We start from the raw sequence: 45,871 nt of genomic DNA on the forward strand, positions 1-45,871 counted from the left end.
AATCAAGATTTCCCTCGGCGCGCTCAGTCCCATTGAGTATCGTGAAAGCCTGGGCTTCGCGGCATAACCAGTCCAAGTTTTTGTCCGCATCCCCACTGGGTCAGTTTTCGGTCAGCGGCAACAGATCTTCGAAACCTAGACGTTTTAGGTGGGCTCGGTAAATCTAAAAATTCCTGGTGGAAATTTTAGCGTATAATTGTATACATACCAAATCTCGATCGGCTCAGAGGAATAATTCGCTAGCTTAATATGTGCATATTATATTGTTTTTGTGCTGTGAAGATAAAGCGACAGGTAATTAGAAGTATATTAAATTGCGACTTTCAAGAAAACCTCTGGTTTAAAGAACTAATTAGTCCGGTTTGCAGGTGTGTTGATCATTGGATTTCGTCTATCAGTCGAAGAATTTAAATTCTCGATTCAGACTCTGAGCCCTTCCATAAATAGAGCCTGAGTTCATATGCCGATCTGCAGAATTTTTGCTGAGCAGGAATTTTTCAAATACGTGAAATAGTGCTATTTACGAAAAATACATACTAATCATGTACTTATGCTAAAAATAGCGTTTTACCACGGATATATGAACCCGTCATTCGTCTTGCGGTACGTATGCTGATGGAGCGTCATGGCTACGAAGTCATTGCAGAAACAGATAATGGCGTGGATGCATTACAACTGGCTCGTGAACATATGCCGGATATTGTCATCCTGGATATAGGAATACCGAAGCTGGATGGGCTGGAAGTTATCGCGCGTCTTGTCTCGGCAGCAATGCCAATGAAAGTACTGATATTGACTTCCCAGGCCCCCGGACATTTTTCGATGCGTTGCATGCAGTCGGGTGCCGCTGGATATGTTTGCAAGCAACAGGATCTCACTGAGTTGCTCAGTGCAATAAAGGCTGTATTGTCAGGCTACAGTTATTTCCCCAATCAAGCCTTGCATACAGTGCGTTCCAGTCTCGGGAACGCCAGTGAAGCCGATATGGTGGATCGTCTGTCGGGGCGTGAAATGATGGTTTTGCAACAGTTGGCCCGAGGCAAGACCAATAAGGAAATTGCCGATGGCATGTTCCTCAGCAATAAAACCGTCAGCACTTACAAGACTCGTCTGTTGTTGAAGCTCAATGCGCGGTCCTTGGTGGACTTGATCGAACTGGCTCAGCGCAATGGGCTGGTGTGACTGCGTCAGCGCTTCACGGGGCTTGGTAAATGGGCGTTTTCGAGGTTTCGCACTTAAAAAAAAAGCCTCCGTTTCGGGAGGCTTTCAGGTGTCATAAGTCAAAATCGTAATCGGCCAACTGTTTTTGCAGTCGGCGCTCCTCCAGCAGGTTGTCGATCGTACGGCGTTTGCTCAGGTTGGTCTTTGCCACTTCAACCACCGGTTCCGCGTCATCGGCCTCAACGGGTATGAAGTCCTCTTCTACGTCCAATTGCTCTTTGCCAGTGCTCATAAGGTTAACTCCAGGCTAAGACTGCCTTTGGCGCTCCTTATAGCGACAATCTCTGCGCGGGTAAAAAAGATTTTTTCAATCGATAAATCAAAAAACCTAATAGCGCCTCAATCGTCCGAAGTCTTGTGCTTGTATTCGCACAGGTCTTCGATCCGGCAACTGCCACAACGGGGCTTGCGGGCCAGGCAGACATAACGTCCGTGAAGAATCAGCCAGTGATGGGAATCGAGCAGGTATTCCTTGGGCACAAACTTCATCAGTTTTTTCTCGACCTCCACCACGTTTTTACCCGGCGCAATGCCGGTACGGTTACTGACCCGGAAAATGTGGGTGTCCACGGCCATGGTCAGTTGGCGAAAGGCGGTGTTAAGCACCACGTTGGCGGTTTTGCGGCCAACGCCGGGTAACGCTTCCAGCTCCTCGCGGGTCTGCGGTACTTCGCCTCCATGGCGTTCCATCAGCAAGCGACACGTCTCGATCACGTTTTTTGCCTTGCTGTTGAACAGGCCGATGGTCTTGATGTACTCCGACAATCCTTCGACGCCCAGCGCATAAATCGCCTGCGGTGTATTGGCCACCGGGTAGAGTTTCGCGGTGGCCTTGTTAACGCCGACATCGGTCGATTGCGCTGAGAGAATCACGGAGATCAGCAATTCGAAGGGCGAGGAGTAGGCCAGTTCGGTCTTCGGTTCCGGGTTGTCTTCATGCAGCCTGCGGAAAATTTCCAGACGTTTTGCGGCATTCATGGGCTGTGCGTTTCCTCGAAAGCGGTCAGTGTGAGGGATTCGGGCGGGACCAGGCCTGCCAGGCGGCGATCAAAAGCCCCAGCAGGATGAATCCACCGGGGACCAGGGTGGCCAGGTGCAGGCCTCCATTGCCGATGAGTTCGCGCAGCAGGCCCAAGCCCACCATCAGCGCGCCGAACAGGCCACACAGGCGAAGACGGTCACGCAATGCGCTCTGGAAGAAGCCCGTGTGGTCAAGAACGACACATTGCAAGGCGATGAGTCCGGCATAGATTCCCACCTGCTGCTGCCATTTGAGTGACCAGACTTGTGCAGCGATTTCCGCGCAACTGGTCAGCGTGGCGGCCAGCAAAATGCCGGCAAACAGTCGGGCAGACGGGACAAGGCGTGGTCGCAGGGTCGCCATACCGACGCCGTAGGCACTGATCACCACAATGAACATCAACCACAGGCCAAGCGCGGTCATCCACGAGTCGGTGGCGCCGATCAGCGGTGCAAGCATCAGCGAGTTCTGCAGCGTCGATGACTTATTCATGGGGACTGTTCCCGACCAACTGTTGCCGATGTTCATCGAAGTAGCGCAAGGCGTCGTGGATGGCGTTGATCACGGCTCTGGAAGTGATGGTCGCCCCTGCGATCTGATCGAACTGGCCCTGATCCTTTTTCAACGCCCAGCCATTGTCGACCGGTTCGCTTCGGGACTTGCCGGCAAAGGCGTTGAGCCAGGCATTCGGCCAGTCGGCGATTCGTGCGCCCAGCCCCGGTGTCTCGGATTGCCTGAGGGTTTTGACCCCCACCAACGTGCCGTTTGCACCGATGGCGATCAACACGTCAATACTGCCGGCATAACCCAATACCTGGCTGCGCAATAAAACCACGCTGGGTTGGCCAGCCTTGGTCGCCAGGTAAGCGCTTTGCAATGTGCTGTTGGTCAACACGGCATCGTCGAGGCGCAACGGTTGTTCCAACGGTTGATTGTCGTAGCTGTCAGCGGGCAGCAAGTCCAGCAGATTACGGCTGTCGATCAGGCGCTGTTCGGACGCAATGCGTGGCGCGCTGCTTTGCTGCACAAGGTAAGTTGCGCCAATTCCCAGGCCTGCCAGCAGGACCACAATCACCACGCTCGACGCTCGGCTCATGGCGCGGTTCGCTCCTGCCTCGAGGCGACAAACCGGTCCAGCGTCGGTACGCAGAGGTTCATCAGCAGGACCGCAAACGCCACGCCGTCCGGATAACCGCCCCAGGTACGAATCAGGTAAGTCAGCAGTCCCACGCCTGCGCCGAACAACAGTCGCCCGCCTGGGCTCTTGGCGCCAGACACCGGTTCCGTGACGATAAAGAATGCGCCCAGCATGCTCGCGCCGGTGAGCAGATGGAACAGTGGCGAGCCATGGGAATCGGACCCCGAACCGTTCCAGCACAGCAGGCTGATGACGAACAGGCTGGCAAGCATGCCGACCGGCGCATGCCAGCTGAATACCCGCTGTTGCAGCAGAAACACGCCCCCCGCCAAAAAGGCCAGGTTGACCCATTCCACGCCACGCGCACCGAAGTGGCCGAAGGCCGGATTGCCAGCGAAGAGTTCGTCCATGGTCAGGCTTTTGTTGATTCGCAGGCTGTCCAGCGCCGTGGCCTGGACCCAGGCATCCGGCGTCTGGCTGAGGCTGAAACCGAACACGTGTTGCACACCACCGAGCAGGTCCATGCCGTGGGACGACGGCCAATGGGTCATCTGCTGGGGAAACGTCACCAACACCAGGGCAAAACCGAGCATCGCCGGGTTGAACGGATTTTTCCCGACGCCGCCATACAGCTGTTTACCGAACAGCGCGAACGTCGCGGCACAGACCGTCAGCCACCACGGGCAATACGGTGGCAAGGCCAGCGCCAGCAACGTTGCACTGACCAGCGCGCTGCCGTCGCTCAAGGTGGGTTTGAGCTCCCGCTTGCGCAGCTGCAATACCGCCGCTTCAACGGCCAGCGCGGTCACACCGGCCAGCATCAGGTTGATCAATACCCCCCAGCCGTACAACCAGAACAACACCAGCATGCCCGGTACGGTGGCCAGCAACACCAGCTTCATGGCCTGCTGCAGGCGCTCGTCGACCGATTCAAGGGGCGACATAGGCATCCACCTGACGCTCGGCTTCCTGGAGACGGGCGCGCGCCTTGTTCATCAGCTCGGCGGGTGTGTCGGTGCGTCGTTCGAGTTTGCTGACGTCGGCGCGAGCGTAGGCCAGTTCGGTTTTCAGCTGGCGAAGCTGGTTGTCGATGGGACGTTTTTCAACACGCGCCAGGTCAGGTAAAGGTTGTTCGCTCGAAGCCTCGGCGGTGTGGAGGTTTTTTTCGGCCTCGCTGAGTGCGCGTTCCAAGGCTTCGATCTGCTCGACCGGCGCTTCACTGGTTTGAGCTTTCTTGAGTTCGGCGCGGCGCATGGCCAGCTGGATTTTCGCCCGTTTCAGCTCGGCGTCCTTTACTGGCGCACTGGGCGCAGCGGCGGGCGGTGCGCTGCTTTCCAACTGCGCCAGGGCTTGTTCGGATGCTTCGAACTGCTGTTGCAGAACAATCAATTGCGATTGCTGTTCGAAGGTCGGCGGATGGCCGAACGCCTTGAGCGATTTGTTCAGTTGCGCGCGGCTCATTGCCAGATCGATCTTGGCTTTTTTCAACGCAGCATCGGCGTTCGCCGCTTTCTGCGCTCGGACCCTTTCCAGCGCGGCCTGAACCGGGTCGAGCGTTGTCACTTCTGTGTGTTGCGCGGCGCGATTTGCCCGGGCCTGACGCTCGGCGAGTTTCTGTTCTTCTTCTCGGTGCAAACGCGCATTGCGCTGTTCAAAACGGCGCCGTGCGTGATTGCGTTTGGCGGTGCGCGCCTGTTGCTCTTCAAGACTGAACGCCAGGCCACCGACAATCGGTAACACCGTGGCCAGCGGCAATGGCCGCATTTCGATGCAATCCACCGGACAAGGCGCCACGCAGAGGTCGCAACCGGTGCATTCGTCGATGATCACCGTGTGCATCAGTTTCGCCGCGCCGACGATCGCATCTACCGGACAGGCCTGAATGCATTTGGTGCAGCCAATGCACTCGGCCTCGCGGATGTAGGCGATTTGCGCCGGGGCCGAACCGCGACTGACGTCCAGCTCCAGCACCGGCACTTTCAGCAATTCGGCCAGTGCCGAGATGGTTTCGCGGCCCCCTGGCGGGCATTTGTTGATTGGCTCGCCACTGGCAATGCCCTCGGCGTACGGCTTGCACCCGGGGTGGCCACACTTGCCGCATTGGGTCTGCGGCAAGAGGGCGTCGATGCGTTGAATCAGACTCATGTTTTGATCAGTCCACTGAATCCGAGAAAAGCCACTGCAATCAAACCGGCGCCGATCAGGTCGATCGGCAGGCCGCGAAAGGGCAGGGGGATATCATTTTCGATTGTGCGTTGACGCAAGTCGCTGAACAGGCTCAGTACCAGCCAGAAACCCAGGCCGGCACCCAGGCTCAGGGCCATGGCATGGAAGAAGCCTTTGTCGTCCTGAGCGTTGAGCAGCGTCAGCCCGAGTACGCCAGCATTGCCCAGCAGCAGGGGCCAGAGACCATCGAACGCAAGCTTTGGAAGTAACCGGGAAAGCACTTTCAGCAGCGGGCCAATCAGCAGAACGCTTAATGGCAGGAACACGAAAAGGCGCAGCGACGTCAGCTCCAGCGGAACCAGCAACCAACGGTAAGTCGAGTAGCCCACTATGCCGACGATCAACATCAAGCAGGCCGTCGCCAGGCCCAGCGCGTGGACTTGCCGGTGCTCGTTGCCCAGCAGCGGATCGACGCCCAGCGGCCAGTGCAACACGAGGTTGTTGATCAGGGCAGTGCTGATAAGCGTAAGAACAATTTCGGTCATGATCGTGCCGGCAAGAACGGGGCTTTTTAACGGAGCGGTCTAAAAAGCTTAGGCATTATCCGGCAAGGACGGAGGGTGGGCCAGACATGAAAATCCCACAGTCGCGCCAGGCACGACTGTGGGATCGGTTTACCGCAGAGCCTTACTTGATGCGCTGACCTGGCTTGGCGCCACTGTCGGGGCTCAGCAGGTAGATTTCTTCACCGCCAGGGCCGGCCGCCATCACCATGCCTTCAGAGATCCCGAATTTCATTTTGCGGGGCTTGAGGTTGGCAATCATCATGGTCAGGCGACCTTCGAGCTTGGCCGGGTCCGGGTAGGCACTCTTGATTCCGGAGAGTACGTTGCGTTGCTCGTCGCCGATGTCCAGGGTCAGGCGCAGCAGCTTGTCGGCACCCTCGACGGCTTCGGCCTTGAGGATCAGGGCGACGCGCAGGTCGACCGCGGCAAAGGTATCGAACTCGATCTCCGGCGACAGCGGATCCTTGGCCAGTTCACCGTTGCCGGCAGGTGCCGCTTCGCCGGTGTCGGTCTGACTGGCGGTCAGGTCTTCTTTCGAAGCATCGGTCATGGCTTGCACTTTCACCGGGTCGATGCGGGTCATCAACGGTTTGAACTCGTTCAGCTGATGGTTGCTGAGCAAGGTCGCGTGGTCGTTCCAGGTCAGCGGCGCGACGTTCAGGAATGCCTCGGCATCGGCGGCCAGCAGTGGCAGTACCGGCTTGAGGAAAATCACCAGTTGGCGGAACAGGTTGATGCCCAAGGCGCAGATGGCCTGGACTTCGTCGTGCTTGCCTTCCTGTTTGTTTAGCGACCAGGGTGCCTTGTCGGCGATCCAGGCGTTGGCGCGGTCGGCCAGGCCCATGATCTCGCGCATGGCACGGGCAAAGTCGCGAGCCTCGTAGGCTTCGGCAATGCTTGGCGCTGCGGCGAGGAAGGCTTCGGTCAGTTCCGGTGCGGCGTTACCCGCCACCAGCACGCCGGCGTTGCCCTTGTGGATGAAACCGGCGCAGCGGCTGGCGATGTTGACGACTTTGCCGACCAGGTCGGAGTTGACCTTCTGTACGAAGTCTTCGAGGTTCAGGTCGAGGTCATCGACGCCACGGCCCAGCTTGGCCGCGTAGTAATAACGCAGGTATTCCGGCGACAGGTGATCCAAGTAGGTCCGGGCCTTGATGAAGGTGCCACGGGACTTGGACATTTTCTGACCGTTGACGGTCAGGTAACCGTGCACGTTGATGCCGGTCGGCTTACGGAAACCGGCGCCTTCGAGCATCGCTGGCCAGAACAGGGCGTGGAAGTTGACGATGTCCTTGCCGATGAAGTGATACAGCTCGGCCGTGGAGTCCTTGCCCCAGAACGCATCGAAATCCAGCTCCGGCGTACGGTTGCACAGGTTCTTGAAGCTGGCCATGTAGCCGATCGGCGCGTCCAGCCAGACGTAGAAGTATTTGCCTGGCTCGCCAGGAATTTCGAAACCGAAGTACGGCGCATCGCGGGAGATGTCCCACTGTTGCAGGCCGGCATCCAGCCATTCGGCGATCTTGTTGGCGACGGCGTCTTGCAGGGTGCCGCTGCGGGTCCAGGTTTGCAGCATTTCCTGGAAGTCCGGCAGCTTGAAGAAGAAGTGCTGGGAATCCTTGAGCACCGGCGTGGCGCCAGAGATTGCCGACTTCGGATCCTTCAGGTCGGTCGGCGCGTAGGTCGCACCGCATTTTTCGCAGTTGTCGCCGTACTGGTCTTCAGTGCCGCATTTCGGGCAGGTGCCCTTGATGAAGCGGTCGGCCAGGAACATTTTCTTTTCCGGGTCGAAGTATTGCGTGATCGAACGCGTGGCGATGTGCCCGGCGTCGCGCAGCTTCAGGTAGATCTGGCTCGACAGCTCACGGTTTTCTTCGGCGTGAGTGGAGTGGAAGTTGTCGAAGTCCACCAGGAACTCGGCAAAGTCGGCGCTGTGTTCAGCCTGGACGTTGGCGATCAGTTGTTCCGGGGTGATGCCTTCCTTTTCCGCGCGCAGCATGATGGCCGAACCGTGGGCGTCGTCGGCGCAGACATAAATGCATTGGTTGCCGCGGTGCTTCTGGAAGCGCACCCACATATCGGTCTGGATGTATTCCAGCATATGGCCGAGGTGGATCGAACCATTGGCATAGGGCAGGGCGCTGGTGACGAGGATCTTGCGTGGCTCGGACATGGGGCTCGGCTACTTGATGAAACGGAGGTCGGCCACTATAAAGCGCTGGCGCATATTTTTCACCCCGTGAGGTTGTTTCCTCCGATGATCGAGTGGGTGGGGCCGCCAAAAGATCGCAGCCTTCGGCAGCTCCTGCGCGTTCGGCGCAATCCGTGTAGGAGCTGCCGAAGGCTGCGATCTTTTAGGGACATCCCGCCAAACGATCAGAACAGGTACGATACCCGCCTGATTTTCCAGTCTTGCTATCGGAGTTGCCCATGAGCGCCGTCAATCGCGCAGCGGTGGAAGCCGTCCTTCGCCAATACACCGACCCTTACTTGAACCAGGACCCGGTCAGCGCCGGGTGCGTGCGCAACGTCGACATTCAGGGTGATCGCGTCAGCGTCCAGCTGGAGTTGGGCTACGCCGCCGGGCTGTTCAAAAGTGGCTGGGCGCAGATGCTGCAAATGGCCATCGAAGGTCTCGACGGCGTCACCAGCGCTCGCGTCGATATCACCACTGTGATCGCCGCGCACAAGGCGCAGGCGCAGATTCCGGGGCTGGCCAACGTCAAGAATGTTGTTGCCGTGGCGTCCGGCAAGGGCGGCGTGGGCAAATCCACCACTGCCGCCAACCTCGCGTTGGCCCTGGCCCGCGAAGGCGCCAAGGTCGGGATCCTCGACGCGGACATCTACGGTCCGAGCCAGGGCATCATGTTCGGCATTCCCGAAGGCACCCGACCAAAGGTCAAGGATCAGAAGTGGTTCGTGCCGATCGAGTCCCATGGCGTTGAAGTGATGTCGATGGCGTTCCTGACCGACGACAACACGCCGATGGTCTGGCGTGGGCCGATGGTTTCCGGCGCGCTGTTGCAACTGGTGACACAAACGGCCTGGGGCGATCTGGATTACCTGGTCATCGACATGCCGCCAGGCACCGGTGACATCCAATTGACCCTGGCGCAGAAAGTCCCGGTGGCCGGCGCGGTCATTGTCACCACCCCGCAAGACCTGGCGTTGCTGGACGCACGCAAAGGCGTGGAGATGTTCCGCAAGGTCAACATCCCGGTACTGGGCGTGGTGGAAAACATGGCCGTGCACATCTGCTCGAACTGCGGGCATGCCGAGCATCTGTTCGGTGAGGGCGGTGGTGTGAAGCTGGCCAACCAATATGGCGTGGAGCTGCTGGCTTCGTTGCCGTTGGCAATGGCCATTCGCGAACAGGCCGACGGCGGCAAGCCAACGGTGATCGCCGAGCCGGACAGCCCGATTGCGCTGGTCTACCAGGAACTCGCCCGCCATGTCGGCGCGCGGATTGTGTTGCAGGAAGCGGCGACCCCGGCGATGCCGAACATCACCATCAGCGACGATTAATAAGCCGAAACACAATCAACTGTGGGAGCGGGCTTGCTCGCGATAGCGGTGTGTCATTCAACAGATAATTTGACTGATCTACCGTTATCGCGAGCAAGCCCGCTCCCACATTGGTTTTTCGGTGTTGGTTAGATCCGCAACCCGCCATCCATTTCCAGAATCCGACCGGTGTAGTAGTCGTTCTCGAAAATGTACGCCGCCGAATGAGCGATTTCTTCCGGCTTGCCCATACGCTTGAGCGGAATCCCGGACGTCATCTTCTCCAGCGCTTCAGGCTTCATGCCCAGCGTCATCTCGGTTTCGATAAAGCCCGGCGCAATACCCGCCACACGAATACCGTAGCGCGCCAGTTCCTTCGCCCAGGTCACGGTCGCCGCCGCGACACCAGCCTTGGCGGCTGAGTAGTTGGTCTGACCGACGTTGCCGGCACGGGAGATCGACGAGATATTGATGATCGCGCCGCTGTTGTTCAGCTCGACCATTTTTGCCGCGACTTCACGGGTGCACAGGAACACGCCGGTCAGGTTGACATCGATCACCGCCTGCCATTGAGCCAGGCTCATCTTGGTCATCTCGCCGTCCTTGACCTTGAGCAGCAAGCCGTCGCGCAGGATCCCGGCGTTGTTGATCAGGCCATGAATCGCACCGAAATCCTCGGCCACCTGGGCAACCATGTGCGTTACTTGCTCTTCATTGGCGACGTTGCACAGGTAGGCGCGGGCTTCGACACCCTTGGCCTTGCATGCGGCAACGGTGTCGTCGAGTTTTTCCTGGTTCAGGTCGACCAGCGCAAGCTTCGCGCCTTTGCCAGCGAAATACTCGGCCATGGAACGGCCTAAACCCTGGCAACCGCCAGTGATAATGATTACTTTGTCAGTGAGTTGCATTCGCATGCCCCGGTAACAGGTTGGAGTGGTCTTCCTGCAAGAGAGCCTCTCGATCTGCACCGCACGTGCACATGAGAACTGCCCCGATGGCGGACTGTAACTTTCACCAGTCGCCTGTCCGTTTTTTCGACGGATTCTATATAAGGAGTCATAAATTGAGCGTTGAAGCGGCCAAGAATGCCCGAGAATTGCTTCTCAAGGAATACCGTGGGGTGCTCTCGACGCACTCCAAGGCGATGCCCGGCTTCCCGTTTGGCTCGGTGGTTCCGTACTGCCTGGACGGGCAGGGGAGGCCGCTGATCCTGATCAGCCGCATCGCCCAGCACACGCATAACCTGCAAAAAGACCCGAAATGCTCATTGTTCGTGGGCGAGCGTGAGGCCGAAGATGTACAAGCCGTCGGTCGCCTGACCTACCTCGCCGAAGCGGAAAAGCTCGAGGACGAGGCCGCCATAGAAGCGGCGGCCGAGCGTTACTACCGCTATTTCCCGGATTCGCAGAGCTACCACAAGGCCCACGATTTCGATTTCTGGGTGCTCAACCCCGTGCGTCACCGCTACATCGGCGGTTTCGGTGCGATTCACTGGGTCGATCAACTGACTCTGGCCAATCCTTTCGCAGGCAAGGCGGAAGTGAGCATGATCGAGCACATGAATGCCGATCACGCCAAAGCCATCGCCCACTATGTCGACCTCGCCGGCCTGCCGAAAACCGAGCCGGCGCAATTGGCCGGGATCGATATGGAAGGCATGCACCTGCGCATCGGTCAGGGACTCTACTGGCTACCGTTTCAAGCGCCATGTAATACGCCGACACAAGTGCGGGAAGCCTTGGTTTTCCTGGCTCACGCCGAGCATTGGCCGAAAAATGAAGTGGCCGGCGCTTGAATTCACGCAATGGCGACGTCATCTAGGGAACACTGGCAAGGCATTCTTGCGTTGAGGAACCATTTGATGCGCCCTTTTTTATTGCTCTTTGTACTGTTTCCGGTGTTGGAGCTGTTCGTATTCGTCAAGGTGAGCGGGGCGATCGGGTTTTTCCCGGCCCTGCTGCTGGTCATTCTCGGCTCGATGCTCGGCGTGTTCGTGCTGCGTATCGCCGGCCTGGCAACCGCGCTGCGTGCGCGTGAAAGCCTGAACCGCGGCGAACTGCCGGCCCAGACCATGCTCGAAGGCCTGATGCTGGCACTGGCCGGTGGTCTGTTGATCCTGCCGGGCTTCGTCACCGACGTGCTGGGCCTGATCCTGTTGCTGCCGATCTCTCGCCGGCTGCTGGCCAACAAAATGCGCCAGCGCGCCGAAGAGGCGGCGATCCGTCAGCGTGCGTTCGCCGATGATCTGCAGCCACGGGGCGGCCCTGCTCCACAGCAGCCGTTGGGCCGTGAGCCGAACGTGATCGAAGGCGAGTTCGAACACCGCGATTCCAAGTAAACCGTTTCACCTGCACGGCACCTTCGGGTGCCGTGTTCGTTTTGGGGCATGGATGTAAAAAATTTCGATCCGCGCCCTTGTAATAAGCTTATCCGCCCTTATGTAACGGTCACCGCAAGGTTTCTGGCGATCACGCCAGACAGACTTCCGCGGTTCGCTTGACGAACCGCACCCGGCACCGCCGGATTTGTTAAACCCGCCGGGAATACACCGGCCGATGAAAACCACAATTAGGAGAGATCGACAATGAAGCTTCGTCCTCTGCATGACCGCGTCGTCGTCCGTCGCAGCGAAGAAGAAAAGAAAACCGCTGGCGGTATCGTCCTGCCAGGTTCGGCTGCTGAAAAGCCAAACCAGGGCGAAGTCCTCGCTGTAGGCCCAGGCAAAGTTCTGGACAACGGTGAAGTGCGTGCGCTGTCCGTGAAAGTGGGTGACAAGGTTGTGTTCGGCCCTTACTCCGGCAGCAACACTGTGAAAGTTGACGGCGAAGACCTGCTGGTCATCGGCGAGAGCGAAATCCTCGCTGTTGTCGAAGGCTGATTCCCCGCTCATTTTCCCGTTACTACAAAGTATTTAAGGAATATCGATCATGGCTGCTAAAGAAGTTAAATTCGGCGATTCCGCCCGCAAGAAAATGCTCGCCGGTGTCAACGTCCTGGCTGACGCGGTAAAAGCGACCCTGGGCCCTAAAGGCCGTAACGTGATCATCGAGAAGAGCTTCGGCGCTCCGACCATCACCAAGGACGGCGTGTCCGTCGCTAAAGAAATCGAACTGAAAGACCGTTTCGAAAACATGGGCGCGCAGCTGGTCAAAGACGTTGCCTCCCGTGCCAACGATGACGCAGGCGACGGCACCACCACCGCTACCGTTCTGGCTCAGTCGATCGTCAACGAAGGCCTGAAAGCCGTCGCTGCCGGCATGAACCCGATGGACCTCAAGCGCGGTATCGACAAAGCGACCATCGCGATCGTCAAAGAGCTCAAAGCCCTGTCCAAGCCTTGCGCTGACACCAAGGCCATCGCTCAGGTCGGCACCATCTCGGCCAACTCCGACAACTCCATCGGCGACATCATTGCCGAAGCCATGGAAAAAGTCGGTAAAGAAGGCGTGATCACCGTTGAAGAAGGCTCGGGCCTGGAAAACGAACTGTCGGTTGTTGAAGGCATGCAGTTCGACCGTGGCTACCTGTCCCCGTACTTCGTCAACAAGCCAGAGACCATGACTGCCGAGCTGGACGGTCCGCTGATCCTGCTGGTCGACAAAAAGATCTCGAACATCCGCGAAATGCTGCCAGTACTGGAAGCCGTTGCCAAAGCCGGCCGTCCACTGCTGATCGTGGCCGAAGACGTTGAAGGCGAAGCCTTGGCGACTCTGGTTGTGAACAACATGCGTGGCATCGTCAAAGTCGCGGCCGTCAAGGCTCCAGGCTTCGGCGACCGTCGCAAGGCCATGCTGCAGGACATCGCTGTTCTGACTGGCGGTACCGTTATCTCCGAAGAGATCGGTCTGAGCCTGGAAAGCACTACCTTGGAACACCTGGGTAATGCCAAGCGCGTGATCCTGTCCAAAGAAAACACCACCGTGATCGACGGTGCCGGCGTTGAGGCTGACATCCAGGCTCGCGTTCTGCAGATCCGTCAGCAAGTGGCCGACACTTCGTCCGACTACGACCGTGAAAAACTGCAAGAGCGTCTGGCCAAGCTGTCCGGCGGCGTTGCAGTGATCAAGGTTGGCGCTGGTTCCGAAGTTGAAATGAAAGAGAAGAAAGCCCGCGTTGAAGACGCCCTGCACGCTACCCGTGCAGCCGTTGAAGAAGGCGTGGTACCTGGCGGCGGCGTGGCACTGGTTCGCGCTCTGCAGGCAATCTCCGAGCTGAAAGGCGACAACGATGACCAGAACGTTGGCATCCAGTTGCTGCGTCGCGCTGTTGAAGCGCCACTGCGTCAGATCGTTGCCAACTCCGGCGACGAGCCAAGCGTAGTTGTCGACAAGGTCAAGCAGGGTTCGGGTAACTACGGTTACAACGCTGCCACCGGCGAATACGGCGACATGATCGAAATGGGTATCCTGGACCCGGCCAAAGTGACTCGTTCGGCTCTGCAAGCGGCTTCGTCGATTGCCAGCCTGATGATCACCACCGAAGCCATGATCGCCGAGATCAAGGAAGACGCACCAGCTGGCGGCGGTATGCCAGACATGGGCGGTATGGGCGGCATGGGCGGCATGATGTAAGCCAGCCTTACCCCCGTACGAAAAAAACCCCGCCTGCGAAAGCAGGCGGGGTTTTTTATTGCCTTTGATGTGGGTCCGTCCGGAGACCGAGTCGCGGCCATCGCGGGCAAGCCACGCTCTCACAGGACCGCATCACCCCTGTGGGAGCGGGCTTGCCCGCGATGACGTCAGATCAAACGCTAACCGCTTGTGACTTGGTAACCCGCTCAGCCTCGGGAACCGGTCGATACAGGATGTAGTAATACGACCCCAGACAAATCAGCCAGCAGAAAATCGCCGTCCACACGTTGTGCGAGAAAAAATGCGCGCCCTGCATCATCCGGCTCACGGAAAACACCGTGCCCAGCGCAAAGGCAAAGATAAAGGCTTTACGTGCCAGACGCGGATACCGATCCCGCAGCACAAAGAACAATGCAAACAACGTGAACCCGGTCGCGGCATGTCCGCCGGGCCAGCAACGACCTGGTTTGTCGGTGGGTGGGCGCGGGCTGAGCAGTTCGCTATAGGTCTCGTGGCCGCCGAATTGCTCCAGACTCCACGGGCATTGAACCGCCGTCACCGCTTTGACCGGTGTGACAAAGGATGTCGCCAGCCCCAGGGACAGCACCAGACAGCCCAGTTCCCGTTTGAACGGTTTGAGCCTGTCGATGAAAAAGGCACCGATGAAACCGATGATCGCGAACACCGAAAAGGCGATGACCACTTGCTTGGCGCGGTCATGCAGGATGTTTTCGAGGAAGTAACTGTGGCGCCCGATGAAGTCTCCGGCCGCGGGATCATAGAACAGCGTGGCCAGGTCCATGTCCAGGGACGTCAGTTCGAGCAGCAGCAGAATGATCGCGGCAGCGGTGGGAACACCCAGGCACACCCAGAAATTGAGCGGGCGAGAGGCGGGGCGGGCAAGGGTCGAAACCATGGCAATTCCTTGGTCGGTTAAATGTTCTTGAAAGCGCAGCCGCGCGGAGTGTGAACCCGGTTGTGTCGCCTCTGCGTGAATCGATAGTGAAAAAGTCGTTAAGGACTCAACAGGTTTGTTGGCAGGGTTTTCAACTGCACACAGCCCTAGCCCTGAGCCACGCCAGGCCTTAAGCTGCGCGGGCCAAGACGGCCGTTGCTGTGTACGGAGGAGGTGCCCATGCGCATTCTGTTGGTTGAAGACAACCGCGATATCCTGGCCAATCTGGCCGATTACCTGGGGCTCAAGGGCTACACCGTGGATTGCGCGCAGGACGGTTTGTCAGGCCTGCACCTGGCGGCCACCGAGCACTACGATTTGATCGTGCTCGACATCATGTTGCCGGGTATCGACGGCTACACCCTGTGCAAACGCTTGCGCGAAGATGCCCGTCGCGACACGCCGGTGATCATGCTCACTGCCCGCGATCAACTGGACGACCGCCTGCAAGGCTTCAAGTCCGGCGCCGACGATTACCTGATCAAACCCTTTGCCCTGTCTGAACTGGCCGCGCGGATCGAAGCCGTGATGCGTCGGGCACAGGGCGGCGGCCGTCGTACCTTGCAGGTCGGTGATCTGAGCTACGACCTCGATACCCTGGAAGTCACCCGCGAAGGGCGCCTGCTGAAACTCAACCCGGTAGGCCTGAAGTTGCTGGCCGTGCTGATGCAGAAAAGCCCGCACGTCCTGCGTCGGGAAATTCTCGAAGAGGCCTTGTGGGGCGATGACTGTCCGGACAGCGACAGCCTGCGCAGTCACGTCCACCAATTGCGTCAGGTGATCGACAAACCGTTCGCCAAGCCTTTGCTGCAAACCGTGCACGGTGTGGGTTATCGCTTGGCCGAGGGGCGTGATGGAGTTTAAACAGAGCCTTGCTCAACGGATCATCATCGCCTTTGCGCTGATGAGCGCCCTGGTCGCCGGAGCTTTCGCCATGGGCATTGTCGCGACCGTGCACCTGGTGGAAGAAAAACTGATTTCGGCAGGTCTCGGCGGTGATTTGCAACGCCTGCTGTTGATGGACAGTGTGTCTGACTGGAGCCATCGCCCCGAGCCGGACCAGCTGTTCTATTTCAGCGGCGGGCCGGGTGATTTCGAGTTGCCCAAGGATTTGCGCCATCTCGACCCGGGCTTCCACGAAGTGTTCCGGGAACAGCTGTCGTACCACGCGATGGTCGAAGTCGTCGATGGCCGGCGTTATGTACTGCTGCAGGACCAGAGCGATTTCGAAGAACGTGAACGGGTGTTGTTCGCCGTGGTGCTGGTGGGCTTCGTCCTGAGTCTGGCGTTGGCGGTATTCCTCGGCTGGATACTGGCGCGCAAAGTGATGGCGCCAGTTGTGCGGCTGGCCCGCCAGGTGCGCCACCGCGACCAGTTGCTGGGTCTGGCGCCACCGCTGGCACCGGACTATGCCGCCGATGAAGTGGGCGAGCTGGCCGTGGCCTTCGACGCCACCCTCGGCCGCCTGCGCCAGGCATTGACCCGGGAACGCCTGTTCACCAGTGACGTCAGCCACGAGTTGCGCACCCCGTTGATGGTCCTGGCCAGTTCCTGTGAGCTGCTGCTGGAAAACCCCGGTATCGACCAGCGCGGTCGGGCTCAGGTCGAGCGGATCGCCCGTGCCTGCGAAGAGATGCGTGAGCTGGTGCAGACCTTCCTGATGCTGGCCCGTGCCCAACGTGAAGACGCCAGCATGGCGCCGCAACAGTCGCTGGCCCAGGTCGCCGACGGGCTGCTCAATCTATGGCGCGAACCGATCGAGGCCAAAGGGCTCTCGCTGATCTTTGAACCGGGCAATCCGGCCAGCACCTGCTACAACGCCACGCTTCTGCACGCAGTCATGGGCAACCTGTTGCGCAATGCGCTGCATTACACCGAACGGGGCTTTATTCGCTTGACCCTGACGACTACGGGTTTCACGGTCGAAGACAGTGGCGTGGGCATTCCCGAAGAAAAACGCGAGGCAATGTTCGAGCCTTTCGTGCGGGGTAACGAGAAACGCGGCGAAGGCCTGGGTCTGGGCCTGTCGCTGGTGCAGCGGATTTGCGAAAACCAGGGGTGGAGCGTCAGTCTGACCAACATGGAGCCCCATGGTTGCCGGTTTCAGGTGGAGTTGAATCAGTCCGGGGCGTGATACTTTTCGTTTATGGCCCCCAGCCATCGTCGCCGCCCTGTAAAACCTCGAAATAGTTCGGGGTTTTACATGACATTTTTTTCACAAAGGCATGACCTGACGCTGACACGCCGCTACCTAAGGTGGTTGTCATCAGCAGCTCAGGAGTCCTTGGTGATGGCCGGCCCGATCAAACTTGATTTTTCCGAAAAATACGACGATCAACACGCTCAGGAGTATCTGCGCAAACATAAGGATGGTCTTGGCCGTCGACTGTCTCACTGGCGTGACGAGCAGCTGGCGCGACATGCGCTGGCGTTGGTGGGTGAACCCGGTCTGGTCCTCGATCTTCCCTGCGGTGCCGGGCGTTTCTGGCCGTTGCTGGCGGAAAAATCCAACCGTGTGATCATCGGAGCCGACAACTCCGAGTCGATGCTCAAGATCGCTTTACAGGCGCAACCTGCCGAAGTCGTGAAAAGGGTACAACCCTTGCAGACTTCTGCATTCGACATCGCCCTGCCTGATAACGCCGTCGACAGCATTTTTTGCATGCGTTTGCTGCACCACATTGGTGAAGCCGAGCATCGACTGGCCATTCTGCGTGAATTCGAGCGCGTCACCCGCGACAGCGTGATCCTTTCGTTATGGGTTGACGGCAATTTCAAGGCCTGGAGACGCAAGCGCCTGGAGAAAAGGCGTGAGCAGGAAGGTTACCAAAATCGGTTTGTGTTACCGGCTGCTACGGTCGAAAAGGAATTCGAGCAAGCGGGGTTCCGTATTCAGGAACAACTGGATTTTCTCCCGCTCTATGCCATGTGGCGGGTTTACATATTACGCAAGAGGTAATAGATGGCAGTGCAATGTGCAGCAAATACGGACGTCGTTTCCCAGGATCGTTTCGATCATTTCTGGAACCAGCGCGGCGAATGGGTTGAAGAGCCCAACGTTCGTCGCGGTGGTGAAAGTGGCGTGCAGCGAGTCAAGGGCAATGATGGACAGCTGTTCTACGCCAAGCGTCAGACCGGGCATGTCTATCGCAGCTGGCTGCACCCCTTCGGTCGACCGACGGTGCTGCGCGAACGGGACGCGCTCATCGGCTTGAGCCGGGTCGGCGTGGGGGTTCCGGAAATCGTTTTCTGCGGTGCGCAACGCGATCCTGTTCACAAATGGCGCGCATTGCTGGTGACCAAGGCACTGGACGGTTTCGAGGAAATCGAGCACTGGTACGCAGGCGGTGGCCGCGAGCGCCATGGTGAGGCGGTGCATGACCGCGTGCTGAAGGAGCTGGCCGATAACCTGGTGCGCATGCACAAGGCTCGGTGGCAGCACAGTTGCCTCTATCTCAAGCACGTCTTCGTCCGGGTTACCGGTGAGGGCGAGTCGGCGAAAATCGACGTTGCGTTGATCGATCTGGAGAAAGGCCGCCAGCGTTTGACCGCCCGTCACGCCGCGTCCCATGACCTGAAGCAACTGCGTCGCCACTCGTCGTTCAGCACGACGGACTGGCAGAAACTCGTCTACCTTTATGAGACGGCGTTTGGCAGCGCTATCAAAGGTTTATAGCAATGAAACTCGAAATTGCTAGAGGTTTGTTCTTGATAGGAGCCTTGGCAGTTGCTTCACTGGCGGTGGCGGCTTGGGAGCAGCCCCGCACGCAAGTCCTCAGTTCAGTGAACGGGGACGCGCGTTGTCCGATGCCGCGGGTTGCGAAAGCATCCGTTGCAACCCAACCCGATCATGATTTATTGCTGTTCATGTTCGGACTTTCTCAAGGACTGAGGCCGCAGAGTTGACCAGATTGAAGCCCAAATAAAAGGCCTCGCCAATGCGAGGCCTTTTTTATTCCCGATGACTTGAGACCTGCACCGACCCTTGTAGGAGCCGGCTTGCTGGCGATGGTGTGTCAGTCGACAAAAATGTAGCTGACACACCATCGCCAGCAAGCCGGCTCCTACAGGAGTTAGACGTTTACAGGTTTATCGGGTTTAGCCAACAACGTGTAAACGCACGGCAATACAAACAACGTAAACAGCGTCCCGATCGACATCCCCGTAGCGATCACCGTGCCGATGTCGAACCGGCTGACAGCGCCCGCGCCCGTGGCAATGATCAACGGCACCATGCCGAATACCATGGCCGCGGTGGTCATCAACACCGGGCGCAGGCGAATGGCCGCGGCTTCCTCAACCGCCTCGCGCGGGGTCAGGCCCTTTTCCTTGCGCAGCTGATTGGCGAACTCGACGATCAGGATCCCGTGCTTGCTGATCAGCCCGATCAGCGTCACCAGCCCGACCTGGGTGTAGATGTTCATGCTCGACCAGCCGAGGAACAGCGGGATCAACGCGCCACAGATCGACAGCGGCACCGTCACCAGAATCACCAACGGATCGCGGAAACTTTCGAACTGAGCCGCCAGCACCAGGAAAATGATCGCCAGAGCCAGGGCAAACGTCACCCACAGTGCGCTGCCTTCCTGAACGTACTGCCGCGATGCCCCGGCATAGTCGACGGCAAAACCCGCCGGCGCCTCTTCCCGGGCAATCTGACGCACCGCCTCCAGGGCTTCACCCATGCTCACCAATGGAACCCCGGACAGGATGGCCGAGTTAAGCTGCTGGAACTGATTCAACTGCCGCGGGCGGGCGCGGTCAGTCACGGTGATCAGGGTCGACAGGGCCAGCAGTTCACCCTTGGTGTTTTTCACGTAATAGTTGTTCAGCCAGTGGGGGTTGTCCCGGAACGGTCGTTCAACCTGCGCGATCACTTTGTAACTGCGGCCTTCAATGGTGAAACGGTTGATTTCCGCCTCACCCAGCAACGTCGCCAGTGTGCCGCCCAGATCCTGCATCGACACACCCATCTGCGCAGCCTTGGCGCGATCGATATCGACCACGACTTCGGGCTTGTCGAACGCCAGGTCGACGTCGACGAAGGCGAACTTGCCGGACTCCATCGCGCGTTTTTTCACCCGGTCCATCACTTGCAGCAGCGACTCGTAATCGTTGGCGGTATTGACGACGAATTGAAACGGCAGCCCCTCGCCGGTGCCCGGCAGGGAAGGCAGGTTGAAGCCGAAAATCTGCAACCCCGGAATGCTTTCCAGTTTGCTCTGCACCTCGGGCAGGATCTGCATTTGCGTGCGGTCGCGTTCGTTCCAGGGTTTCAGCAGAAAGCCGCCGATCCCCGATTGCACGCCGTTGAAACCGTTGATCTGGAACGAGGAGTAGTACTCGGGAAATGCCTTGAAGATGGTGATGAACTCGTCGGTATACGCATTCAGGTAATCGAGGTTGGTCGGCTGCGGGGCATTGGCCAGCATGAAAATGACGCCCTGATCCTCGTCCGGTGCCAGTTCCGATTTGGTGAAGGTGAGCAGCACCGGAATCAGGCACATCACAATCGCCGCAAACACCAGCACCACCGGGCGGGTGTTGAGCGTACCGTGCAACATGCTCTGGTAGCGGCGCTTCAAACGTTCGAAAATCAGGTCGAGGCGGTGGGCCAGGCCGCTGGGGTTTTCGTCGTGGCGCAGCAGAAAGGCGCACATCATTGGCGACAGGGTCAGGGCGACGATGCCGGAGATCACCACCGCCCCGGCCAGGGTCAGGGCGAACTCCTTGAACAACGCCCCGGTGAGGCCGGTGAGGAAGCCGATCGGCGCATAGACCGCCGCCAGGGTGATGGTCATCGAGATCACCGGCATGGCAATTTCCCGTGCGCCCTCAATGGCCGCGTCCAGCGGCGTCTTGCCTTCCTCGATGTGGCGGTGAATGTTTTCCACCACCACGATGGCGTCGTCCACCACCAGGCCGATGGCCAACACCATCGCCAGCAGCGTCAGCAGGTTGATCGAGTAGCCCATCATCTGCATGAAGAACATCACACCGATCATCGACAGCGGAATCGTCACCACCGGGATTACCACGGAGCGCAGCGCACCGAGGAACAGGAACACGACCACAATCACGATCAGCACCGCTTCGAACAGGGTTTTCACCACTTCGTCGATCGAGGCCTGGATGAACAGCGTGGCGTCGTAGGCAATTTCACCCTTGAGGTTCGGCGGCAGCTGGGCCTCGAGGTCGGGCATGATCTTGCGCACTTCCTTGATCACGTCCAGCGGGTTGGCGCCGGGCGTGGCCTTGATGCCGATGTACACCGAGGGCGTGCCACCAAAGGAGCTGATGGTGTCGTAGTTTTCCGCGCCCATTTCCACCCGCGCGACATCGCTGAGCAGCACGCGGCTGTCGCCATCGACCTTGAGTGGAATCGCGGCGAAGGCTTCCGCGGATTTGAGCTCGGTGTTGGCGTTGATACTGGTGACCACGTACTCGCCTTTCACTTCGCCGGCGGCGGAGAGGAAGTTGTACTTGCGCACGGCATCGGTCACATCACTGGCACTCAAGCCGAAGCCGGCCAGTTTCACCGGGTCCAGCCACAGGCGCATGGCGAACACCTGGTTGCCGAGAATCTCGGCTTCGGCCATGCCCGGCAGGGTCGCGAGTTTGGGCTGGATCACCCGCGACAGGTAGTCGGTGATCTGCGGGTTGCTCAGCTCCTTGCTGAAGAAACTGATGTACATCAGCGCCGAGGCGTCGGCGGCCTCCTTGCTCAGCACCGGGTCTTCGGCATCCTGAGGCAGCTGGTTTTTCACCTCGTTGGCCTTGGCCAGCAGCTCGGTGAACAAGCGATCGCTGTTGGAACCGATACGCGCGTAGATCGAGATCACCGAGAAGTTCTGGCGACTGACCGAAGTCATGTAGTCGATGCCTTCGGCGCTCGCCAGGCTCTGTTGCATCGGTTGGGTGATGTAGCCCTGGATGGTTTCGGCATTGGCGCCGGGATATGAGGTGGTCACCGTGATCAGGGCGTTTTCCATTTGTGGATACTGGCGCAGCGGCAGCTTGCTCCAGGCCTGGAAACCCAGCAGCACAATCAGCAGGCTGATCACGGAGGCGAGCACCGGGCGGCGGATGAACGGGTCAGTAAAAGCCATGGGGATTCCTTGATCAGTCCGCGCGCAGCGGGCTGCTCTGCTCGGCCGAAGTCTTGTCGTCGCTGATGGCAATGCGTGCGCCGTTGTCCAGTTTGATCTGGCCGCCGGTGACCACTTTTTCACCGTTCTGCACACCTTTGGTAATCATCACCACACCGTCGCGGCGTTCGCCGGTTTCGATGAAACGGCGTTCGGCGATCAGGATCGGTTCACCCTTGGCGTCTTTTTCCACGTTGCCGTCTTCGTTTTTTTTCTGTGTGACGACGTACAGCGAATTGCCGTACAGCGTGTACGTGATCGCGCTTTCCGGCACGACGATGCGCAGCTGCGGGTCGGGCAACATCACCTGCAGGCTGGCGAACATACCCGGCAACAGTTTGCCGTCAGGGTTGGCCAGGGTCGCGCGGACCTGCATGTTGCGCGTGCTGTTCTCGAGTTTCGGATTGATCGCGCTGATGGTGCCGGGGAACGTCTGCGCAGGGTAGGCCGCGACGATGATTTCAACCGGCTGGCCGATGGCGATCTTCGGCACCGACTGTTCGGGCACGAAAAAGTCGACGTAGAGACTGCTGAGGTCTTGCAGGGTGGCAATCATGGTGCCGCTGGCGAGGTAGTAGCCGACGTCAACCTGTCGAATGCCGATGGTCCCGCTGAAGGGCGCAACGATGCTTTTTTTGCCGAGTGCCGCCTTGAGTTGATTGACCGTGGCCTTGCTCTTTTTCAGCACCGCCGAAAGTCGGTCAAATTCGCCTTTGGAAATGGCCTGGCTGCCCACCAGTTGGCTACCGCGACCGTAATCGAGCTGGGCCAGCCCGAGGTCGGCCTGGGCGGTTTCCAGCAAGGCACTTTCCACGGCGCTGTCGAGGCGCAGAAGTGGTTGACCGGCCTTGACCTTCTGCCCTGACTCGAACTGCAAATCGATGACGGTGCCGTCGGTCTCCAGGCTCAGGTCCACGCCTTGCAGCGCCGTGAGTGTGCCGACGGCAGGCAGGCGGGCTTGCCAGGGCCGTTCGATGGCGGTGGCCACGGCAACGCTTATCGGCGGTTTCGGCGCGGAGAAGCCTTGCACCATCGTGTAGATGGAGAAGGCTTTGTAACCGGCCAGGACCAGTACGATCAGCAGAACAACACCCAACATGATCAGCATGCGGCGACGCAGCATATTTCCAGTTCCTTGGAGAAAATCAGGTGAGACAGGCGGGCACATTACTCCGAGAGCGGCAGTGAATCCAACTGCCACTTTTTACAGGGACTCAAGTCGTGTTGTGATGATGGCCGGAAGAGATCGCAGCCTTCGGCAGCTCCTGCATTTTACGGTGTACACCCGTAGGCGCTGCCGAAGGCTGCGATCTTTTGCCGTCGACTACGCCATCAAATGAAGGTGGTTATCCCAGAGCCCCGCCGGCAGCTCGAGGGGTTTTGCAACAAGGTTTGTCTGGCGGCAATCGTAGTAACGGCAGCGCCCTTGACCCGACGTCACGACAAAGCCGTCAGCCACCGCACCGACCCCGGCGCAATCGGGAAGTGGCGCATCCAGGCGCACTTCGCCGCTGTCCAGGTCCCAGATGAAAAAGCGATTGCCCCGTGGCGCGGTCAACGCGACCAGCCGCAAGTCACTGTGTACCGCGACGCTGGCGGTGTAATGCCCCATCGCCTGCAACTGATGCTCAGGCACCGGGAACGCCACGAACGGTTGTCCGGGCCGCTTGATGGCCAACAGTTCCGAAGATTCGTGAGAGGGGCCCATGAATTGCTGACCGGCGACGATGGTGCCGTCGCTGGCGATCCCCAGGTGCCGCACGCTGTTCATCTGCTGGGCGAGGGTTTCCTTGCTCAGCAAAGTACCGTCGCGTTGCATCAGCACCAGGCTCGGCTCCATGGCGTTGAGGTTCATCTCGACCCGGCTTTCCGCTTCGGTGCGAATCCCGCCGTTGGCCACCACCAGGGTTTCGCCATCGGGCATCCACGACACCTGATGCGGGCCGATGCCGTGGGTGGAAATTTCGCCGCTGTGCACGAGGCGCTCGCCTTCAAACTTATACACACCGAGCAAGCCGCGACCCGGATCGGATGTGTCGTTCTCGGTGGCATACAGCCAGTCGCCGCTGCGGTGAATCACCGCGTGACCGTAGAAATGCCGGTTCGGCTGCGAAGCCACGGTTTGCAACAGCGTGCCGTCGCGCAGGTCGATCAGGTAGCTCTCGGTGCCGGGGCGACGGGCGACAAACAGTGCAATCGGCAGCGTCGGGTGATTGATGATGTCGTGGCAACGCTGGCCGACCCGGGTGGCGAACACCCGTGTACCGTCCAGCCGATAACCCACGGCGTAATGCTTGCCGTCGGTATCGTCCCGCGCCGACAGCAGCAGCGGGCTCTTGTCCTTTTGCTTGAACAGCGTCCAGCCGCCCAGTGTCACTGCTCCCAGCAGCAAACTACCTAACGTCAGAGCCTGTCGTCGCAGCATGGCACTCGCCCTCATCAGTCACCGTCGTTGGCGTTGAAGCCCAGTTGGATACCCAGCGCCTTGGCCAGTTCGCCTTCGTGCAGGCGATGGACGACGTTGAGGCTGTCGTAGAGGTCGTTGAGCTGCTGGCGACCGACGTCGTCGTTGAGCATCTCGGTCAGCGAGCGCTGGTTGCTGGCGAACAGTTTCAGGGACGCGGCGTACGCGGCGTCGATCTTGTCGGCCAACGGTTTCTGCTCGCTCGGCAACAAGCCGCGCAAGCCTTTGTTGTCGACACCTTCCCAGACCGTTTTGGCGGCGGCGAGGCTGGCTTCGAGACCGGTCAGGGAAGACTGGCTGCGCCACTGGTCAGCCTGGAACGGTTGCGGTACGCCTTTGTTCTGACGGCCCATCGGCGTGCCGAGTTTTTTCTTCAGGCTGTCCAGGGCAGTGACTTGCACGCGCAGCAGATCGGCGATGGCTTCGTGGGAATCGGCGTAGCGCTGGTTCGGAAACTTGCTCATCTGCGCGAGCATGCCGTCGGTGTTGTTCCAGCTTTTCAGAATGTCTTCGGCCAACAGTTTCTGGCGCTCGCCAATCGCTTTCAGCAGCGGGCAGTACTTGGCTTTTTGCGCGTCATTGGCCACATCCGGCTTGCTGTCGAACAGGATGTATTCGTAGGCGGACAGGCCCTGAACCACAACGCTGGATTTGGCCAGGGCGGCAGCATCGATCTGCGGCTGGGTGTCGACCAATTGCTCGACCTGACGGCCGACAAGGTTTTTCTTGTCCGGCCAGAACTGCACCTGCCAGGCGCGATTGCCTTCGGCCAACGGACCGATCAGCAGCGGTTGCAGCTCGGCCCAGGCTTTCTGCGCGTGCAGGAAATCGGCGCGGGCGGTGTCGAGGTTTTCCTTGCCTTCGCAGTAGGCCAGCGCGCTGACAGCGAGTTGGCGGTCGGCTTCAATCCAGCGCGTGTAGGTCGGCAGGATCACCGACTTGGCGATGGCCGCCGACGTGACAGCCTGTGGATCCTGCGGTGAGCAGGCGCCGAGGGCGAGTGCGGCAAGGCTGGTGAATAACAACTTGGGACGGAACATGTCGGGCTCCCGATTCTTTATAAGTGTTTAAAGAGAATTCAAAAACGCCAGCAACGCTGCGCGCTGCTCGGCGTTGAAAGACAAAACCTGTTGCTGCGCGGCCTGCGCCTCGCCGCCATGCCAGAGCACGGCTTCGAGCAGATTGCGGGCGCGGCCGTCATGCAAAAACTGAGTGTGGCCACTGACCGTCTGCGTCAGGCCGATGCCCCACAACGGCGGTGTGCGCCAGTCGCGGCCACTGGCCTGGAATTCGCTGCGGTTGTCGGCCAGGCCGTCGCCCATGTCGTGCAACAGCAGATCGCTGTAGGGGCGAATCACTTGATTGGCCAGTTCAGGTTCTGCCGCGTTGGCGGCGGTGGTGTATTTCGGCGTGTGACAGGACTGGCAGCCCGCCTGGAAAAACAGCGTCTTGCCGGCCAGCACTTCAGGCGTGCCGACATCGCGGCGGGCGGGTACGGCCAGGTTGCGACTGTAGAACAGCACCAGACGCAAAATGTTGTCGCTGACCTCCGGTTCGCCGTCCGGGCCGTTGCCGTTTAGGGCTTGCTTGCAGGCGGTTTGCGCGTCGGTGCAGTCATCTATCGGTCGCAGGCTGGTTGTAAGGCCCATATCACCTGAGAACGCGTGAACGTTTTGTTGATTGAGGTTCGGCTGCCCGGCCTTCCAGCCAAATCGTCCGAGGACGGTTTTCTGTTGGGCGTCATCCCAGACCCTGTTCGGGCGTCCGGCGATGCCGTTTTTTGCCTTCGCCTGAGCCTCGGCATTGGCCAGGATCGCCTCGTCGGGGATGGCTTCAAGCAAGCCGAGGCCAATCATCGGCGGGGCGATACGGGCCGAAAAACGGGTGTCAGGGTGCATCGGACCGTAGCCCAGCTGGGTGATGGTCAGGCGGGGTTTGCGCAATTCGATCTCGGTGCCGTCCTTGAAGCGCACCGGCACTGGCGTGTAGTCGACCCGCACCTTGCCTTCCGGAAGTACACCGGGGATCGCCATGTCCTGGAATTGCCCGCCGTAGACTGGCTCGGGGACCACACCGAGCTGTTCGATGATTTTGGCGTAGGCCGGGGCATCAGGTATCGACAGACGCACCAGCATCGACACGGCGTTCTGCGCATCAGGCGTAGGCGGGTGACCGCGGCCGTCCTTGATGTGGCAGTTCTGGCAGGCATTGGTGTTGAACAACGGCCCGAGGCCGTCCCGGGCGGTGGTGGTCGACGGGGCGATCACCCAAGGGTTGCGGAAGAAACTGTTGCCGACACTGAAGTCCACGCGCCGGGAGGGCGGCAGGTTGGCGGAGGGCAGGGAGAAAGCGTTCTGATCGGTCTTGCGCACGGTCGCGGCGCCGCCGGACCGGGCTTCACCGGGTTCGGCTTCGGTAAAACGCGGGGCGTCATCGCAGGCACTCAGGCCCAGGGCCAGAAACAGTGCGGACAAGCGAAGAGGCAGCGAGGGCATCAGACATCCTGCAAGACGAGCAAAACAAGGGCGCAAAGTCTAACAGGGCAGTGGAGTTTGAATAAGAGGAATTATCGTTTGGTTGATGTGGGGCAGGGTTTTTCAGAACTGTCATCACTCTTACTGATTCAGCACTGTCCAATGTGGGAGCGGGCTTGTTCGCGAAAGCGGTGTGTCAGTCGACATCAATGCTGAATGACACACCGCTTTCGCGAGCAAGCCCGCTCCCACAATTGATCGGTGTTCGGACCAATAATCCTGCAAGACGAGCAAAACAAGGGCGCAATGTCTAACAGGGCAGTGGGGTGTGAATAAGAGGAATTATCATTTGGTTGATGTGGGGCAGGGTTTTTCAGAACTGTCATCACTCTTACTGATTCAGCACTGACCAATGTGGGAGCGGGCTTGCTCGCGAAAGCGGTGTGTCGGTCGACATCAATGCTGAATGACTCACCGCTTTCGCGAGCAAGCCCGCTCCCACAATTTGATCGGTGTTCGGACCCATAAAAAAGGCGACCCGAAGGTCGCCTTTTGTTCAGCTAGCGTTGATCAGAACTCGTGATCAGCGTTGTCCGGGTTCAGGTCGCTGATGCCCAGTTTGCCGGCGGCGGCTTCGATCGAACCGGTCTGCTTGACCAGCGAAGCGATGGCGTCACGGACGATCTGGTTGCCGGCAGTGTTGCCGGCGGCGATCAGTTGGTCGTAGTGCTCACCCTTGTTGGCGTGATCGACGATGACCTGCATCTTGGCTTCGGTGGCAGCCAGGTCGGCCTTCAGCGCGGTGTCGGCAGCCGGGTCGGCTTTAGCCACCAGGGACGACAGGCTGGCGCCGGTCATTTTGGTGCCGTCGACGCGGGTGTATTCGCCCAGGTACACGTTACGAACGCCTTTGGCATCGTAGAACTGCGAGTTGTGGGTGTTGTCGCTGAAGCAGTCGTGTTCGTCTTCCGGGGAGTTGGCTTCCAGGGAAACCTTCATGCGCTCGCCCGCCAGTTCGCCCAGGGACAGACTGCCCATGCCGAACAGCATTTTGCGCAGGCCGGATTCAGCCGGTTCCGCTTCCAGGGTGGCGCGGTAGTTGTCGGCCACGTTCGGCTTCCAGTTACCGACCATTTCTTCCAGGTCGCTGACCAGCAACTGGGTCACGGACTTCAGGTAAGCGCGACGACGATCGTTGTGACCGCCAGTGGCGCCTTTGCCTTCCAGGTAGTCGGAGGCTGGACGGTTGCCGGCGCCAGGGCCGGTGCCGTTCAGGTCCTGGCCCCAGAGCAGGAATTCGATGGCGTGGTAACCGGTGGCGACATTGGCCTCGGAACCGCCCAGTTCGTTCAGGCTGGCGAGTTTTTCCGGGGTGATGTCTTTGACGTCGATCTTGTCTTCGCCGACCTGAACCTGAGTGTTGGCGATGATGTTGGCCGTGGCACCCGGGTTACCCAGGGCGTGCTCGTAGGATTTGTCTACGTAGTCGATCAGGCCTTCGTCCAGTGGCCAGGCGTTCACCTGACCTTCCCAGTCGTCGATGATGGTGTTGCCGAAGCGGAACACTTCACTCTGCAGGTAAGGAACACGGGCAGCCACCCAGGCAGCCTTGGCGGCTTTCAGGGTGTCGGCGTTCGGCTTGGCGAGGAAAGCGTCGATAGCGGTTTGCAGGGTCTTCGCGGTGGATTCGGCATCGCTGTAAACGGCGAAGACGATGTCGGCGTAGTGCGCGACAACGGCTTTGGCGGCGGCTTCGTCGACTTTACTGGCGGCCGCAGGCGCCACAGCCGGGGCTGTGGTCGTGGCGGCTGGAGTAGGCGCTGGAGCGGCAGCTTTGTCTTTACCTTCGCCACAACCGGCGAGGGAAATAGCGATGGCCAACAGACTGGCGGTAGCCAGAGGCATACGAATCATGGCGAACATCCTGCTTCGAGAAGGGGTGGAATGGCGCGGCAAGGCGCAAAACTGCGACATAATGCAAATCTTTCGCATTATCTGTAAAGGGTTGCAGCTGGAAATATTTCTTATTTACACAGAGGATGTTGCACTTTGCGGAGCAAGCTTGCTCGCGATGGACGTGAACGATGACGCGTGCTGTCTGAAAAAAATGCGTCGCCTTCAAATCCATCGCGAGCAAGCTCGCTACAGGATCGCGGCATTACTGCGCTGGGCCTGTTTCAGGTAAACGCCCAGTTCTCGCGCCGGCAGCGGTTTACTGTAGAAGTAGCCCTGACCTTCATGGCAGCCTTCAGAGATGATGTAGGCCTCTTGCTCGATGGTTTCAACACCTTCGGCAATGACCTGCATGCCCAGGCTCTTGCCCAGCTGAATGATGGCCCGAACGATGGTCGCATCGTCGTCGTCATCGAGCAGGTCCTGAACGAAGCTCTTGTCGATCTTGATCTTGTCCAGCGGCAGGCTTTTCAGATAACTGAGCGATGAGTATCCGGTGCCGAAGTCGTCGATGGCGATCAGCGCGCCGGAGCGACGCAGGCTCAGCAGGTGCTGGGCGGCGGTGCTGATGTCTTCCATCAGGCCGGTTTCGGTGACTTCCAGTTCCAGGCTGCGGGGGGGCAGGCGGTACATCTGCAGCAGGTTGTTGACCACTCGCGGCAGTTCGGCGTGGTGTAGCTGGACGGTGGACAGGTTCACCGCCATGCGCAGGTCGGTGAAACCCTGGTCATGCCAGTCGCGCAATTGTTTGCAGGCCTGATCCAGCACCCATTCGCCGATGGCGATGATGGTGCCGTTCTGCTCGGCCAGCGGGATGAACAGGTCCGGCGGCACCAGCCCATGTTCGGGATGCTGCCAGCGAATCAATGCTTCGACGCCCACTACCCGATGATCGCGGTAGCTGATCTGCGGCTGGTAGACCAGGTAGAACTGGTCGCGGGCCAAGGCATCGCGCAAGTCTTTTTCCAGCTCGCGACGGCGGCGCATTTCAGTGTCGACGCTGGCGATATAGAACTGATAACGGTTGCGCGAGCGAGTCTTGGCCAGGGTCATGGTCTGCTCGGCCTTTTGCAGCAACTTCTCGGTGCTGTCACCGTCCTCGGGGAACAGGGTGATGCCAATGGTGGCGCGCAGGCGAATCTCCTGATGATCGAGGGCAAACGCCGCTTCGAGGTCATCGAGAATGCTCTGGGCCAGTTCGGCCGCTTCGTAGGGTTGTTCGATATCGGCCTGAACCAGGGCGAACTGGTCGCCGCCAAGACGGGCGAGAGCGCCGAGGCGACCGCTGTGGGCGCGCAGACGATCGGCCAGGGCCAGCAGCAATTGGTCGCCGGTCTGATAGCTGAACTGTTCGTTGATGCCCTTGAAGTCATCGAGGCCGACACACAGCACTGCGACCCGCCGCTGCAACTTGCCGGCGTCGACGAGAATCTTGTCCAGTTGCTGCTGCAATTGCTGGCGGTTCGGCAGACCGGTGAGGAAGTCGTACTGGGCCATGCGCAGCAGGCTGTTTTCCGCTTCGTGGCGCAGGTGCGTGTTGCGTTCGATGGATTCGAGCAACTGGTTGGCGGTGTTGATCCAGATACCCAGTTCGTTTTTTTCGTGGCCCCTGAGCTGCGGAATCTTGTGCGCGCTCGGGCGGTCCGGGTTGATTTCGGTGAGGTGCTCGATGATCCGCGACAACGGTTTGGTCAGCAGCCAGTGATAGACCAGATACAGCACCAACCCCATGGCCAAGGCGCGCAATACACCGGAAATGAAGATGATCACCGAACTGACGATAAACCCTTGCCCGTAGGTGGCGGTGTCGAGGGTAATGCTCAGGTCGCCGTAATACTCGCTGTACGGGCCGCGGCCCACCAGTTGGGTGGTGAAGGTGCGTTCCTTGCCCAGGATCAGGTCGGTCAGCCAGCGACTGCTGGATTGCTGCAAGTCGCGGGATTTTTGCGCGAGCATGGCTTCATTGGGGTGGCCGATGGAGGCCTGGCGCACGGCGTCGTCCTGGAACAGGCCTTCGATCACCTGCATGCCCATCTCACGATCCAGGCTGTAGACGGCCTGGGTCGAGGGGTCACGGAACATGTCGAGGATGCGCTGGGCATCGCTGGCCACGGCCTGGCGTGTTTTATAGGCATCGAAAACGATCTGCGCGCAGCTCAAGACCACGCCGACGATCAATGCCGACAGGAGCACGACCCGGAGCAACTTTACCGACAAGCTGTTCTTGAGTTCCAGCTTCAAAGAGTCATTCCTTGTTCCGTGCAGGTAGCATCAAGTTGCCATGAGTATTGGCAATCCTGTGATGGCAGTCAAAGGGACAATCCAACACAGGGGAATTTGCCTGTGGGTTGGCCGAAATGCTGTTGCCTGGAGTATTTGCCCTATTAGTACTGTGTCGGTAGTCGAGTCCTTCAACTTGAGGGGGATTGGGACATATTTTCCATTGGGTTGATGTTAGACGGGTATGGCGGTGGGGCAAGGGGGGGAAGGCGGGTTTCATTGTGGGAAATTGGGCCTGGTTTCTACGGATGTATGCCGTTCGATTGTGTGAGTGAGCCTGCTTGCGATGGCGGCCTGGTAGTCGACCATTTTCTTTTGGGTGTACATATCCATTTCTGCGGTAACGGCGGCTGGCGGTTTCGCCCTTACGGCGAGTCCCTTTTGGCAAACGCCCCAAAAGGAACCAAAAGGTCTCGCCCCGAGCGTCCGGCCCCTCGCTAAGGCTCGGCGTTCCTTCGCTCCGGCATTCATCCGGGGGCATCGCCCTCCGGTTGGCTTCGCTGGCACCTACATGCGATGAGTTCGACTGCGTCGGACGGCGCTGCGCGCCACTCCCCGGATGAACACCTCCACTCAGCCTCCCGAAGGGGCGGGTGGATCAAGATCAAGAGCTGCAGGCGAGCTAACGCTCGGCCTGATGAGTGGTGAGAAGCGGGTGTATGCCGATCTGCTTTTGTAGGAGCCAGCTTGCTGGCGATGGCGGCCTGCCAGCCGGCCTGTTCTCGCCGACATACGCTGATCTTGTAGGAGCCGGCTTGCTGGCGATGGCGGCCTGACAGCCGACCTGTTCTCGCGGAAATACGCAGACCTCGCAGGAGCCGGCTTGCTGACGAAAGCGGCCTGCCAACCAATCTGTTCTCGCGGAAATACGCAGACCTCGCAGGAGCCGGCTTGCTGGCGAAGACGCCCTGCCAACCAACCTGTTCTCGCCGACATACGCAGACCTCGTAGGAGCCGGCTTGCTGGCGATGGCGGCCTGCCAACCCACCTGTTCTCGCGACTATACGCAGACCTTGTAGGAGCCGGCTTGCTGGCGATGGCGCCCTGCCAACCAACCTGTTCTCGCCGACATACGCAGACCTCGTAGGAGCCGGCTTGCTGGCGATGGCGCCCTGCCAACCAACCTGTTCTCGCCGACATACGCAGACCTTGTAGGAGCCGGCTTGCTGGCGATGGCGGCCTGCCCAGCCGACCTGTTCTCGCGGCTATACGCTGACCTCGCAGGAGCCGGCTTGCTGGCGAAGACGCCCTGCCAGCCAACTTATCCTCGCGGAAATACGCAAATTCTGTAGGGATTTCTGAAGGCAAAAAAAACCCGGCAAAAGCCGGGTTTTTTATCTGGCGTCGAGCTTAAGCGGTGAAGGTTTTGCCTTCGAATTGCTCAGCCACGAATTTCCAGTTGACCAGGTTCCAGAACGCTTCTACGTACTTCGGACGCAGGTTGCGGTAGTCGATGTAGTAAGCGTGTTCCCAGACGTCGCAGGTCAGCAGCGGGGTGTCGCCGCTGGTCAGCGGGTTGCCGGCGCCGATGGTGCTGGCCAGGGCCAGGGAACCGTCAGCCTTTTTCACCAGCCAGCCCCAACCGGAACCGAAGGTGCCAATGGAGGTTTTGCTGAATTCTTCTTTGAACTTGTCGAACGAACCGAAGGCTGCGTTGATGGCTTCAGCCAGTGCGCCGGTTGGTTGACCGCCGGCGTTTGGCGCCAGGCAGTTCCAGTAGAAAGTGTGGTTCCAGACCTGAGCGGCGTTGTTGAAGATGCCACCCGAGGAAGACTTGACGATTTCTTCCAGGGTCTTGCCTTCGAACTCGGTGCCTGGCACCAGGTTGTTCAGGTTCACGACGTAGGTGTTGTGGTGCTTGTCGTGGTGGTATTCCAGGGTTTCCTTGGAAATGTGCGGCTGCAGGGCATCGTGTGCGTAAGGCAGCGGCGGCAATTCGAAAGCCATGATGATTCTCCTAATCAGGTCAGTTGCGGTGGTCGCAAGGCCGATCACGGGCGGCCAGACAAGCGCCGGGGAGTTTGTACTCTTTGCGGCGCATCGGACCGGATCATAGCACCGGGGGTGCGGCATAACCACGCAACAACTGTGTGGAATAGAGGTTCCAGAGCCTTTTGGAATAAATCAGGCGCTGGTGATTAGTTGAGCTGCCACGGTGAACATCATTACGGCCACCAATAAATCCAGAATCCGCCATGTGCTTGGCCGAGCCAGCCACGGCGCCAGCCAAGCGGCGCCCAGCGCCAGGGTGAAAAACCACAGCAAAGACGCACTGGCCGCCCCAACGACATAAGCGCCAGGCTCGGTTTGTTGCGCGCCGAGGGAGCCGATCAGCAACACCGTATCCAGATAAACGTGCGGGTTGAGCAACGTCACCGCCAAAGCGCTGAGCATGACCGCGCGCAGTGACCGTACCGTCTGGTTTTCACCCTGTTGCAGGCTTTGCTTCGAGCAGGCCCGACGCAGCGCCAGGCTGCCGTACCACAGCAAAAACGCCGCACCACCCCAGCGGGCGATGGCCAGCAATGTCGGATTTTGCGCCAGCACGGTGGCCAGGCCGAACACGCCGGCAGCCACCAGCAACGCATCGCACGTCACGCAGAGCGCCGCCACCGGCAGGTGATGTTCACGCCGCAGGCTCTGAGCCAGCACAAACGCGTTCTGAGTGCCGATCGCCATGATCAGCCCCGCGGCCACTAACAGGCCATTTACATAGCTTTGCCACATAGGTTTTTACTCCGCGTTCGCTGCCAGATCCCGCAGCACGTGCAAGGCGCGATCGGCATCGGCCTGGCCGACGAATAAATGGTCGTGGTAGTAACCGGCGATGACATTGCAGCTGATGCCGGCCTGGCCCAATGCCGTGGCGAATGCGGCGGTCAGGCCGACGGCGTCCAGCGCGGAGTGCACGTTCAGGGTGATCCAGGCGGCGACGTAATCGAAGCTGAAACCGGCCTTCTCGGCGTGGGAACGTTCCAGAATCACCGTCAGACCTTCCTGCTCGCGAAAACTGCCGACGATCTCAAGACCCGGGGGCAACTGGCCGTCGCGCAACGTGCAGAACACATACTCGCCGGCGTTGAGTTGCGGGCTCATGCTTTGTAAAAGCGTTGCCAATGAAGTTTCGCCAGCCATGTCGGTGTTCCTTGCTCAAGAGTTCTTGCTGGCCATTCTCCGGTCTCAGGCTGTATAAGAAAAACCAATCATGCTGATCGCTCATTAGGAAAACTGATGTTCGACTATAAATTGCTTTCTGCGTTGGCCGCGGTGGTCGAGCAGGCCGGTTTTGAACGGGCCGCGCAAGTTCTCGGCTTGTCGCAATCGGCGATCTCCCAACGCATCAAACTGTTGGAAGCGCGGGTCGGCCAGCCAGTGCTGGTGCGGATGACGCCGCCAGCGCCGACGGAAATCGGCCGGCGGCTGCTTAACCATGTCCAGCAGGTGCGCTTGCTGGAGCGGGATCTACAGACGCTGGTCCCGGCGCTGGACGAAGAAGGCCTGCCGGAACGTCTGCGCATTGCCTTGAATGCCGACAGCCTCGCCACGTGGTGGGCCGCAGTCGTCAGTGATTTCTGCGCCGAGCAACACTTGCTGCTGGATCTGGTCGTTGAAGACCAGACGGTTGGTCTCAAACGCATGCGCGCAGGCGAAGTGGCTGCGTGCATTTGCGCCAGCGAGCGTCCGGTCGCTGGCGCACGCAGCGTGTTGCTGGGCGCCATGCGTTATCGAGCGCTGGCCAGTCCGGCATTCATCGCGCGGCATTTTCCTGAAGGCGTGCGCGCTGACCTGCTGGCGAAGACGCCGGCGCTGGTCTTTGGCCCGGACGATTTCCTACAGCATCGCTACCTCGCATCCCTCGGCGTAGACGGCGGTTTCGAACACCATTTGTGCCCGTCATCCGAAGGCTTCATTCGCCTGACCGAGGCCGGTCTCGGTTGGGGGCTGGTGCCTGAATTGCAGGTGCGCGATCAGCTGGAACGCGGGGTTTTGCGCGAGCTTTTGCCAGATAAGCCCATCGATGTGCCGCTGTACTGGCATCATTGGCGCAATGGCGGTCAGTTGCTGGGGTTGCTGACTGATCAATTGGTGCGCTCGTCGACGCAATGGCTGGTGCCGTTGGACTGACCGGCAGCGTCAAGACCTCACGCACTACGCAAAACGAAATATTCGGAGCACTACATGAAGATTCTGGTCACCGGCGCAAGCGGCTTCATCGGCGGACGCTTTGCGCGTTTCGCCCTGGAGCAGGGCCTGGACGTGCGGGTCAACGGTCGCCGGGCCGAAAGCGTCGAACACCTGGTACGCCGTGGCGCGGAGTTCATTCAGGGCGACTTGAGCGACCCGGAACTGGCGCGCAACCTGTGTTCCGAGGTCGAAGCCGTAGTGCATTGCGCCGGGGCGGTCGGTGTGTGGGGACGTTATCAGGACTTTCATCAGGGCAACGTGCAGGTCACCGAAAACATCGTCGAAGCCTGCCTGAAACAGCGTGTCCGGCGACTGGTGCATTTGTCCTCGCCGTCGATCTACTTCGATGGCCGCGATCACCTCGGGTTGACCGAAGAACAGGTCCCCAAGCGCTTCAAGCATCCTTACGCCGCGACCAAATACCTGGCCGAGCAAAAGGTCTTCGGTGCCCAGGAGTTCGGCCTCGAAACCCTGGCCCTGCGCCCGCGCTTCGTGACCGGTGCGGGCGACATGAGCATCTTCCCGCGTCTGCTGAAGATGCAACGCAAGGGGCGGCTGGCCATCGTCGGCAACGGTTTGAACAAAGTCGATTTCACCAGCGTACAAAACCTCAACGAAGCGTTGCTCAGCAGTTTGCTGGCTGGCGGATCGGCATTGGGCAAGGCCTACAACATCAGCAACGGAACGCCGATTCCGTTGTGGGACGTGGTCAATTACGTCATGCGCAAGATGGATGTCCCACAGGTGACCCGCTACCGTTCCTACGGCCTGGCCTATACCGTGGCGGCGCTCAACGAGGGCGCTTGCAAGCTGTGGCCGGGTCGTCCCGAGCCAACCCTGTCGCGCCTGGGCATGCAGGTGATGAACAAAAATTTCACCCTGGACATCAGCCGCGCGCGGCATTATCTGGACTACGATCCGAAAGTCAGTCTCTGGACCGCCCTCGATGAATTCTGCGGCTGGTGGAAGGCTCAGGACATTCGCTGACAAATCCCGTTACTGAACGGACAGTGGGGTTCAGGGTCAATCGATGCGGCTGACGGGTTTATACTTCGCCGCATCAAGCCATCACCGCGTTCCACAAAGGTTGATTCAATGTCCATGCGTAACGATGCCAACGACGACTTCGACGATGTACCGAGCCTGCGTGCCGACAGCCTCGACGACGATGATTTTGTGCCCACCGCCCGCACCGCCGTGCATTCGCGCACCCCGCCGGTGGTCAAGGTCAAGGCTGCCAGCACCGGCCCGTTGTGGGCACTGGTCGGCGCCTTGTTCTTTGCATTCGCCGGCCTTGCCTGGTGGAGCTTTCAGCAGATCTCGCTGATGGAACAGCAACTGGTGGCGACCCAGGAAAGTTTCGCGCGCATCAGTGAGGATGCGGCGGGGCGCTTGCAGGACATTTCCGGCAAGGTCGTCGCCAGCCAGACCAACGTCACCAGCGACAGCGAAGCGCTGAAACTGCAGATCAAGCAGCTTGAAAGCAAGCTTCAGGATCAGAGCAAGCAGCAGCAAGGCGTTGTCGGCCAGACTTCGGACCTGGACAAGCGCCTGGCGCAAATGACCGCGCAAACTGCCGATCTGGACAAGCGTCTGGCGCAAGCCACCGCCCAGAACACCGAACACCAGGCCGCCAACACGCAATTGCAAGCCCAGGTCAAAGCCTTGAGCGGCGAGCTGGCCGCGCTGAAGAGCGCCCCGGCTGACACTGAAAAATTCGACGCACAGCTGAAAAGCCTCGGCGCCGACATCGTCGCACTGAAGAAACAAGGCAATCCGAGCGCCGCCATTGAGCGTCTGGAACAGGACATGATCGTGCTCAAAAGCGAGCAGGACAACCGCCCGACCACCGGGCCAGCCTCGTCCAATACCGCTGAATTCGACGCTTTCCGTGCTTCGGTCACCCGCAACATCAACACCCTGCAGGCGCAGATTCAGAATTTGCAGCAGCAACTGCGTGCCAGACCTTGAGGGTGAAGGCGCGGTAATGCGTTGCAATACCATTTTGCAGACTGCTGTTCGCTGAATATCCATACATGCCCCATTGCCGTCTACGCTCTTGAAACACTGACAAGAACGGGGGATGCGCAATGGGGTTTTTGCACAGGTTGGCCCTGCTGGGCGGGATGCTGTTGCTGTGTCTGGGCCAGGCTCAAGCTGCCGGGACGGAGAAGGATGACAGCCAGGCCGCCATCGCCTTGCTGGAAAAAGCCCTCGCCTACTACCACGACAACGGTGACAAGGCGTTCGCGGCCTTCAGTCGCCAGGGCGAGTTTGTCGACAAGGACCGCTACGTGTTCGTGGTCGATACCAAAGGCGTGATGCTGGCCAGCGGTGGGCCCTCGTCGGCATTGATCGGGCGTGACGTGTCTGACGTGCTCGGGCCGGATTTGCAGAAAGCCTTTAAAGACGCGTTGAAAGTGCCGGAGGGCAATGGCATCCAGCAGGCGGAATATCGCTGGCAGAACTGGTCGGACGGCAAGGTCGAGCGCAAGCATGTGTTCTACCAACGGATCGGCCAGCGCATTCTGGCAGTGGGTTACTACCTGCCACGGGCGTCGGCGGAACAGGCGATGGCATTGCTGAACAAAGCGGCAACCGACCTGGCCAAAGACGAGAAGGGCACGCTCACGGCAATCAACTCGCTCAAGGGCGGTTATTTGCAGGATGACTTGTATGTGTTCGTGGTCGACCTGGACACCCAGCGTTATGTCGCCCATGGCACCAACCTGCGGCTGATCAACACCGATTTCGGCAAGATCAAGGACCCTGAAGGCAAGCCGGTGGGTGAGCCGATTCTGGCGTTGATGGCTAAACAGGATTACGGCGAATACGAATATCGGTGGAAAAACCCGGTGACCGGCAAGGTCGAGGACAAGCATGCGTACCTGAAAAAGGTCGGGCATTTTGTGGTGGCTGTCGGGTATTACAGCCCTTGAAGGGTGGTGGCTGACAAACTGCCTTCGCGAGCAAGCCCGCTCCCACATTTGATTTTCATCGTTCACAGATTTTGTGTACGACAGAAATCAAATGTGGGAGCGGGCTTGCTCGCGAAGGCAGACGCCTCGGTCCATCTATCGAACCTTGTCCTCCCTCCCTCGCAACACCCGGTTCGGCATCGCAATCGCCGCCGCCAACCCCAGCAGCGACACTGCGGCACTGACCATCAGCAAATGCCGGAAGGTCAGCAACAGCTCAGCACGCAAGGCGTTCTGCGCATCCCCCGCGGCAGCGTTCAAACCGTCCAGCAAGACATTCCCCGAACTGCCCTCGGCAATCAGCGTCGAGCCTGCCAGGTGGGCGAAACTCGAATCTTGCAGCAACGCCAGCAATAGCGCCGACATCAACGCCACGCCCACCGCGCCGCCCAGGGAACGGAACAGGTTAGTGGTGCTGGTCGCGACGCCAATATCCCGTTGTTCCACTGAATTCTGTGTCCCGACCAATGACGTCGGAAATTGCATGCCAGAGGCGATACCGCTGAGCACCATGAATAGACTGCTGAGCAAAACTGCCTGGGGCGGACTGAACGCCATGCCGAGAATCGAGATTGGCATGAGGATAGCGCCCGCGAGGATCATCGGTTTGTAGCGTCCGGTCACCGAGGTCCGGCGCCCGGCGAAATACGCTCCAATCGGCAAACCCATGGCCAGTGGCAACAGGTGCAGGGCGGCACTGTCGGCCCCGGCGCCCGTCACGCTCTGGAAGCGCAACGGCATCAGCACAATCAGCGAGATCGCCTGGAAACTGGTGAAGAAAATCGTGCACCAGCACAGGATTGCATTGCGGTTGGCGAACAGGTGCATGGGCAGCAACGGCTCCCGCGTACGGCGCTCATGCCGGACGAACAAGGCCAGGACAACCACCGCACAACCCAGCAAACCCAACACCTCAGCGCTGCGCCACGAATGGCCCTGGCCGACCTGGGTGATACCGAGCAACAAAGCTGTCAGACCGATGATCATCAGCAGCGTGCCGAGGTAATCGATGATCGGCTTGCGCTGCGGTACGGGCAGCCCCACCAGCGTGCGATTGGCCACCAGCCACGCGCCCAGACCCAGTGGCAGGTTGATCAGGAACACCCAGCGCCACGACAGGTATTCGGTCATGTAGCCGCCGAGCACCGGACCGGCCACGCTGGCCACCGCGTACATGCTGCTGAAATAACCTTGATAGCGCCCCCGTTCGCGAGGCGGCACGATGTCGCCGATGATTGCCTGGCTGACCGAAATCATGCCGCCGGCACCTATGCCCTGAACAATGCGCGCCAGCACCAATTGCTCCATGCTTTGCGCCATGCCGCAGAAGAACGAAGCCAGCGTGAACAGCCCCATGCCGAACAGCATCAACGAGCGCCGACCGTACAGGTCGCCCAGCTTGCCGTAGATCGGCACCGCCACGGTCATCGCCACCATGTAGCCGGAAATCACCCAGGCCAACAGGCTGACATCCTTGAACTGCGCGGAAATGGCCGGCATCGATACGGCGACGATGGTCTGGTCCAGCGCGCCCAGAAAAATCGCCAGCATCAGGGCGATGAGCACGCTGCGAATGGCCGGTTTGGGCGTTTCAGGCTGGTTGAGATTGGACACGGGAGAACCTGCGGGCAGTGAGGGTCCCGCAAGCGGCAAGGGCGAGCGGGGATGCTCGCCAGTGTAAGTCGATAGGAAGCTATTCGATAGCCTCGTACGGAAGCCCGACGTAATTTTCTGCAATGGTTTTTCGACCCGCTTCTGAATCGACGAAGTAAGCAAGTTCCGACTCGGCGATGCGCTGGCTGAACGCGTCGTGGTCGTCAAAGCGATGCAACATCGAGGTCATCCACCAGGAAAACCGCTCGGCTTTCCAAATTCGGCGCAAGCAGATCTCAGAGTATTTCTCCAGCAAATCGACCCGGCCTTCGCGGTAAACCTTCAGCAGGATATTGAACAGCGTACTGACGTCGCTGGCGGCCAGGTTCAGGCCTTTGGCACCGGTAGGCGGCACGATGTGCGCGGCGTCGCCGACCAGGAACATGCGCCCGTACTGCATCGGTTCGACCACGAAACTGCGCAGCGGCGCGATGCTTTTTTCGATGGACGGCCCGGTCACCAGCGACTCGGCCAGCGCCGTCGGCAGACGGGATTTGAGCTCATCCCAGAAACGCTGATCGGACCAGTCCTCGACCTGATCCGAGGCCGGGACTTGCAAGTAATAACGGGTTCGGGTCGCCGAGCGCATGCTGCACAAGGCAAAACCGCGCTCATGACGGGCGTAGACCAGTTCATCGTGAACCGGCGGCGTGTCGGCGAGAATCCCCAGCCAGCCGAACGGATAAACCCGTTCGAATACCTTCAGGCACTCGGCCGGAATCGATTGCCGCGCCACGCCATGGAAACCGTCGCAACCGACGATGTAGTCGCAGTCCAGTCGATACGTTTCACCGTCCTTTTCAAACGTCACGAAGACTTCATCGGTTTTCATGCCATGGGGCACGACGTTGCCGACTGCGTATATCGTTTGTGCGCCGGCCTCCCGACGAGCGGCCATCAAGTCACGGGTGACCTCGGTCTGACCGTAGATCATCACGGTTTTGCCCCCGGTCAGGGCCTGCAGATCAATGTGCACGCGACGCCCGTCGAGGGCCAGTTCGAAGCCGCCGTGGACCAACCCTTCGGCGTCCATGCGACGGCCGACGCCGGCCTGACGCAGCAGCTCTACCATGCCTTGTTCGAGGACACCGGCGCGGATTCGGCCGAGCACATAGTCCGGGGTCTGGCGTTCGAGGATAAGGGTGTCGATACCGGCGTTGTGCAGCAATTGGCCGAGCAGTAATCCGGAGGGACCGGCACCGATGATGGCGATTTGGGTCTTCAGCGTTTTCATTGTTTTTATGACTCGCAAGCTTCACGCGACCAGAGTCGGTGAATTATTTTTATGGATCGAACGCTTGCATTTTTCACTTGCGGGTCTGTCAATTGAAGGTGAAAACTGAGCCGATAGCTGTACATTCTGCCAATCGGTGCGATTATCGCCCGCTACCTCCCGAGGCCTGGATTGACGTTATGAACAAGCCTGACCTGCCTTCGATACCGGTGTTCAAGCTCTACGGTGAAAGCCTGGATTGGCCGACCCCGGATTTGTTGCACTGCGAAACCATCTCCAAACGCAGCCGCGAACATCAGTGGGAAATCAAACCCCATCGTCACGCCGATTTGTGCCAGTTACTCTTCGTGTTCAAAGGTCAGGCAGAGCTTGAAATCGAAGGCAAACGCACGCAGCTGAGCGAACCGGCGATGCTGGTTCTGCCGCCGTTATCGGTGCACGGTTATCGCTTTTTCGAGGATGTCGAAGGGTTTGTCGTGACCCTGGCCGCACCGCTGGTCACCCATCTCCAGGCGCAACTGGGCAACTCGGTGAATGCCCTGTCCCAGGCCGAAAGTTATCCGGCCGGTAATGACGGTGAGTACCTCAACAGTCTGTTTTCTGCATTGCAAAACGAATACACCGGCCATCAACCGGCCCGGGAAATGCTCATGCATTCGCTGGTCAGCGTGATCATGGTGTGGGTCAGCCGTCAGGCGCTTCAACGTCGCTCCGCGAGTCAACGTCCGCAGCGTGCGCGGGAATACCTCAACGGGTTCATCCAACTGGTGGAAGAGACGTATCGTCAACACGTCAAGGTCGAGGACCTGGCGCATCGGCTGGGGATTTCCGTGTCGCACCTCAACGGCACGTGCCGTGAACTGGCGGGACAACCGGCATTGCAGATCATGCACGAGCGGCAATTGCTGGAGGCCAAGCGTTTGCTGACCTACACCAGCATGACCATTTATGAAATGTCTGACGTGTTGGGGTTTTCCGATCCGACCAACTTCACGCGCCTGTTCCGACGCCGGGTGGGGATCTCGCCCAAGGCTTTTCGCGACCGCTTGAAGGCCGATCAGGACAACGAAGCCTGATCCGCTCCGCTACCGAAGGGCGTTGAGAGTCGCGTTGTGGGGGATGCAGCGCTCGAAGTTACAGCTCGCGTAATCACGGGGCAGTTGCCGCAACTGCTCGACGCGCCAGGCCGCGGTGCCATAGAGCGCCAGCGTAGCCGCGCAGGTGATGAAAATTGCGAGGTATCTTCTTGTTTTGATGTTCATGGCGTTGACCTCTGAACGAATACCCTTCGGTACTACTTTCAGCATAGGTCAGCGGCAGTGAGTTGCCAGTCACGCCGCTTGCGCATGTAACCTGACATTCGGAACACTGATGAGCCCTTGTAGGAGCCGGCTTGCTGGCGATGGTCGTTAACGATTACGCGTGCTTACTGGATACCCGCGGTGCCTGTGCGTCCATCGTCGGAACGCCGCCCGCAGCAAGCCGGCTCCTACAAAAGAGCGTATTCACAATCCTGCATCCCACGCCGGTGTTTCCGGAAATCTGAGCACCAGAAAATCCAGCAGGCTGCGCAGTGCTGCGGGCATGTGCTTGCGGGAGGCATACACCGCGTAGATGTTCATCCGGCGCGGTTCGGCCTGGGGCAACAGGCGGATCAGTTCACCACTGTGGATATGCACGCCGGCCTGATAAGTCGGCAGCATCGCCACCCCGGCGCCGGCGATCGTCGCGCGCAGCAGCGTACTGGCTTCATTGGCGCTGATGTTGCCTTGCACCGGCACCGAGACCGGTTCGCCGTCCTGCTCGAAATGCCACAGGCTTTTGCCGAAATAAGAGTGCGTCAGGCAGTTGTGCTGGCTCAGGTCTTCGACCTGCGTCGGTGCCGGATGCTCGTCCAGATAAGCAGGGGCGGCGCAGATCACCGAGCGGCAGACCGTCAGCCGCCGCGCAATCAGGTTCGGGTCCAGGTCATTGCTGGTGCGAATCGCCAGGTCGATGCGCTCATCCACCAGGTTTACTGTGCGGTCGAGCATCTGCAGATCGATGCTGACGCCGGGGTAACGCTTGACGTAGGCCGCCATGGCATCGGCCAATTGTGCCTGGCCGAACGAGGTGCTGACGCTGATCCGCAGCAGGCCGCGCGGCGCATCATCCGGCTCGCTGACGGCAGCCTGCATGTCCGAAGACAGGTCGAGCATCTGCCGACACCGTGGCAGGATCTCGCTGCCGGCGGCGGTCAGGCTCAATTTGCGCGTGGTGCGGTGCATCAGGCGCGCGCCGACCCAGTCTTCCAGTTCTGCCAGATACCGCGAAACCACCGGCCGTGACAGCTCCAGGTGATCGGCGGCGGCCGACTGGCTGCCGAGGTCGACCACCGTGACGAACACCCGCATTGCTTGTAGACGATCCATGATTTGCCCGATTTCAGAAACAAACTATGTTCCAGCATCGCATTTTTTGTACTGAGTCGTGCAACTAAGCTCTGTTTTCCTGTAGGAGCGAGCGTGCTCGCGATGGACGCATAGGCACCCCGCTTCAACCGGTAAGCACGCGTCATCGTTAACGATCATCGCCAGCAAGCCGGCTCCTACAAAAAGCGTCGACAACCCACGGAGCAACAGATGATCGGTTTCACTTCCCTCAAGCGCATTTTGCTGGCCACGGCCACCCTCGGCTTCGCGGCCCACGCGGCGGCATCGACGTTGACGCTGGATGTCTACAACCCGGGCGACAAGGCGATCTTCCCGGTGACCTCGGTGTTGGTCAGCGGCGAGAAAGACGCGATCCTGGTGGACGCGCAGTTCGGCAAATCCCAGGCCGAGCAGGTGGTGGAAAAGATCCGCGCCAGTGGCAAGCAACTGACCACCATTTACATCAGCCACGGTGATCCGGATTACTACTTCGGCCTCGACACTCTGACCGCTGCGTTTCCGCACGCCAAAGTGCTCGCCTCGCAACCGACGGTGGATCACATCAAGAAAACCGTCGACGGCAAACTGGCGTTCTGGGGGCCGAAAATGGGTGCCGATGTACCGGCCCGAACCATCGTGCCGGGTGTGCTCGAGGGTGACAGTCTGATGCTCGAAGGACAGAAGTTGCAGGTGGTGGGGCTCGAGGGCAAGCAACCGGATCGCACCTTTGTGTGGATCCCGTCGATCAAGGCCGTGGTCGGTGGCGTGGTCGTCGCGGAAAACATTCACGTATGGATGGCCGACACCCAGACCGCGCAGTCTCACGCCGATTGGCTGGCTACGCTGCACAGCATCGAAACCCTGAAACCGACCACCATCGCGCCGGGTCACTACCTGGGCAAGAGCGCGCGCTCCCTCGCGGGTGTGCAGTTCACCGCCGATTACATCAAGGCTTTCGACCAGGAAACCGCCAAAGCCAAAGACTCTACGGCGTTGATTGCCGCGATGAAAAAACGCTACCCGACCCTGGGCGAAGAAAGCTCGCTGGAACTGAGCGCCAAAGTCGCCAAGGGTGAGATGAAGTGGGGTGAGTGAGTTTATGTGGCAACGGGATTGCCTGTGGACAGTGAGCTTATCTGTGGCGAGGGGATAAATCCCCTGCCACAAAAGCCCTTTCACCATCCGGATTTGTACTGAGTCACCCAATCCAACTGGAGAACATCATGAGCAAAATCGCAATCATCGGTGCCACCGGCCGTGCCGGTAGCCAGCTGTTGGAAGAAGCCCTGCGTCGCGGTCACAGCGTGACGGCCATCGCTCGCGATACCTCGAAGATCGGCCAGCGTGCCGGGGTGCTCAGCAAGAACGTTGACGCCCTCGATGCCCAAGCGTTGCAAGCGGCAATTGCGGGTCATGACGTGGTGATCAGCGCCGCGCACTTTACGACCCTTCCTGCCAGCGCCGTCATCGGGCCGGTGAAACGGGCCGGGGTGAAACGCTTGTTGGTAGTGGGCGGTGCCGGTTCGCTGTTGCTGCCGGACGGTACTCGCGTTATCGACAGTAAAGGCTTCCCTGAAGAGTACAAAACCGAGGCCAGTGCCGGCGCTCAATTCCTGGAAAACCTGCGTCGGGAAAAGGAACTGGACTGGACCTTTTTGTCGCCGTCGGCGGAGTTTGTCGAAGGTGAGCGCACGGGGGCGTTTCGGATCGGCAAGGATGATTTGCTGGTGAGCAGTGAAGGGCGCAGCTGGATTACCTTCGCCGACTATGCAATTGCGCTGCTGGATGAAGTGGAAGTGCCGAAGCATTCCCGTCAGCGGTTCACAGTCGGGTATTGATTGCGCGGCTTGAACCCATTCGCGAGCAAGCCCGCTTGTGTCTAGATCTAGGAATAAGCTCTGGGGTGAGAGGGGTGGATGGCAAGCTGTGAGTCCGCGGTGCTTGAAGCA

43 protein-coding genes are annotated in these 45,871 nt (G+C 59.5%); 19 read left to right on the forward strand and 24 right to left on the reverse strand.

Translation table 11 applies throughout. From position 1 onward, the window contains the following. Positions 1-576 precede the first annotated feature (576 nt). Positions 577-1,182 carry a response regulator transcription factor gene (locus FBY04_RS29670; RefSeq protein ID WP_178118340.1) on the forward strand — a complete coding sequence of 202 codons (606 nt, stop codon included), beginning with the start codon at positions 577-579 and terminating at the stop codon, positions 1,180-1,182. Positions 1,183-1,273: 91 nt separating this feature from the next. Here FBY04_RS29670 and FBY04_RS29675 read toward each other — a convergent pair whose 3' ends face one another. From FBY04_RS29675 to metG, 8 genes are all read right to left on the reverse strand, one after another. After that, positions 1,274-1,453, reverse strand: a complete 180-nt coding sequence (locus tag FBY04_RS29675; RefSeq protein WP_145318955.1) for a PA3496 family putative envelope integrity protein — start codon at positions 1,451-1,453, stop codon at positions 1,274-1,276. A 107-nt stretch (positions 1,454-1,560) separates the two neighbouring features. Next, positions 1,561-2,199 carry an endonuclease III gene (gene nth / locus FBY04_RS29680; protein ID WP_084322712.1) on the reverse strand — a complete coding sequence of 213 codons (639 nt, stop codon included), beginning with the start codon at positions 2,197-2,199 and terminating at the stop codon, positions 1,561-1,563. A 25-nt stretch (positions 2,200-2,224) separates the two neighbouring features. Beyond that, positions 2,225-2,734, reverse strand: coding sequence for an Rnf-Nqr domain containing protein (locus FBY04_RS29685; RefSeq protein WP_145318958.1), 510 nt, complete (start codon positions 2,732-2,734; stop codon positions 2,225-2,227). After that, complete coding sequence (locus FBY04_RS29690; RefSeq protein ID WP_145318962.1) at positions 2,727-3,338, reverse strand: RnfABCDGE type electron transport complex subunit G; 612 nt, start codon at positions 3,336-3,338, stop codon at positions 2,727-2,729. The genes FBY04_RS29685 and FBY04_RS29690 overlap by 8 nt, the downstream gene beginning before the upstream one ends. Beyond that, on the reverse strand, positions 3,335-4,324 hold the full coding sequence (locus FBY04_RS29695; protein WP_145318965.1) for an RnfABCDGE type electron transport complex subunit D: 990 nt from the start codon (positions 4,322-4,324) through the stop codon (positions 3,335-3,337). Before FBY04_RS29695 ends, FBY04_RS29690 begins: the two co-directional genes overlap by 4 nt. Then, positions 4,311-5,525 carry an electron transport complex subunit RsxB gene (gene rsxB, locus FBY04_RS29700; RefSeq protein WP_145318968.1) on the reverse strand — a complete coding sequence of 405 codons (1,215 nt, stop codon included), beginning with the start codon at positions 5,523-5,525 and terminating at the stop codon, positions 4,311-4,313. Before rsxB ends, FBY04_RS29695 begins: the two co-directional genes overlap by 14 nt. After that, a complete protein-coding gene (locus FBY04_RS29705; RefSeq protein ID WP_145318970.1) occupies positions 5,522-6,091 on the reverse strand; it encodes an electron transport complex protein RnfA in 570 nt (189 codons plus the stop codon). The genes rsxB and FBY04_RS29705 overlap by 4 nt, the downstream gene beginning before the upstream one ends. A gap of 142 nt (positions 6,092-6,233) precedes the next feature. Continuing rightward, positions 6,234-8,285, reverse strand: coding sequence for a methionine--tRNA ligase (gene metG, locus FBY04_RS29710; protein ID WP_084322718.1), 2,052 nt, complete (start codon positions 8,283-8,285; stop codon positions 6,234-6,236). A 257-nt stretch (positions 8,286-8,542) separates the two neighbouring features. On the opposite strand from metG, the gene apbC reads away from it, so the two are divergent. Then, positions 8,543-9,637: an iron-sulfur cluster carrier protein ApbC gene (gene apbC, locus FBY04_RS29715; protein WP_084322719.1), complete on the forward strand. Its 1,095-nt coding sequence runs from the start codon at positions 8,543-8,545 to the stop codon at positions 9,635-9,637. Positions 9,638-9,765: 128 nt separating this feature from the next. On the opposite strand, the gene FBY04_RS29720 is transcribed toward apbC, so the two are convergent. Continuing rightward, a complete protein-coding gene (locus FBY04_RS29720; protein ID WP_145318973.1) occupies positions 9,766-10,524 on the reverse strand; it encodes an SDR family oxidoreductase in 759 nt (252 codons plus the stop codon). Between the two features lie 155 nt (positions 10,525-10,679). Between FBY04_RS29720 and FBY04_RS29725 the strand changes: the two genes are divergently transcribed. From FBY04_RS29725 to groL, 4 genes are all read left to right on the forward strand, one after another. Continuing rightward, positions 10,680-11,411, forward strand: a complete 732-nt coding sequence (locus FBY04_RS29725) for a HugZ family protein (RefSeq protein WP_084322721.1) — start codon at positions 10,680-10,682, stop codon at positions 11,409-11,411. A gap of 66 nt (positions 11,412-11,477) precedes the next feature. Continuing rightward, positions 11,478-11,954 (forward strand): FxsA family protein, encoded by a 477-nt coding sequence (locus tag FBY04_RS29730; protein ID WP_145318976.1) that lies wholly within the window; start codon positions 11,478-11,480, stop codon positions 11,952-11,954. Between the two features lie 246 nt (positions 11,955-12,200). Continuing rightward, entirely contained in the window at positions 12,201-12,494 is a 294-nt protein-coding gene (locus FBY04_RS29735; RefSeq protein ID WP_007948593.1) for a co-chaperone GroES, read from the forward strand. A gap of 49 nt (positions 12,495-12,543) precedes the next feature. Continuing rightward, the gene (groL, locus tag FBY04_RS29740; protein ID WP_008032122.1) at positions 12,544-14,187 is read left to right on the forward strand and encodes a chaperonin GroEL; all 1,644 of its coding nucleotides are present in this window, start codon (positions 12,544-12,546) and stop codon (positions 14,185-14,187) included. 172 nt (positions 14,188-14,359) lie between these two features. Here the strand turns inward: groL and FBY04_RS29745 are convergent, their stop codons facing one another. Beyond that, positions 14,360-15,103 (reverse strand): phosphatase PAP2 family protein, encoded by a 744-nt coding sequence (locus tag FBY04_RS29745; protein ID WP_084322722.1) that lies wholly within the window; start codon positions 15,101-15,103, stop codon positions 14,360-14,362. A 219-nt stretch (positions 15,104-15,322) separates the two neighbouring features. Between FBY04_RS29745 and colR the strand changes: the two genes are divergently transcribed. The 5 genes from colR (at position 15,323) to FBY04_RS29770 (ending at position 19,048) form a co-directional block, all read left to right on the forward strand. After that, complete coding sequence (gene colR, locus FBY04_RS29750; RefSeq protein WP_008032118.1) at positions 15,323-16,006, forward strand: two-component system response regulator ColR; 684 nt, start codon at positions 15,323-15,325, stop codon at positions 16,004-16,006. Further along, on the forward strand, positions 15,996-17,276 hold the full coding sequence (locus tag FBY04_RS29755) for a HAMP domain-containing sensor histidine kinase (protein WP_145318979.1): 1,281 nt from the start codon (positions 15,996-15,998) through the stop codon (positions 17,274-17,276). Before colR ends, FBY04_RS29755 begins: the two co-directional genes overlap by 11 nt. Before the next feature lie 156 nt (positions 17,277-17,432). Next, positions 17,433-18,101 (forward strand): class I SAM-dependent methyltransferase, encoded by a 669-nt coding sequence (locus FBY04_RS29760; RefSeq protein WP_145319028.1) that lies wholly within the window; start codon positions 17,433-17,435, stop codon positions 18,099-18,101. 3 nt (positions 18,102-18,104) lie between these two features. After that, complete coding sequence (locus tag FBY04_RS29765) at positions 18,105-18,818, forward strand: lipopolysaccharide kinase InaA family protein (RefSeq protein ID WP_145318982.1); 714 nt, start codon at positions 18,105-18,107, stop codon at positions 18,816-18,818. Between the two features lie 2 nt (positions 18,819-18,820). Next, positions 18,821-19,048, forward strand: a complete 228-nt coding sequence (locus FBY04_RS29770) for a hypothetical protein (protein ID WP_084322726.1) — start codon at positions 18,821-18,823, stop codon at positions 19,046-19,048. Positions 19,049-19,215: 167 nt separating this feature from the next. Here FBY04_RS29770 and FBY04_RS29780 read toward each other — a convergent pair whose 3' ends face one another. The 6 genes from FBY04_RS29780 to FBY04_RS29815 form a co-directional block, all read right to left on the reverse strand. After that, complete coding sequence (locus FBY04_RS29780; RefSeq protein ID WP_145318989.1) at positions 19,216-22,251, reverse strand: multidrug efflux RND transporter permease subunit; 3,036 nt, start codon at positions 22,249-22,251, stop codon at positions 19,216-19,218. Between the two features lie 13 nt (positions 22,252-22,264). After that, a complete protein-coding gene (locus FBY04_RS29785) occupies positions 22,265-23,413 on the reverse strand; it encodes an efflux RND transporter periplasmic adaptor subunit (RefSeq protein WP_145318992.1) in 1,149 nt (382 codons plus the stop codon). 201 nt (positions 23,414-23,614) lie between these two features. Further along, positions 23,615-24,715: a DUF1513 domain-containing protein gene (locus tag FBY04_RS29790; RefSeq protein WP_084322728.1), complete on the reverse strand. Its 1,101-nt coding sequence runs from the start codon at positions 24,713-24,715 to the stop codon at positions 23,615-23,617. Between the two features lie 14 nt (positions 24,716-24,729). Further along, complete coding sequence (locus FBY04_RS29795; RefSeq protein ID WP_145318995.1) at positions 24,730-25,794, reverse strand: imelysin family protein; 1,065 nt, start codon at positions 25,792-25,794, stop codon at positions 24,730-24,732. A gap of 27 nt (positions 25,795-25,821) precedes the next feature. Continuing rightward, a complete protein-coding gene (locus FBY04_RS29800; RefSeq protein WP_145318999.1) occupies positions 25,822-27,249 on the reverse strand; it encodes a di-heme oxidoredictase family protein in 1,428 nt (475 codons plus the stop codon). A 549-nt stretch (positions 27,250-27,798) separates the two neighbouring features. Next, entirely contained in the window at positions 27,799-29,142 is a 1,344-nt protein-coding gene (locus tag FBY04_RS29815) for an imelysin family protein (RefSeq protein WP_145319002.1), read from the reverse strand. Between FBY04_RS29815 and FBY04_RS29820 the strand changes: the two genes are divergently transcribed. Next, positions 29,141-29,413: a hypothetical protein gene (locus tag FBY04_RS29820; protein ID WP_139273102.1), complete on the forward strand. Its 273-nt coding sequence runs from the start codon at positions 29,141-29,143 to the stop codon at positions 29,411-29,413. The two genes, FBY04_RS29815 and FBY04_RS29820, sit on opposite strands and share 2 nt — an antisense overlap. Here the strand turns inward: FBY04_RS29820 and FBY04_RS29825 are convergent. From FBY04_RS29825 to FBY04_RS29845, 4 genes are all read right to left on the reverse strand, one after another. Beyond that, positions 29,371-31,422, reverse strand: a complete 2,052-nt coding sequence (locus FBY04_RS29825; protein WP_084323900.1) for a bifunctional diguanylate cyclase/phosphodiesterase — start codon at positions 31,420-31,422, stop codon at positions 29,371-29,373. The genes FBY04_RS29820 and FBY04_RS29825 overlap by 43 nt on opposite strands. Positions 31,423-32,811: 1,389 nt before the next feature. Then, complete coding sequence (locus FBY04_RS29835; RefSeq protein WP_017340540.1) at positions 32,812-33,408, reverse strand: superoxide dismutase; 597 nt, start codon at positions 33,406-33,408, stop codon at positions 32,812-32,814. A gap of 177 nt (positions 33,409-33,585) precedes the next feature. Further along, positions 33,586-34,188: a LysE/ArgO family amino acid transporter gene (locus tag FBY04_RS29840; RefSeq protein ID WP_084323908.1), complete on the reverse strand. Its 603-nt coding sequence runs from the start codon at positions 34,186-34,188 to the stop codon at positions 33,586-33,588. A 6-nt stretch (positions 34,189-34,194) separates the two neighbouring features. Continuing rightward, positions 34,195-34,596 carry an ACT domain-containing protein gene (locus tag FBY04_RS29845; protein ID WP_145319006.1) on the reverse strand — a complete coding sequence of 134 codons (402 nt, stop codon included), beginning with the start codon at positions 34,594-34,596 and terminating at the stop codon, positions 34,195-34,197. Positions 34,597-34,692: 96 nt separating this feature from the next. On the opposite strand from FBY04_RS29845, the gene FBY04_RS29850 reads away from it, so the two are divergent. From FBY04_RS29850 to FBY04_RS29865, 4 genes are all read left to right on the forward strand, one after another. Then, a complete protein-coding gene (locus FBY04_RS29850) occupies positions 34,693-35,586 on the forward strand; it encodes a LysR family transcriptional regulator ArgP (protein WP_145319009.1) in 894 nt (297 codons plus the stop codon). A gap of 54 nt (positions 35,587-35,640) precedes the next feature. Then, a complete protein-coding gene (locus FBY04_RS29855) occupies positions 35,641-36,633 on the forward strand; it encodes an NAD(P)-dependent oxidoreductase (protein WP_084318842.1) in 993 nt (330 codons plus the stop codon). Between the two features lie 108 nt (positions 36,634-36,741). Further along, a complete protein-coding gene (locus FBY04_RS29860; protein WP_084318844.1) occupies positions 36,742-37,617 on the forward strand; it encodes an ATPase in 876 nt (291 codons plus the stop codon). A 119-nt stretch (positions 37,618-37,736) separates the two neighbouring features. After that, on the forward strand, positions 37,737-38,585 hold the full coding sequence (locus tag FBY04_RS29865; protein WP_145319012.1) for a cache domain-containing protein: 849 nt from the start codon (positions 37,737-37,739) through the stop codon (positions 38,583-38,585). A gap of 135 nt (positions 38,586-38,720) precedes the next feature. Here the strand turns inward: FBY04_RS29865 and FBY04_RS29870 are convergent, their stop codons facing one another. Beyond that, a complete protein-coding gene (locus FBY04_RS29870) occupies positions 38,721-40,238 on the reverse strand; it encodes an MDR family MFS transporter (RefSeq protein ID WP_084318848.1) in 1,518 nt (505 codons plus the stop codon). Between the two features lie 79 nt (positions 40,239-40,317). Continuing rightward, positions 40,318-41,502 (reverse strand): 4-hydroxybenzoate 3-monooxygenase, encoded by a 1,185-nt coding sequence (gene pobA / locus FBY04_RS29875; RefSeq protein WP_178118341.1) that lies wholly within the window; start codon positions 41,500-41,502, stop codon positions 40,318-40,320. Between the two features lie 188 nt (positions 41,503-41,690). Here pobA and FBY04_RS29880 point away from each other — a divergent pair, with 188 nt between their 5' ends. Next, positions 41,691-42,587 carry a helix-turn-helix domain-containing protein gene (locus tag FBY04_RS29880; RefSeq protein ID WP_145319018.1) on the forward strand — a complete coding sequence of 299 codons (897 nt, stop codon included), beginning with the start codon at positions 41,691-41,693 and terminating at the stop codon, positions 42,585-42,587. A 9-nt stretch (positions 42,588-42,596) separates the two neighbouring features. Here FBY04_RS29880 and FBY04_RS32505 read toward each other — a convergent pair whose 3' ends face one another. Further along, the gene (locus FBY04_RS32505; RefSeq protein WP_167362940.1) at positions 42,597-42,773 is read right to left on the reverse strand and encodes a hypothetical protein; all 177 of its coding nucleotides are present in this window, start codon (positions 42,771-42,773) and stop codon (positions 42,597-42,599) included. A gap of 243 nt (positions 42,774-43,016) precedes the next feature. Next, on the reverse strand, positions 43,017-43,922 hold the full coding sequence (locus FBY04_RS29885) for a LysR family transcriptional regulator (RefSeq protein WP_208603350.1): 906 nt from the start codon (positions 43,920-43,922) through the stop codon (positions 43,017-43,019). A gap of 210 nt (positions 43,923-44,132) precedes the next feature. On the opposite strand from FBY04_RS29885, the gene FBY04_RS29890 reads away from it, so the two are divergent. Next, positions 44,133-45,017: an MBL fold metallo-hydrolase gene (locus FBY04_RS29890; protein ID WP_145319021.1), complete on the forward strand. Its 885-nt coding sequence runs from the start codon at positions 44,133-44,135 to the stop codon at positions 45,015-45,017. Positions 45,018-45,145: 128 nt separating this feature from the next. Further along, entirely contained in the window at positions 45,146-45,760 is a 615-nt protein-coding gene (locus FBY04_RS29895; protein WP_145319025.1) for an NAD(P)-dependent oxidoreductase, read from the forward strand. The last annotated feature ends 111 nt before the right edge of the window (positions 45,761-45,871 follow it).

The sequence above is a fragment of the Pseudomonas sp. SJZ080 genome (genome assembly GCF_007828295.1).
Classification (GTDB): domain Bacteria; phylum Pseudomonadota; class Gammaproteobacteria; order Pseudomonadales; family Pseudomonadaceae; genus Aquipseudomonas; species Aquipseudomonas migulae_A.

Coding starts and splice junctions, on each gene's coding strand:
- FBY04_RS29675 (WP_145318955.1), bottom strand. CDS start 1,453: ATGAGCACTGGCAAAGAGCAATTGGACGTAGAAGAGGACTTCATACCC.
- FBY04_RS29765 (WP_145318982.1), top strand. CDS start 18,105: ATGGCAGTGCAATGTGCAGCAAATACGGACGTCGTTTCCCAGGATCGT.
- FBY04_RS29720 (WP_145318973.1), bottom strand. CDS start 10,524: ATGCAACTCACTGACAAAGTAATCATTATCACTGGCGGTTGCCAGGGT.
- FBY04_RS29760 (WP_145319028.1), top strand. CDS start 17,433: ATGGCCGGCCCGATCAAACTTGATTTTTCCGAAAAATACGACGATCAA.
- FBY04_RS29850 (WP_145319009.1), top strand. CDS start 34,693: ATGTTCGACTATAAATTGCTTTCTGCGTTGGCCGCGGTGGTCGAGCAG.
- FBY04_RS29795 (WP_145318995.1), bottom strand. CDS start 25,794: ATGTTCCGTCCCAAGTTGTTATTCACCAGCCTTGCCGCACTCGCCCTC.
- FBY04_RS29890 (WP_145319021.1), top strand. CDS start 44,133: ATGATCGGTTTCACTTCCCTCAAGCGCATTTTGCTGGCCACGGCCACC.
- FBY04_RS29865 (WP_145319012.1), top strand. CDS start 37,737: ATGGGGTTTTTGCACAGGTTGGCCCTGCTGGGCGGGATGCTGTTGCTG.
- FBY04_RS29785 (WP_145318992.1), bottom strand. CDS start 23,413: ATGCTGCGTCGCCGCATGCTGATCATGTTGGGTGTTGTTCTGCTGATC.
- FBY04_RS29745 (WP_084322722.1), bottom strand. CDS start 15,103: ATGGTTTCGACCCTTGCCCGCCCCGCCTCTCGCCCGCTCAATTTCTGG.
- FBY04_RS29755 (WP_145318979.1), top strand. CDS start 15,996: ATGGAGTTTAAACAGAGCCTTGCTCAACGGATCATCATCGCCTTTGCG.
- FBY04_RS29690 (WP_145318962.1), bottom strand. CDS start 3,338: ATGAGCCGAGCGTCGAGCGTGGTGATTGTGGTCCTGCTGGCAGGCCTG.
- FBY04_RS29770 (WP_084322726.1), top strand. CDS start 18,821: ATGAAACTCGAAATTGCTAGAGGTTTGTTCTTGATAGGAGCCTTGGCA.
- groL (WP_008032122.1), top strand. CDS start 12,544: ATGGCTGCTAAAGAAGTTAAATTCGGCGATTCCGCCCGCAAGAAAATG.
- FBY04_RS29695 (WP_145318965.1), bottom strand. CDS start 4,324: ATGTCGCCCCTTGAATCGGTCGACGAGCGCCTGCAGCAGGCCATGAAG.
- FBY04_RS29895 (WP_145319025.1), top strand. CDS start 45,146: ATGAGCAAAATCGCAATCATCGGTGCCACCGGCCGTGCCGGTAGCCAG.
- FBY04_RS29730 (WP_145318976.1), top strand. CDS start 11,478: ATGCGCCCTTTTTTATTGCTCTTTGTACTGTTTCCGGTGTTGGAGCTG.
- rsxB (WP_145318968.1), bottom strand. CDS start 5,525: ATGAGTCTGATTCAACGCATCGACGCCCTCTTGCCGCAGACCCAATGC.
- FBY04_RS29880 (WP_145319018.1), top strand. CDS start 41,691: ATGAACAAGCCTGACCTGCCTTCGATACCGGTGTTCAAGCTCTACGGT.
- FBY04_RS29820 (WP_139273102.1), top strand. CDS start 29,141: ATGGCGAACATCCTGCTTCGAGAAGGGGTGGAATGGCGCGGCAAGGCG.
- FBY04_RS29790 (WP_084322728.1), bottom strand. CDS start 24,715: ATGCTGCGACGACAGGCTCTGACGTTAGGTAGTTTGCTGCTGGGAGCA.
- FBY04_RS29855 (WP_084318842.1), top strand. CDS start 35,641: ATGAAGATTCTGGTCACCGGCGCAAGCGGCTTCATCGGCGGACGCTTT.
- FBY04_RS29780 (WP_145318989.1), bottom strand. CDS start 22,251: ATGGCTTTTACTGACCCGTTCATCCGCCGCCCGGTGCTCGCCTCCGTG.
- FBY04_RS32505 (WP_167362940.1), bottom strand. CDS start 42,773: ATGAACATCAAAACAAGAAGATACCTCGCAATTTTCATCACCTGCGCG.
- FBY04_RS29845 (WP_145319006.1), bottom strand. CDS start 34,596: ATGGCTGGCGAAACTTCATTGGCAACGCTTTTACAAAGCATGAGCCCG.
- FBY04_RS29840 (WP_084323908.1), bottom strand. CDS start 34,188: ATGTGGCAAAGCTATGTAAATGGCCTGTTAGTGGCCGCGGGGCTGATC.
- colR (WP_008032118.1), top strand. CDS start 15,323: ATGCGCATTCTGTTGGTTGAAGACAACCGCGATATCCTGGCCAATCTG.
- FBY04_RS29705 (WP_145318970.1), bottom strand. CDS start 6,091: ATGACCGAAATTGTTCTTACGCTTATCAGCACTGCCCTGATCAACAAC.
- nth (WP_084322712.1), bottom strand. CDS start 2,199: ATGAATGCCGCAAAACGTCTGGAAATTTTCCGCAGGCTGCATGAAGAC.
- FBY04_RS29800 (WP_145318999.1), bottom strand. CDS start 27,249: ATGCCCTCGCTGCCTCTTCGCTTGTCCGCACTGTTTCTGGCCCTGGGC.
- apbC (WP_084322719.1), top strand. CDS start 8,543: ATGAGCGCCGTCAATCGCGCAGCGGTGGAAGCCGTCCTTCGCCAATAC.
- FBY04_RS29815 (WP_145319002.1), bottom strand. CDS start 29,142: ATGATTCGTATGCCTCTGGCTACCGCCAGTCTGTTGGCCATCGCTATT.
- FBY04_RS29835 (WP_017340540.1), bottom strand. CDS start 33,408: ATGGCTTTCGAATTGCCGCCGCTGCCTTACGCACACGATGCCCTGCAG.
- FBY04_RS29885 (WP_208603350.1), bottom strand. CDS start 43,922: ATGGATCGTCTACAAGCAATGCGGGTGTTCGTCACGGTGGTCGACCTC.
- FBY04_RS29860 (WP_084318844.1), top strand. CDS start 36,742: ATGTCCATGCGTAACGATGCCAACGACGACTTCGACGATGTACCGAGC.
- metG (WP_084322718.1), bottom strand. CDS start 8,285: ATGTCCGAGCCACGCAAGATCCTCGTCACCAGCGCCCTGCCCTATGCC.
- FBY04_RS29735 (WP_007948593.1), top strand. CDS start 12,201: ATGAAGCTTCGTCCTCTGCATGACCGCGTCGTCGTCCGTCGCAGCGAA.
- FBY04_RS29685 (WP_145318958.1), bottom strand. CDS start 2,734: ATGAATAAGTCATCGACGCTGCAGAACTCGCTGATGCTTGCACCGCTG.